We start from the raw sequence: 53978 nt of genomic DNA on the forward strand, positions 1-53978 counted from the left end.
ACTTTTTGATACACCACCCAAATTTTAATAACTTTTAAGCGTTATTATCTTCAGCTGCTAATTGCATTTGCCCTATCCAGTAGCGGCTAAATTGATAGGCCACGCGCCCCGAGCGGCCACCGCGCTCTGATGCCCAGCGTAATGCTGCTGCTCTAATGTCGTCAGGCAGCGTATTATTTTCCTCTGCATGATGATTACTTTCTTTAACGTCACTCGCATTATCTAGATTGCGGTTTGGCGAAAGTGATAAATAATGGCGCACAATGTGCAAGTAAGTGTTTTGATCCATCGGATGAAAGGATAACCAAAGTCCAAAGCGATCAGACAAGGAAACCGTTTCATCAATGGTTTCATAAGGGTTGACTTCGTCAGTCTGACCGTTATAAATATTGACATTGTCTTTCATTAACTGCGGCAAAAGATGACGACGATTACTGGTGGCATAGACGAGTAGCTTGTCTTGCTCGGAATCCAGTGCGCCGTCCAACACACTTTTTAGCGTCCGGTAACTCTCATCTTGACCGTTAAATGCCAAGTCATCACAGTACACCACATAACGGCAACCACAGTCCGCGGGCAGCGCATTAATCGCAACGCGTATCTTATCAAGCATCTGTAGGTCATCACGAGCGATTTCGATAATACGTAGCCCTTCGCTATGATAGGCTTGTAGCAGTGCCCGAATCAGTGATGACTTGCCAGCGCCGCGTGTGCCTGTCATCAGGACGTGATTGGCAGGATAGCCCTTTAAAAACTGGCGCGTGTTTTGTACCAATTTTGCCTTTTGGGTATCGATACCATGCAAGTCATCTAAACTTAAAAATAAATTCACTGCCAAAGGCTCCAGGTGCCCTTGCTTACCGCCAACCCAACGATAAGCCAGCTGGGCAGGATCAATCTCGATAGTTGGCGTGACCTGCTCTTGCAAATACTGCTCAAGTAAATTTAATACATGGTCGGGTAGGGCGTAATTCATAACAGGCGTAGTAGATTGGGGCATAATACATAGTCGCTTATAATTTAGTTACTTATAATCATTAAAATGGCAGATTGCCTATTACATATATCAAGTACATACATCAAGGTAGCACTTATCATGAAAAATAGTGCCAGTAATCAGGCTGTATTTCAAGCAAAGCCAAAGCAAGACTTGGCAAAACAAACGTTGCAAACGGATGCGCAGCAAATTCTGCCTGTATTGACCATAGCATTCTTGGACTTGCAGTATAGTAAGATAGCACATCAGCGTATCAGTCAGCAGGGTGTCACTAATGCGCTTGAATATCAAGGTTTAACACGCGCCAAGCATCCCCAGTTTGGTGAGGTCATGATGAAATGGCAATTAAGTACAGATGCTCATCGAAACGGATCTGTTTTATCTTATGAGGCCGACGTTCTAAGATCTATCAATCAGTTCTCGAACCATCAGGGTAGATTTTCTTCTATCGCGCCGCCGTTATTAGCCACTCATCATTTACAGCTACAAGTATTAAATAACAGTCAAACACTCACCATTGTTGTTATGCCAAATTATGCCAACGGTAGTGTCGCGCGCTATTTAAAACAAAGCCTGACTGCCGAGCAAAAGCAGCAATTAATCGTTCAAGCCGCAAAGCTTATTGCCAATTTACATCACATAGGTTGGCTACACAACGATATTAAGCCGAGTAATATTTTGCTAGATGCTTTCGTGCCAAATCATGCAGATATTGGCGGTATCGTACCTAATTTATTATTGGCTGATTTTGCTTTGGCAGAACCCATTAATAATGGTATTACTCAAATAAATAAGAAAAATAGTACAGAAAACAATGCTGGCACGCCCGCTTACCTTGCCCCTGAACGCTGGCAAGGACAGGGCGCAACGCTGCAAAGCGATATTTATGCGTTTGGGATAATGCTATATGAAATATTGGCAGGCGAGCGACCGTTTAAGATTGATAATCCGAGTGGTGCGCCGTTAAGAGAATGGACGACTCAGCATTGCCAACAGCCAATTGTAACAATGCCGTTGGAGTATAGTCGCTATCAACGTATTATCAATAAAGCGTTGGCGAAGAGAATGGAAAAACGTTATCAAAGTATGGAAGAAATCGTGCTGGATTTGAAAAGATTATAATCATCAATGCTAAATTCTAGACACAAAAAAACCTGCTAAAAAGCAGGCTTTAATATTTGGTCTAAGATGTACTATCCGAAAATGGTGGGGCTGGAGAGACTCGAAACCTCTATGGTTATTGACTTCAGGGTTTTAGGGTTGCTAAGTACATGATATTGTTAGAATGTAGTGTCGAATTAAGCAGGTAGGGCTATCCCATAGTAATCCCACGTAAGATATAAGCAGATCGTAAGCGTGGCCAGTGCACCGTCTTATTTTGATGTTTTTAAATTTTTGGGGGTGGTGTGCAAACTAGGTAATATAGGTAATCATATTGATTTTATTAGGTTTTTTATGTAATTTAGAGGTAATTATTAAGTAATCCAATACACAGATAAAAGGTATTAATTAAGAAACTATAAAATATATATAAATCATATACTTATACTATAGATGTAATAATAATTACTTTTAATTACTATATTAAGGTATTTATAAATAATAATAATATCAATTACTTATAGCTGTTTTATTAAACTATTACTATGATTACCTTATATTGATACCCCTGTGGCATTTTATTACTTGAACCTATAAATGAGGTATAAAAAAAGCCCTATATTTAGGGCTTTTTGCTGATTGCGTTACTGGCTGTTGTCTAGTGCATTGGCTAAGTTGCGGATGATATGGCGCGTGTCACTGGGAATGAACTTGGCATAGTGTTTGTGGATCATGTCTGTATTTACGTGGCCCAGTTGGTTGGCTAACCATTCGGCGCTGATAATGCCCGTTGATAGCACTTGGCTTGCATAAGTATGACGACCATTGTTTAAAGCGCGATAGGGTATGTCGCATTTATCAAGATGGCGCTTCCATCGTTTTTCAAGCTGTGGGTATGTGTAATGGCTGCCGGTGCGTGGGTTGTACCAGAGCCACGTTAGATGCTGCTCTTCATAGGTGTGATTATCTCGCTCAAGTACTTTGACTGCCTGAGGGTTTTGATCAGTTATCGATTGGCGTTGATTGTCTAAGGCATTCGCTACGATCGGTAGTAGTTCGATTTGCCGTTTGCGTCGTCGGTTTTTAGTCGCCTTATGAATGCCTTTCACAAAGCCACGTCTGATATACGCTGTTGCCTGATCAAAATCAATATCTTCTACGGCCAGTGGCATTAGCTCATGACTGGATAGACCTGACCATAACATGACCGTCCATAAGTTCCGAAAGGTCGTGTCCGTTTCAGTATTGATGATTGATGTTATCTCTTCACGAGTGAATGGCTCGATGTCTTTTGGGTCTTTTGCGTTAAGCTTGATGTACTGGCTTGGGTCGTTAGGGTTCTTTTGATGACGTGCCCAGTAACTCCATATTGATCGCCATAAACCTAGTATATCGACAATCGTTTTCGGTGATAGATTGACTCTAAGCACTTTGTATACCCAATATTCGACATCTTCAGCACTGATTTTGCTGATTTGTTTGTCTTGCCAGTATGGCGTTATGTGGTTGGCCACTTTGCTGGTGTAGGTCGTCCAAGTCGTTGGAGAGACTGTACTTTGCTCGGCATTCTCCCAAACTGGAATGTAATAGCCAAAATATGATGCTTGTCGCTTTGGTGATGATGGGAATACGGCATCACGGTTAAATATACCCATTTGTATCTGTTGCTCCACCATATCCGCTATTTTTTGCGCGTTAGCCTTGTTTGCTGCGGTTGGTGGTGTGTTTAGTAAGGTTTCGCTGTCTTTTTCACCGTTTATGTACCAAATAATGCGAATACTGGTTTTGAGTGGTTCAATACTGGCCACTTTGAATGCTCCTATGACGTCAAATGAATGTAAATATCTCTTAAAATACTGATATAACTAGCTTTTACACGTATTTGACGCTATAATAAAGGTCTGGTTTGGTAACTATTGAGCCACTTAAGAGTTCTTGGTTTGGGGCTTTTGGCTCAGATAATTTGAAGAAACAGCCCTCACAATTGTGGGGGCTGTTTTTTTCCATAGTTTGGTCATTTGATAAACCTATCATCAATGATGATTGAGAACGGGTTGTTTATATCCAGTTTCATTATTTTTGCCTTCTTATGCGCCAGTCTGGTCAGTTCGTCTATACCGTAGGGCTTGTTGTTATGTAAGATAACGCTACCTTCTGGCATTTTGTTTACTGGGGATTTTCTACCCATACGGTCACGATTTAGATGCTCATTGACCATGTTTTCATCAGTTGCTATGCAAACGCTGTCACGACAACGATATAAACTTAATGGTAATGGCATGGCTACCTCCTTCCCTCTATATTGTTTTGGCAATCGATACAGCGGGTTACACCGCCTAAGCGCTGCCGGCGCTCAGGAATATCTTCGTCACAATCGATACACTCTGCCAGTGATGGCTGATCAAAACGTGCAGCCTTGGCTAGGTTACGTTCTAACTCTTCTTGCGCTTGGTCGTTGGCGCGGTCAATAATGTCGCTCATTTAGTTTTTTCCTATTTTGATTTCAGTTAATTTTTCGTATTTACGTTCTTGGTAGACTTCGACCTTGCAGCGCATTTCAATCTTGTCTTTATTGATGCTGTAATGCTTGCCTTGATAGAGGTCTCGCTGCTTGTGCGTTGGGTGCATTGAGCAGTCAATCATCTGACCGCTCACCGTGTCGAAGGTCAGCCAATGTAAAGGGCTTTCACGGTTGTAAGGGAATAGGGCGCGGACTAGGTTCATGACTTGACCAACATAATCTTGGCAGACTCGCTTAAGATCCTTTTAACTTCCACTTTTGCGAGGTTGGCTATGGCTTCAAGTTGTTCCATTTCACCATCGCTAGGCTTACAGTCGTTTTTGAACATGTTCAGCGTTTTATCAGCACTTTTTTGCAAAGTTTTATCGAGAGCGTCTTGATTCACCAAGTCGTTAATCGTAGTCGTCATTATCATCATTCGAAACGTTTCCATTACTTTGCTAGACTCTTGAGCCTGTCTTTGTCTTTCAGCATGTTGTGCGGCGTGTTTCATTAGGTTTTGAATGTTCATTAGTTGATTTCCTTTTAAGTGAGACTTAGGTTTTTAGGCATTTCAAACACCCAGCAACGAATGCTACGGCCTGTTATTTGAGACGCTACCGTCTTGTTTGCTGCCACAAACTTGAACTGTCTAGACTGGCGTAGCGCGTGGTGCATGTCGGATTGTGGCGGTAGGTCATAGCGGTACTCATTCGCAAGCTGATAGATCTCGGGCATACTGATCGCTAATAGATCTGGGTTTTTGCTGTGGTTGATATGCAAGCGGCGGATATGATGACCAGCACCTTCGATTGCGTTGGGCGCTGCATTCAATCGTTCGAGTACATCAAAGAACTGGATATTGAGCGGATGCTCGGTATCAAGCGTCTGATCGCGCTCGGTTGCCATATTGAATACTTCCTGCTTAACGGCCCCGTCCAAGCGTTGCAAATCTGGCAATACCAGTTTCATCGCATCAAACATGGCGAGTATCTGCGCGTGGCAATGAGCAACACGAAAAGCTTTGACACCGCTGTCTTTTAACCAGTTCTCATGCGCTATTTTGGTATCAAAAAACACCTGCAGTATCTTGTCTTCCATCTTGAGGATATCGACTAAGAAATGACTGACATCTTCGGTCTGTAGTGCCTCAATACGTCTGGCTGCTGCTTCAGAATCTCGGGTCTGGTTGTCCAATGCAAAGAATAGGTGGCAGATACGGCTTAGTACTGCCTTGGACGCCACTACGGGCAAATTCTGACTGATGACGATAGTGCCGCGAAACGGTGGCTCGTAGACTTCGTTGCCGGCTGATTTGACGCCGCGTGTACCAATCGTGCCGCCGTCATATAGGTTTTTTAGTTCGTCCCAATTGAACTGACTATTGCGACCAGTGCCGGCGCCGTCACGATCAGACTCAATAAAAACGCTAGGCATGTTTGAGGTTTGTGATAGTGAGCGTAGACGACCGGCCTTGGTAGTTTTGTTGGGATCAATACCCTCGTAGCCGTCACGACCTATCAAGCGCCAAAAAAAGCTAAGCAGCGTTGATTTACCAGTACCAGGCTCACCAACGATTTCTAGAAAAGGAAAGGACTTTTGACGGTCGCGTACTTGCTGGGCAAACAGGCTGCCCATGAAGCCGACTAGACTAATGACGCCTTGCACACCCCATCCAGATATGATGTCTGCCAACCAGTTGGCTGGATCTTTGGGGCGGTCACCGATTCTGATATTTGGACTGGCAGCGAGTGTCTTTAGGCTCTTATTATTTGGCAGGTCAAAATAATCATCAGCATTGAGCGGGTAGCTCTGACCGTGACGGATGGCTACATCATTAAAAATGTAAGTCTGATGGTCTTTGCTATAACCAATAAAATCAATAGTCTCTACCGTCTTGATGCCATTAATCATGCGTCCTAGCATGATGTCGAGCTGCTTTGAATTGCCTTGATAGATGACGCCAGGCGCGACTGATAATAGCCGCTTTTTAAATTCACCCGCTGCAGAGAGTTGGCTACCGGTAAAAGTGTTCTTGGTGTCGCCTTGTGGTGTGCGAATACGAAAAAAATACCACGACTCATCGGTGACCAGGTTTTGCTGATAGTAGAGCGCTTGCGGTTGACAGTTCATAATCTGAGTGACAGTCATGCAGGACTGCATCAAGTCGTCATGCCATAGCTGTACGGCTTCTTTTAATTCTTCTTCAGTATTGAATAGATCCTCTGTCGGTTCGCTGTCTGCATCCATTTGCTTGGCTTTATCAAAGCTCTCGCTGTCTACTTTTACCCAGTAGGTGCAACTATTGAAAAACATATAAAAGCTAGTGGTGCCATACTGGTTATACGTCAGTAGCGCCTTATCCTTTGCTGTCTCAGCAATAAGCAGCTCACCATAAAAGCGGTAGCGTTCAAGGTCTGACTTGGTAAGTTTGCCCGCTTTGTGTAGGTCGTTCCAATCAGACCCACCGCTATACTCACTCGACTGCGCGGCAGTAGCGTCAAATCCATGTTGTCGCGCTCTTGCCACCAGTTTGTCAGTTTGAGCCTGTCCTGCTTTATCATTATCAAGAGCAATGATAATTTTTGGGTATGGCTTACCAAGCTCATCGAGCCTGGCTTTGATTTGATTTAACGTGATATTGGGATAGTTACCCGCTGTGATATTGCTGATAGCGTGTAGACCGTTTTCAGTCAGTGCCATGGCGTCAAAGATGCCTTCAGTAATCCATAGCTCTTTTACATATGACCAGACGCCATGCTGTAGGTGCAGCTTTGGCGGTAGCCAAGCATGACCCCCAAACTTGAAACCGTCTTGAACTCTTGCTTTTTTTATTCCTGTGGCGGGTTCAATCAGGCGTTGCCAATAACCAATAGTGTTTCCTTCGCTAGTAACGTTAAAGCGCACAGTTGGGCAAGTAAAACCTGTCTTATAATCTTTAAATACTTCTTGGGTATAGCTGCCTTGCCATTTGACAATATCAAAGCCACGTCCCGACTGAAGGTAAGCATCAGCCGTGGCATTTGGGTTGCTGGGTGTTGGCGGGTTTTTCTTCGTCCAATTGGCAAATATGTCAGGATAGATATCACGAGTAGATGCTTGATAATTGCACTTATTAGCGCGGCCACACTGGATCGTCCACGGTGCATCAGCACCGGTGAATAATTCTTTTTTATTACATGATGGGCAGCGGCCATAACGCAAAAACTGACGGTCGCTGGAGAATTTGAGACCATAATCTTGTACGAGGCGAGTGATTAGCTCGCTACGGGTATCATCTTGCATGGGTTGCATAATATTGCTCGTCTGGTTTGGTAGTTTGGTTAGGCATTTGCGCTGATTGGTTTGTCTTTCTGCACGTCTGGCTTGACTATCGAGCGTACATACTCTTGCTGAGTGACGAATATGTGTCCGCATTCATCATTTTTGCAGCGGTGTTCTATGTCGCGTAAGTAGTTAGTAATGACGCGAGTACGCAGGATTAAACAGTTGGAATGACAAGCTGGACAGCGCATATATGACCTCTTTTAGTGTTTGACGATGAGTTGTAACTCTTTATCTGTTTCAGCGAGTGCTTGCCTCAGTGCCCAAGCGACAAACTCATCGACGCTTACTCCATGCTCGGCAGCTTTACGCTCAAGTAAGCGCTGCTCTGCAGGGGTTGGGTGGATATAGACATCGTTAGGCATGGCTGGTGACTCCTGAGGTACTGACCGGTGCTTGTGTCATCGCCCAAAAGTGACCTAATGGCATCTCGACTGTGTTTTGTGATGGCAGTATCATAGCGATAGGTTGTTCACGAAATACCAGGTCATGGATCTTGCTCATGGCAAGCTGTCTGACCAGTGTGGCCATCTCGATACCTGAGCGCTCGGAGTGGGCCAGTAATATCTGATAGTCGTAGTGATCGACACTGATTTTGATCGGGTTATCGCGTAGTTTTTTGGTGTTTGGGTTCATGGTTTGGTTTCCTTCTGGGTTTGGTTTTAGTGTTGCTTTGACTGCTCTAGCTTTAGACCAGCCTGATAGCGACGGTATGCAACATAGCTCATGGATCGAGCTTCATTACCAGCTGTGCTTACCAACTCTTCATGTTCATTTGGCGTTAGCCGTAGCTGTATGGGTTTGCGTTTGCCATCTTTTAGATGTGGCAGCTCTCCCTTGGGCGTTGCCTGTAATGTTGTTTCAGTCATTTGGTGGTATCCTATAGCTAATTGAAAGCGTGTTAACGTGGTACGGTTTAATAATACAGTCAAATGAACGTATTTGCAATCATATTATACATTCAAACGAAAATATAAGGGGTGTGCTGTGGAGTCAATTGAAGTGGGGAAGCGCTTAGAAGCAGAGCGTCAGCGTTTGGGCCTTATGGCAGTTGAGGTTTATGAAGAGCCAACTATCAGAATTGCTCAAACAACATATAAAAACTATGAGACAGGTAAGCGTGATATGCCCTCATCATTGCTAATTAAGCTATGGAATATTGGGTTTGATGTGATGTATGTCTTGACTGGTCAGCGTTTAGAGGATATTGCGCTTGATGTAAGATCTCATAAGGATCTGCCGTCATATCATCAGAGATTGATTAATCTACCCGATATACTGGATCTAGAAAGCCCTTCAGATAGGCTGTTGGGTGCGATGTATCACGCAGAGGAAGCGTTGGTACAAGCCGGGGCAAATGCCAATGAAGACTATGACTATAAGATACTGGCAACATTGGGACTGGGTTTGATCGATACAGTCAAATGAGGCAATTGAGTAAATGGTAGGCACAAAAAAACCAGTCACTCGGACTGGTTCCTCATACTATTGAGCTATTAAAACGCATTGTCTGACATATCTTTTTGACTGTGTACTAAGTCCAGCAGGTCGCTGCTGGTCATGCTGATACGGGCATTCGGGTCTGCTACGTGCAGTGTCTCTGCCATATCAATGATGATGGTTCGCAAAGATTGAATGGTATCTTGCTGCTCTATATGGCTTTCCTCAAGGTACATAGCTCTTTCTATCCATCGCCGACTGGCATCGCATTTGTCAATTTCATCTGCTGGTGCTCCTCCAAGGTCAATCTGAGCCAGCTCTTCGGCCAGCTCGTCAGTCTTTGCTGGTTTGCTATAGTCTAAACGTATAGCTGCAATCGGCTGACCATTAAAACCAGAATATGTATGAGTAACTCCATTGTTGCGGTCAATTATCATTTTAGGGACTTCCAAGCCTTTTAGTGCGTCAAGAATATCGTCTTGGCTGTAATCGCTTTCGCGGCGCTTTATCAGTAACCACTGAATTTGATTTAAGTCGAGCGTCATAATGTCACTAATATTAGGGGTGTGGTCTATGACATGACCTTCTTGCTGCTCGACAAATAGCGCATTAAATAAATTGCGTATGATGCGCTCGTGATTTTCACTGATGTTAGCTTTCATTATGTAGTCACGCAGACTTTTATTTGATTGAGTAGTCATGATAACCCTTATACTTTTGCAATGGCAGTTTGACCAACCGATTTGATGAATACCCAAACACGGCGTGATTTGTTTGTTCGTTCACTGGCTATCACGGTATTGGCACGATAAAAGCGCGGCGTAGTACTCAGACGCAGCGCCTTATATAACAGGCTGGTATCTGGTAGCTGCCACGGCTCTGCCAACTCATAAACCTCAGGAATGCTAATCGCTAACTCATGCTGCTTGTGACTGTGGTTGAGTGCCGCAATGTTTTGTGTGGCGATAAAGCCCCAAAACTGGTCAAGCGCGTGCTGTAGTTCTGGGGTCATGACTGGGGCTGGACTCGTAGTACGGGCAGGGCTACCCATGATGTCATGTAGGGCATTGATTACTTGCTGCTCGCTGTGCCCTGTAAACTGTGCCATCTCTGGTATGGTCATTGAGCGTGAATAGCGCACCCAATCGGCATCGGTGATAGCAGGTGACTGCTCGATAGCTGGTGTACTGACCTCACGGTCTAGGATATCAAGTACCCACTTGCGGAAGTCTTTGGCAACCTTGGTACGGGCAAACATGGCGATTAGGTGGCAGCCGCGTAGGGAAAAAATACGGGTTTTTACCGTCAAGCCCTTTGTTTTCGCCGAGGTCACTGAATCAGTGACCGTTGTCATGCCTGATGTAAATTCACTTGAGTTTGCATTAAATAGATTAGTGACCGACTTTGAGTTTTTATAACTTAACGCTTTTGCTAAATCACTGGCCGTCATCCAGATCTGACCGTCCTTGATGATAGACTGTAGGGTGTGGCCATTAAATGACATTGCCATGACTTCGTTGTTCGCTTTATTTGTTGTGTTATACTGTGACATACTAATTAGCTCCTTGAGCTGATTGGTTAAAAGAGTTAACTTTAATCAAGTTAATTGTTTTTGTGGTGAAGGCAGACCGAGTACTTTGGCGAGTGCGGTCTGCCTTTTTTATGCGCTGGCATAATTGCAGGTGGCGATATAGCAACTGCTGACTGCGGATATAAGTGTTGATCTGCTGGGTGGTATTAGGCCTGTTTTGCATCTTTTGCCATCTCCTGTATTTTTTCTTTTAAACATTTACTAATCGCCATGACTATAAGCTGTCTTTTTTGCTCTGCTGATAGGTTGAGCGTTATGTATGAGGGTTCTTTAATCGCTTGACGTTTGACGTTATTTGGCATTGTTATCTTCCTGTTGTTGTTTGAGCATGGCTTGCTCAAGGTGCATATTGATCTCAGTGGCTAAGGTGCGATAGTTTTTAGCGGCATTATCTTTAAGCCATTGGTGTAGCTCTTCGGACATTCTTAGCTTATAAGAAATCGGTCTACTTCGATTTACTGACATTCTCATTGCCTTATAATATGTTAATATTAACCCCTATGGGTTTGTTAAATGCCTACATTGGAGGCATGAAAGAATAATACGCCTACATTGGAGGCGTGTCAATAGAATTGTGAGATAAATATGAGCAGTAATAGACCACCTGACTTTAGAGTTCGTATTCCTGAAGAGTTGAAAGAAAAAATAAGGGCGTCCGCTGAAGAATATAATCGTTCAATGGGTGCGGATATTGTTGCGCGATTGGAAGCCAGCTTTGCCGCTGAAGAGTCACCGCCAGAACCTATAAGAGTGGGGTTAGATGATGATTTTCTTAAAGATGCTGGGCTGACCCGTGAGCAGTTTGGGGCGTTTGTGCGAAAAAGCTTTTCGGATAGTCTAAAAGACGACAAAGGGAGTGAGTGATTTGAAAAAAGGATTTTTGCTTGGATTAGGCGCTTTGACGCTGGTGGGCTGTAGTGAGCCTGAACCACAAGTTATTGATGTCGATGAAGCAGCTGCTAATGCTGGACTTGCATCAGATGAGTATGAGACGCATGAGAATGGGGCAATTGAGGTTAAAGCGCCTGAAGATAATTCAACGGCAGAGAACAAGGTTTTATGGTATCAAGATGATTTAAGTGAGCCTGTTGAAACTGTGGGCATGCTCGATGGGAAAGCTATTTTGGCTAGTGCAGGATTAGAACCGGCTGAAGTAGAAGACTCTGTTGATACTGAAGGTGAGCCTAAAAAACTCTACATCATGGATGATGAAACACCTATATCCGCTTGGTTTTCTCATAGCCCAAACAATATCTCATTAAACTGGTATATGTATTCAGACGAACCCAAAACTACCGAGTATAGCCAACAAAGTTTAAAAGATGCTTATAAATTGGCTAGGGCCATGGCAGGTCGTGAGGGTGCTGATGCAGTTATGTATTTGTCGAATGGTGGTAAATACCGTAGTAAACCAGTAGGTGGGCATCCAGCTACCGGCCAATGCAACAATGGAATTTGCTTCATTCATATAGATTTAAAAAGTTAGAAAATATTATGAATTTACAAAATATAATATGGATGACGCTTTGGCTTGAGCACTTTTTGCAACATGCCACGCTAGTTGAAGAATTGCCCTTTGGGTGGGGTGTCTATCGTGAAGCGGTAGACTGGGACTGACAATAGTTAAATAACCATTGCTGAAAGCGTGTCACGATGGTACGCTTTAGTAAATAATGGTCTACAACTGTAACTATTCGTCCAAACGAACATATTCTTGTGCTATCCTCATATGTGACAAAAGAAAATATTTAGTAAAATTAACTATTTAGAGTCCATCATGTATAAAAATGACAAGCAAGCAAATAAGAGTGATAAAAGTAATTCAGGTATACCTGAAAACTTTTTGCCGTCTTTTTTGTCTGAATTCAGTGACCGCTGGAAGCGCTTTGATAAAGAATTTGATGAGATGGATGAGCGAATAAAAGAGCGAAAGAAACTAAATGGCAAAGCAACAAACCACGAAATCGATTTATGATTTTATATATCTAGATATAGATAGAATTCATTCTTATTACGCTCAGCTTATGGATGGCGTTCCTAATCAGAAAACATCTTCTAGTCGTGAACAGAAAGCTTTTACTTATAAAGTAACAGCTGGTCCTCGCGATATTTTGCATACGGAAGGTATAAAAGGAGATAGTAAAGAAGAGTCTCTTGACCAGTTGATGGATATGCACCATGTTTTACCACGAGATATGATCAACCTCCTTGATGAATACAATCTGATTGCTAAAAAACTAGCTGCCAATAATTTAGGTAGATTAGTCATGATTCAAGGATTAATCAATTTTGCGGATTTTGAAACGCTCGGTAAAAACTCCGATAATGCATTAGATGCTCATAGACAACTTAATCAGGAAGCTGGAGAAGAGTTTTCAGATGAAGAAGAGTCTAATATGAAGACCGTTTTTAATGTCATCAATGCATACCCAATTGGCGTTCAAGCAACTATGCAAGTGAACAGTGGTACAACACAACATGCTTGGATGGCGTTAGATAAAAAATACTTAACATCGGCTCATTTGGTGTCTGCGCTTAAACATAAAACTCTATCTTCGGAAGAGTTCGTAGTTCTAGGTATCTTAGATGCTATACCTGATAGATTCGTTAAAGAAGATGCGAAAGATTTAGAGAAGTTCAAGGATAATCTAGTTAAAGCAAACCCTTTCTTTCATGCTCTTTTTTCAATGAGTGATGCTTACAAGGAAATTATTGGAAGGCCTGATGATTTTTATGGAATAACTCCGATCTCCATTTTCAGGGTAATGAGAGCTAAAATAGAAAATTAAGAGTCATAATCCAGCCTCACACTTAATACCAGTACTATAACCACTGCCTGATAGGTCATGTGTCACTTCTACGACCGTCCATTGATGCTCATCGATGTACGGTCTAAAGCCTCGCACCGTCGCAGGGCTATCAGCAATAATATCAGGACGTGCTACTGCTAACGTCAAATCAAAGCTCGCCACTTGGCGGGCTTTTTTGTTGGCGCTCGCTTTTGCCTTGGATACTGCCTCTGATTTACTCTTAGCGGGTTTGGTCAGTACATGAGACTTGTTATTGGGTAGGGCATCCAGTGGTTTGGATTTACCATCTTTGACACTGATATGTTTGGTCTTACCAGTTTTATCATCATGATAGCTCGCTGTTGTCTCATCATAGTCGCTGGTACGATCAGCACGACTATAGCGATGGCTGTCACCAGACTGACGAGTGATAGTGACTTCTCCCAATGCTGCGCCTGAAGGTGATCTTGCATTGGCAATCGGTTTGATAATCAGCCGTCCCGCCTTAATCGTACACATTAAGTCATGGTCACCACAAAGCCTGGTCAATAGATTGATATCACTCTCACGGTGCTGATCGATATGATCGATCATTATTGCTGACACTGCATTATCAATGGCCAATATCAAGTCATGACGTTTGGCCACACTCGATGCTATTTCACCAAGCTTGTGCTGATGATAGCTGTCACTGCGTTTTACCTTCAATGATGACTTGAAATCGGCTGACTTGGCGCGTATCTGCAGCTGGTCAGGTGTGCCACTGTGCTCGGCTTGATCAATGGTAAATGTGCCTTTGTCTATCATATCGCCAGTATCGGGCATCGCAAGCCATAGCCTTATCGCATTGCCATTGGTAGGTAAGGGCAGTGCCGCATCATGATCAGATAGCGTCAGTGACAGCTCATCCGCTTCAGTACCCCGCTTGTCTGTCATCGACAGACTAATCAGACGCTTCTCAACTTGCGCGGTGCGATCAATACCTTCGATTGTCAGTTTGAATAATTTGATCATACGTCAGCTCGATCCTGATCTAAGATGGCCACTTGCTCACGCTCGCTATCATCTGCCAGCTTGAGTGCTAAGCTAAAGCTAATTTTACGAGCAGTACCATCTGATAATAAGTGTGATTGAGTCTCGCTGATGTCAGTGATATAGCACATGCCATAGTAGTAACCATTGCCATTCATAAGCGCATAGGTTTTACCAGTTGCTGCCATATCTCGTAATTCATCTAATGAGACAATACCTTTCGTGATCTCTGGATAGAGCGTACCTGATAGCGATATGTCGTCGTTATCTTGGCCGATATACTGCATATGTGGTCTGGTACCGACAGCGTTGCCGGTGCCAAAACGATAACCAGACTTGCGCGATATCTCATCAAATGCCGCGCTGGTGGTCTCAAATACAAACAATCCTAAACTGGCTAACATAAAATAATCCTTATATGCACTTAATCAATATCAGATAAGCGGCTACTCTGACGTGCCATTTGATTGCGTTGTTCTGCTGCCAATGCGCGCTGGACTTCACGCGCTACGGCTTGCGGATCGGTTGCCCCATGAATGTTGATAGTGATATTGCCACTACTCATACCGCCCATCATCGCCATACTAGACTGGCCACGAGGCGGCAAGATAGATTTTCGGCTGTCGATACTGATAGGTGCATAATCATTGATTTGGCTAGCGATAGATTTGGTGGCACTGACGGGGATGCCAGCATTGGATAATATGCCACGTCCCAAGCCTTGCATCATATAACCGCCATAGCTGTCAAATACTCGGCTAGGGCTGTGAATGTCCATTCCTTTTGAACCCGTAAATGCACCCTTGATACGTCCAACGATATTGCTGATTGAGTTGATCACCGCTTGCGCCCTGCCTAAGATGCCGTTTTTTAGCCCTTCGAGCATATTGGCGCCGTACTGCCTGAAGGTCGCACCCAGACCAGCCAAGTAACCCCAGACGGCAGAAAACGCTGCCGTAAAGGCGCTGACTGGACTAAAGTTAGATATAAAGGATCTAAGCGCCTGAATACCCGTATTGAATATGGCTTTGATACGTTCCCAAAGCGCCGCAAACATCGGCCCTAGGGTGTCCCAGTTCTTATAAATAGTAAAAGCCAGTACTGCTAATGCTAGGCATAGTGCCAAAATAGGGTTTGCCATTAGCGTGAGCGTCAACGCTCTGACAGCACCACCAATCATACCGAATGCCTTGGCCAATAACCCCAACGGTGTCAGTGTCGTCGGTAGTCCCATCGTGATCAGTGATGCACGTAGTAATGCCATAGGGCCTAAAATAGTTAGCATGATCGCGCCTAGGCCACCAATAACGACTGCACCAATGGCTAACGTGGCGAACATTGTCCCTAGTACTGACATTAGCTGTGGATGAGCATTGGCGAACGCGGTCAAACGTTGGGTCATGACCGTGATCGTCTGAATAAACTCACGTAGCGCACCGCCGTTGGCATTAAAAATAGAGGTTCTAAGGGCATCAATGGCCGACGTCATCGCTTTGTAGTCACCTGTTGTATTGTCGCCCATCGTTTTTGACAATCCAGCGGCTTCTCCTTGAGCGTTTTGCAAGTCAGTGATTAATGTTTGTAACTTGCCATTGCCAGCTTCAGCAACTAAGACAGCTAAAGCGCCACCGGCTTCTTCTCCCGCAATGCCTTTGAACAATTCTGATTGTTCTGCATTACCCAAATTTTTACTTTTATCGTGAATCTCTTTTAATATATCTGGCATTTGGCGCAAGTTGCCATTTGCATCAGAGGTTTTAATACCTAGTCTATCAAGTGCCTCAATCGTCGCTTTTGGGCCTGCTGCCATTCTAGACATAATAGCCCGCATAGCTGTACCGGCCATACTCGCTTGGATACCTGCATCGCCCAACTTACCAGCCATTGCTGCTGATTGCTCTAATGACACACCTAGTAGTGCGGCGCCTGGTGCGGCATACTTCATGGTTTCGCCAAGCATTTCGATATTCGTGTTAGAGCGGGTAAAAGTACCTGCCAATACATCGCCAAGCTTACTCATCTTAGAGGGGTCGATCTTCATACCTGAGAGAATATTTGACGCGATATCAGCTGTTCGGTCTAACTCCATGCCACCAGCTAAAGCAAGATCAAGCATCCCCGGCATGGCGGCTTTCACAGATTCAGGTGTAAAACCAGCCATCGCTAAGAACGTCTGTCCAGCCGCGGCATCGGCTGATGTGAACTGAGTCGACGCGCCTAGCTCTTTAGCTTGTGCAACAAGGGCTTGATATTGAGGACTGTTTTTATCTAGACGAGTGACCGCTTGAACTTTACTCAGGTTCTGTTCTAATTCAATACCTGGTTGAATGAACCGTGCACCGGCATAAGTTGCTGCTGCACCGCCTACGGCCAGTCCTAGAGCTTTGTTTCGCATATCACCCATTTGCTGTGATTGACGTTCAAGCTGTCGAACCTCGTTCATCCGCCGTCGCTGTTCTGCCAACTGCTGATTGGTGCGCTCGATATTACGTGCAAGCTCACGCTCATGGTCTGATAGATTATTGGTGCTAATACCTGCATCTGATAAACGACCACGTAGCTGCTGTAAATGTTGCCGTTGACTATCAAGGCGAGTATTCAAACGCTGTGACTCACGCCCTGCAGCCTCGAATTGGCGTACCAAGGCTGCGCTAGGATTGACCGTATCGCGCATTTGCTGCTCTAACTGCTGTAGTCGGGCACGGCTACGGACAGCGGCCTCTGAGGTATCAGCTAGCGCTTGTTTTTGTTGTCGGAAACTATTGATCAAACCTTGCTGTGACTGAAGTTTACGCGCTGCTTGTGCTGTCTCACCAAACTGACGACCTAAGCGATCGGCTTGGCTACTGAGTGAGCGCATGGGTGCAGTCATGCGGTCGATAAGTTCTATCTGTGCTCGAAAGCTTAGGTCTGCCATGTCATACGCCTGATTTAGAAATATTTTGTTACCCTGGGTAACTATAGATAGTTTGGTTCCCTCATCAATGAGGGAGCCAAACTGTTAGTCATCAGGATTATTACGGATACGCGCTCGTTCGCGCCAATCAGCAAGCTCTTCGATCGTCATGTGATACATCGCGTCTGGTGTCCAGCCGAACACCAAGGCGATGTCTGCCATGCAGTCTTCTACGCGGTTGGGATAGCTGCGGTTTCGGTTTCGGCTTGCAACTGATGTTTCGCTTTGGTAAAAAAACCTGCAATAGTTAACCCCACATCCATCAAATCAGCGGCATCCATGTTTTTGACTTCATGCTCATGGATGACTGGGTTACTGATACGAGGGAGTACTACGGCTAGGGCATCGACTTTGGCCATTGAAATATCAATCAGTGATTGGCCACGCAAGTCACCACCCATCGGACGACGCAGGGTAAATTCTTTAATCTCTTTTTGCTTGTCGCCAGTACCGCGAATGATAGGGTAGTCAAGTTCGATAGTTGGCATTTCGATGTTGTTCATGGTGTATCCTTAATCAGTAATTTTTAGTCGATGTTTTAATCAAATAGGTGTCTGGTTTGACCACTTAATTTGCATGATCGGTTTAGACGGTGGTAAACATTCCCATTGCTTCACGGATCTCTTTTAGGCGGTCTTCACCATTGACGATACACTTCATCGCCATGGCATCAATCTCAATGATGTCTTCACCGTCTACGACCAGCTTGTAGTAAGCCAGTGCATACTTGAACGACTCTTCTGTGTCGTCGCCTAGCTTGGCGCTACCGGGGTCGATCTCTTCTAAGCGGCCACGGCAATAAATATCGACAGCTGACACACTGCAGTCATCATCACGCTGATATGCACCTGAATAAGACAATACAACCTTATCAATACCAGCACGCGCAAAGTCGCGGTACAAATCTGCTTCGTGACCACCGCATTTGATGGTCATCTCCATGGCTTCTTGGCCTAAGTCAACCTTGACCGGCATATCCATACCACCAGCGCGATACTCTTCGAGCACGCGAGTCAGTTTGGGCAGCTCAATCTCTGGGATCTGACCTTGATAGCGTTTTTGGTTACCAAGGCCTTTGTAAGCCATGAAGTTCTTTAATTTACGAGGTAACATAGGGGTTCCTTTTTAGTAATAGGGTCGTCAGATGGCTATTAGGCCGCTGCTGCTACCAAGTCGGCAAAGTTGACCAGGTATGTATCTGTGATCGTCTGATTCAAGTTAAGGTTTTCGAGATTAGGCACTGGGGTAAAGTCATAATCTAGATACAGCTTGCCTTGCATGAGCAGCGTTTCGCTGTTTAGCTCGGTGTTGTACCAGCATTTTGCACCGATTAAATAACCGAAGTTGACCATCTCCTGCAGCTTGGCATTGATGGCACGGATGATGTCACGGACAGTCGTTGGTGATTGCGGCTGATCGATGAATTGAAAGCAGCCATTGATAATAGTATCGAGCAAAAACTGCGAGGTACGCACGACCGGCTCAAACATATATTCAGGCTGATCAGAGCAAGTATGACTGCCCCAAAATCTAAAACCGTTATGTTGAATGAGACTGGTTACGTCGTTAGCGTTTAGGTAGCCGACTTCAGTATCAGGATCTTCTAGATCCCAGGTACGCGGATATTTGATACCACTAACAGTATCAATGGCAACGTTGGACAGCGACTTGACGAAGCTATACTGGTGCGTCTTGTCTAAGTGAGCGCGTAGAGCTGCGGCCACTGCGATGATTGGGGTTACTTGGGCCATAATTTTCCCTTCTTAATTGGTTAGGAATAAAAATCGGTTTGCAGTACTCATACCGATTACGGTCAGTTTTAAAGGTTCATCAACTGACTTTGTTGTGTCAGTTAAAAGTACATGCTCAGCACTGTAACGCTCGCGCTGTAAGCGATAGCACAGACGGTTGTGATCAGTCACATAAGCAAAAATAATGTCGCTGTTACCGATGTTAAATTTACGCTTATCATCAAGTGACAAGCGCGGATTGGTGATATTCGGGTATAGTGTCAGCACGTTTTTAGCAGCGCTTGCGTCATACCAATACAGCTTAGCTACGCCATTTTCGACGTATGCAATCGTGGGACGCATGTTCTGATCAAAGCTAAAACTCATCTCAGTAACATCACCTGCAAACGCTAATACTGCGACTGGCTCAGCACCGCTACGCTGTAGATAGATACCTTTGCCTTTGACATAGCCATACCAGTAGTACTTCATAGGCTCACTGGTATCAGATAGCGCGATACCGCCAAGCTCCCAAGATGATGTGGGCTTTTGGGGCTTATTGCGTGGTGGCAAAAATGAGGCTCTATCAAGATCAGTCAGTGTATTGTCGGGTAACATTACAAGTTGCCCTCATAGCGTCCCCAGCTGAATTCGAGCGGGATAGATAACGTATCTTTATTGGTTTTGGTTAATGGTGCATCATCTGATACTCTTCCTAGTCGCATTTGAAACGGGAATAGCGCGTAAGAGTAATTAACAATCCTATTTTTTATTGTTCTTATAGGTTTGTTTGACTGGTCTAATCCCAATGCTAAATTAGCTTGTACTTTATAACTTCCTGTTACGTAATTTGAAAAACTTGCAGCATAAGAACCTGAGTTATCTCCTGAACTCGTTATGAGGCTTAGGTCTGAAGTTGATGTATGGATGCCAAATGAACTACCTGTTTCAGAAACTTTGTTATAACTACTGCCAACATCCTGTGCCCTAATTATGGCGTTATAAGGTACAGACCCCCCATTACCATCTAATATGTTGATAACAAAAGACTTGTCTGTAATATCAACAACTTTATGGATCTTATAATAGATATCTAGCGTTTCGCCTAATTTCAGACCAATAGATGTAGGTGTACCTGAGCTGTCTTTAATTAAGACACGGGTTGTCAGAAAATAGTTTTCAGACGTTGATCCTGTGCTGACTAAGCCAAGCTCACTAATATTGACGTTATCAAGTCCTGTAAAACGATATTTTTTCTGCTCCCACATTTTATACAGACCGTCACCCTCATCAACGTAGCTGTAATCTGATGTGGTGTCAGAACCTGAAGCAAGCGCAAGAAACGCATCAAGTTTAGTTTGCGTGATTGTGGGGGTGCTGTTGCCGCTGCCAATCGCGCACCGTTCATTTATAAAGCTGCCTTTGCCACCACCAAAAAAGTCTAGCCCTTGATTTAGGATTAGGTTTTTTTGGAACCCTGTGTCAATTTTAGCTGCCCCATCTATACCAGTAACAACACAGCGCACCTCACCAGCTATTCCTATATGCATTTTTATACCCCTTTATTTAGTGTTATATCTAGTGGTTTGACGGATGGCATGTAAGCGTTTTTATCATCTGTTGTTTGCTCAACCAAATTCCGCATGAGCGTTATATTTAACGGTTTAACAGACGGCTTATAAGCGTCACCATCATTAATTACTGTATCTTTTAATATCTGTTTGAGCGTTATATCCAACGGTTTAACAGATGGCATATAAGTGTCATTGTCGTCAATGTCCTTACGTGTAAGTAAGGATCGTAATGTCATATCTAACGGTTTAACAGACGGCATATAAGCGTCACCATCATTAATTACTATGTCTTTTAATATCTGTTTGAGCGTTATATCTAATGGCTTGACGGACGGCATATAAGCGTCATCTTTTTCGACTAGAATTGGATACGGCTTACTTGCCCATAGCCGCCGTATTACTTTCCCGCTGGGATACCCCATTCGCCTTCAATCAACATCAACTCACGAGCTGCGAACGTATCGCGATAAGCGGCAATATCTTCTTTGACCGTAATCAAAGTACCGTCTTCAGCACGCGGTGAGGCATAGACAAACGCGCGGCGCTTTTTGGCGATCTCAATCAGCTTACGTGTCATATCTGGCGTATCAATTTCAGGCGCGATTAAAATCTTTGGCGTCACACCAAGGCGAGACTGGCAGCTAAGTAGTGTATCTACTGTCGTCAAATCGACTGGTTCAGATACTCGCAGAACAACGACAGTCGTATTCTGGATAGATTTAATCGTGTGTAAGCATTGATGCAATAACTGGTCATCGCTACCTGCGTTAGTGACATCAGTCGTGGTAATGCCGGTCAGTAGTACCGGCGTATCAAGAGGATAAGCGGTGTCATCAGCGTCAGCGCTAGTACTGATGAGTGCTATCGTGCTCGTGCTGACGGACTTGATAATTGGCGTGATATTACTGGTCTCAGTAGCAGTGACGCCGTGATGGTAAGTAGTTGATGCCATGGTCTAGATCCTTTTTTTGTCCAAAATAAATAATGTTTTAAGCAGTACGTAACCACTTGCCGACCACTTTTGATGGCTGAATGTTGTTGTGAGCTTCACCGCCACCTACAGCGTTAGTCTTGATATTTGCAGCACTGGAACTGGTGTTCTGAGTACCAGCGCGAGTACCACCATCAATACTGCCACTATGCATATCAACGGTATGATCATGATTTGGAATCTGTGCAAGCGTCAGAGTTTCCTCATTTTCACCAAACTCATTGCCGATAGTTTTATAGTCGCTAGGATCACTTGCTTTTTTAGATAGTCCGACAAGGGTTCTGCCCTCAGCAAATCGTTCCCACGTACCATAGCCGTGATGGGTAGCCACCGCAGCCGCATCCAGATGATTGATAGTTGTCTGGTAAATATCGCCAACTTTATATGGCTGTAAATCTAGAAGCCCCGCAATGCCATCTTCTATTTCTTTGATACGACCTGAAAGCACTTCAAACTGGGTAGCCATAAGCTCATCCTGTAATTGATTGATAATATCGTGTAGTTCACTCACTAAAGATTTCAAAGCAAAACGGTCGGCAACCCAATCGCGAGTAGCGATGACCACGTTGCCGTCCATTTCAATGACAACAGTCGCAAGGTTGTCTGCAGTAATCGTAAATATAAGCTCCATGTCACCGCCAGCGCCCTCAGTCAGCGTTGGGCGATAACCACCGTGAAAGTTACCCACGTAGACAAGCTTACCGCTACTATCGGTAATTCCCACTTCATGCAGGTTAAAGCCGCCTACATTGGACGGGACAACTGCAGATACTTCAGCTGTCGTGTCATTGATGATCTTGATAGAGGCTATAGCTATTTTTGCTTTTTGATGTACCAGGCTGGTCTCTGCTAAACGCGAATCAGGTAGATATGGCTGATCATTAGCATCACCTAATACCACATCCGTTAAGGCAAGTTGTGAACCAGCTTGGGCATTGGCAATAAATGACTTGCCATAGTCAGTGAGTAATACATAGTAGTTGGCCATTATTGTTACCTAAATAGTTACCTAAGCGTTTGGAGTTGATAGATAAGTGACATTGCCAGTCCGACAAGCGCCGGCAACATAAAATTGCGAGCCATTGACCACACTGGCATCAATAGAGAACTGATCACGGGCAGATTTAACACTGTCCAATGCGGTATAGATCTCTTGTTGCTGTTGAACGCTCACGCGACCGCTCGTGATTTTGACTGTAAAGGTATAAGGCGTACCTTTTGGATATAGCTCATGCCATGCAAGCAAACTATGACCTATGCCTAGGTTTTCCATTGCTTGCGTCAGCGTGTTTTTAGTACCGCGCTGCGCGTTAAAAGCTCTTGCGCCTTTCACAACGTCACGCTTTTTAGCTTCTGTCCATTGACCGTCCCAATATTCGACACGGCGTGACCAAGCAAGCCACGGTAAAAAAGCTTCAGGGCAGCTATCAGCATCGATCAGACTGGCAAAAGTAACAGGTAACGCATCAATACGCTGAGTTTGAGTATCAAGCGCTTGCTCAAGCTTGGTGCTATTTTTCGGTAGTAGCCCATTAGACATCACGGTACTCCACAGCACTGATCGTCACGTCGATACAGTTGGCATACTTGCCATCTGGTAAGCTAATATCATGTACGGGTTGTAAGAGGTTGACGCGCTGGACGCCTGGTTGGTGCAATGCGTGATATAGACCAGATAACGTGACGTCATAGCCCAAGTAGCGCACCTGCTCGATATATTTATCAAGTGCTGCGCGTGCCGCATTGATAACGACATCTTTATCGGGCCCTGGATAAAGCGTCAGCTCAGCTTGTAGGCTCCAATCCTCTGGCTGACCAGCGGCGATACGCACGCTATCGGTAAAAGGCCGGCGCTCATCCGTATCAACGGCCAGTCTTACTTGTTCACGTAGTGCATCGCTAGCGATAGCATCATTATGGCTTTGGACATAGACGGTCACACGACCAGGGGACGCAGTGACGACACTTGCATCACGTACGTCACCATCAGCAGACAGTGCCCAAAATAGATAAGCGCCTTTACTACCTGCAGAGGCTCGTTCAGGCTCTAACTGGACACGGCGACGTAAGGCGGTGTCAGATTCCATGACATCAGGGATCGGTGGGACAGCATTGGGATTGCCAGGCTTAACCAATAGCCGAGTCACACCAACGCCAGCGGCAAGATGATCAAGCGTTGTGCCAGTGGTATAAGCAAGCAACATTGATTTGGCTGTTTGGTTGATATGATTGGTCTTAGACATCAGACGATAAGCAAACAGCTCAAGGATCTTGGTCAGTGGCTCGCTTTCAAGCGTTAAAGCAGCGGCAAGCTGTGGATCTTTGGCTGTCAATTCAGCTTTAAGATCGGCAAGCTCTGCTTCAAAGTCTAAAGGCGTTAAAATATCAGGGGCAGGTAGGCCAGATAGATCAATACGGCTCATAGCGCACCGCCTAATGACAGATAAGTACGTTCAATCTTTTTACTAATCACATAACGATATTCAATCATCAAACTGGCCACGCCTTGTGAGGTATTGTCGTCAGTCATCAGTTCAATGCGAGTTGGTGTGACACGAGTCTCCCAGCGCATTAATGCATGAATGACGGAGGCACGAAGCTGCATAATGAAATAGGCATTAATAGGTGAGTCAATTAAGAACGGTAGCAATGAGCCGTAATCACGGCGCATGACACGACTACCGATAGGCGTCATTAATATATCGCGGACGCTTTGTAAGATATGATTGGTCTGGTCAATACGCTGACCAGTACTGCGTGACATGCCTTTGACATTGATCACAGTGACGTTGTTATCTTGATTAAGCATTAACGCCCCCAGTGGTGTCTGAGCCAGACTTAACGTTTTTATGACCGTGGTCTAAATACGGTTGGTCATTAATAACTAACTTTCCGTGCTGATTGATCGTTTGACCGTTCAAGGTATAAGACTGGCAACCAATAGAATAGGACTCGCAATTAACATCAAAGTTATTACAATCAAAAGAAACATCGCGAGCAGATATTTGCACGCGGTTGGAAATAAGCGTAGTAGTAGAATCATCAGGTAAAGTAACCCCTAGGTTATGTGTCGCGTGGTTATAGATAAATGTCGCACCATCGTCACAATGGATCTCAAACGTATCGGCATTGGCAGACGGCATGGGCTGATCATCATAATCAAACGATGTCGTTACCAGTCCAGTCGACAGCTCACCAGTCTCGCTAATAACTAAGACTTGCTCACCAACACACGGTGGATTCCAAATTTTGACCTTACCGATGCGAGCGGCTGAAAACTTTAGCCAGTCGGTCTCTAACCCATCTATCTGCACCCGGCAACGAGCATTAGCATGATCAACGTCTGTGACAATGCCTCGATTGATAAAACTTTGGAGCCGGCGCTCGTTTTCGATAGGGGATGTATTCATGACGTTATCGTCACTCATTGCGATTTTTGATACAAAACAAAAAAGCGTGGATTGAGCAAATACACGCAAAAAATAGCAAGGAGCCTAGTCAGCGGTTAGCGACTCGCGTAGCACTCGAATAATGATATGTCTGTCAGCACGAGAGATACCGATCAGCTCGCGTTTGGGGTAGGGGAATTTCTTAGAACTATCAGGACGGACTGTACTGCGCTGGCCTTCGTGATGGATGCGTGCGATCTTAGCGGCGCTACCTTTAAAACCAATTTGGGCATAGCGACTGGTTGCATTAAATTTAAGATGACGCGCTTTGGTGAGCTCACGAAACATGGGATTGTTAGAAGCTTTCAACGGATCTACAAAATCGCTACCATCGGGATCAGTTTGTGCGCGGATACGCTCTCGATTGACCGCTCGCATTTCCATAGCTAGAGTGCGATTGACTTTTTTTAACTGTTTATTATCTAGCTGACTCGCTATTGCGGTCGCCCATTCAGGTAATGCAGTGGCTAGTTCAGTTAAATCGCTCATGATTATAGGTTTGGATTATGTAAAGGTTTTGGCGGGTGTAGAATTGGACGTGGACAAGCATTAAACACGTAGTTACCAGTGTCATCAGTAGATACCTGGACAACTTCTTCTACTTTAATAGTAAAGACTACCGTGGTTGTGTAGTTGCTCAATATATAGGATTCAAATTCAATCGGTGATGGACCATTTGGGGGGACTGGATCTTGATTCTCTTGATACCATGCCAAAATAGCGACAATGACTAAATTGGCGTCAATGCTCTCGGGGAACTCATCAACCTCGACTAACAATTGATAGTGTTGACGGTGGCTCAATGATTGACCAGTCCATTTCAGTGAGCCCTTTTCCACGCTAATGATTAACCGGTCAGGGTTCTGGGCAAAGAACTCGACTTTATCAGTTAAAAATTGGCGTAGGCTGTCATCAAATATCATGCGGCAAGCTCTCTATCCCAGTATTTCTTGCGATCGCGCATTTTAGTATCGTAATTGTTCTTTTTATAACCAGGCCCATTGTATACCTCAGCAAATAATGCCCAATCACCAGTGCGAATGGCATTTAATAAGCGAGGATCAGTTTCTATAAATCTGACAAAAGCTTCTAATTGTTCAGGTTCACCTTTGGACAGCGTTAGCACAAAATCAACAGCTGACTTATAGCCCAGTCGTTCCCAGTGAAAGCCCATAATTTGGAACGCGCCCCAACTGGCTGACTCTAAGCCTAGGTCTTTATCGATGCGACGCGCTTTCTTTAGACGGTCGTGCTCAGCAGTACCGCCACTATAGCCACCAGTACGAGTATTGACCACATCGGGGCTAGTACGAACATGATCAAGCGCTTTGTCACGGCCAAGTTTGTCTTCTAGCAATAGATACATAATATGGCGTTCAAACAATATTTTAATACGCCATTGATTGTCATCTTTGTCAAATAAAAACCCAGCACCGCGTGACTCTACGTCACTAACAGCACGGATGGCAGATTCATCACAACGTAAGCGGCGAGCAGCGACTTTATAATCACAGTCAATCAGTGTCATCGGTTGGGTAGTGCTCATACAAGATTATCCTTTTTTGATTGATTAATAGCGCTAATGAACACGCCATAACGCGCCCAAAAGGCTCGTAATTTAAAATAAGTAGTAGCGGTTGCAGCAGCAGCAAGCATACGAAATATTGGTAGGGCCCACACACCGTCCCGACCAGTGGTTTCATCGAATGCCAAGCCGACACAGCTCAATGCAAAAAATAAAATAGTGAGCGTAACCAGTGAGCCAAGCTCGCGATGATATTTAATGATTGTCAGAGCACAAACGATGGCAATGACAATGATAGATAAAGTCGATAACGTCTCAAGAATGATCATGATTGTCCGCCTCGTTGGCTGGTTTATCTTTGAATAAAAAGGGGAAAAAGTGACGCAAAGCAGCCATTAGAAGGGGCCGTACATTGTCATTCACAAAGTCATAAAATGTGACAAACAATTCTCGTCCGACCATGCCATAAATGACCGCGTAGCCAGTGGCATAGTTGCCACCCGTCAATAGTTTTGCAGTAATATCCGATAGCATCACTGCAAGCAATACACCCGCAGTCGCATTTTGAGATCGCATCCAAAATGGCTCGGCGCGGATCAACAATAGACGGATGCAAGCGCCACCAGCAGCGGCCCATATAACAGGCAAAGTAATCAACAACCATTGCAGATGGTTACTCATAACATCATCGATCGTTAATACCTGAATTTGAGTTACGTCCATAATTGAATGACCTGCTTTTGTGTACGTTCGGGCGCGTCTGGCAATTGGATATCAACACCGGTAGGCAATACAAGATCGTAACCAACCAGATGCGGATTGAGATCCATAACTTGTTCAGTAACGCCGCCAGTGAAGCTGAAATAGCGTAAGCAGATCAAATCTACTGTGTCGCCTTGCAATGTCGATACAATACGCATCAGATAAGCTCAATGGTTGAATGCGGCTCATCTTTGATATCAGCAATTGCATTGCGTGCATTGCGATAGCACGTATCGATTTGCGGTGTGAGCTCTTTAGTACGGGCAGTAGCATCTTTGCCTGTGTCATAGTCACGATAGTGTTCAGTCAGTTGGGCCTTTGCTAAGTTATAGACGGCCTTTTTGAAGCTAAAACACTTGTCTGTATCATTAGTCAGGTCGTACTCTTCTAAAGTAAGAGAGCCGTGCTGGTGTAGCGCATTGACCGTCCAAGCTTTTAACTCACGACAGACGCTATTTGCAGAATCAGTCAACGCATATTTCATTCGCGCTGGTGTTACTGTGCCGTCAAGCTTCATTGCGTCAGCAAAGTCTTTGACAGAAATATCAGGCATAAATGCAGGAGTAATTACTATGTTATCTACGACTGGATTGACAGCGCTAAAACCCATAACAACTCCAAGTATTGATAAGAAAAATAAAATAGGTTGAGGCGGTGGTCATATCGGTCATATGCAGTATCAACTGAATGCGTCAATGAGCCGCCTCGGCTCGCGGCTACGAGTTGTTGTCGCCTAGTAGTTCAGGCGAATCTGGTTGATTTGGTTGTTCTAGCTGTTCAAGTTGTGGGGCAACAGGTTCTAATTGAGTCTCGGGCTGTGCATCTTTTAGCTGTTTTTCAAGACGTTTGATAGAGCCTTTTACACCACTATTTTCGTCAAACTTCAGCGCATTTTGAAAGTTATCTAATGCAAATACTGGATTGACAGCCTCAGTCAATTCACCGACTTGGCGTGATAGCTTTGCGCGTACCTGGTCAGGCATATCAGCATCAGCGGTAATAGTGGATGCGCGTAGTACTTGAGCGATTTGCTCATCATCGATTTCATTGCTGGTTGCTAATTTCTTAGCAGTATCAGCGATCTCTTCAGCGACGACAGTAGCAAGCGTACGTTGATGCGCGTCTGGCATTTTTAGATCATGCTTCATCGCGTATTCAGCGATATCAAGCGCACGGCCAAAGTTGCCAATGTCGATATGCCATAGCATTAAAGTAGTCAAGAGATTGTCTTGATCACCTTTACCGGCTGTTAAAGTTGCATTGATCCATTCGTCATAATGACCAACCAATTCACGCTTCAGCTCAATTTTGGCTTGGATAGATTGCTTAGACTTTAATGCCTGCTTATCTTCACGCAATTTTAGTTGCAACATGCGATAGGCTTGATTGGGCCCCGCAGTGATATTGGTTACTTCTTTTTGTGATAGAGCCTTCTGGCGGTGTCGAGCCGCTGGGGTTGTTTTATCAGTCATAATTCCCATCCTTCGTTAAATTTCATCCGTCCCATCCTTCAGCCATACGTTAACGCTTCTTTTTAGTGCGTCGGTTGTTACGTGAGTTATGAGGGATAAGCCTCCAATGTGCGTGTAAATCCAAGATACTTGATGGCCACATTTTATTTTCCTTATCAATCGTAGCTAACAGAATAGTATTGCGCTCACATGCTTGTTCTAAATTAATCAGTGCCAATCGCATTGAGTCTGCCAAGCTCAATAACATTTTATGCAACCGGGCAGTAGCCAACTGCCACCGATTAATCAGAAGTTCAAACATTTATACAAGTACAACGTTTTCGATTAAGCAACCAGCTTTGTAGTCTTCAACAACATAAGCTTCGTTGTCTGACTCGTAGAATGCGACACGATCATACTCAGGCTCATCTTTATGATGGCGACGGCGGCTTTCATCTTGATAGTAGATAGACAAGTTGTCTAATGGAGTAATCAGGATGGCATCAGCTGGGAAGTTCGGAGGGGTAGACTCAATTTGCACGCCACCGACCTTATCGAGCATTAATAGGCTGTTTACTGCGATGACTTCGCTTGGCGTGTTGTTGTCGTTGACCATATTAAAGTCACGCGAATCATGCAGATCTCGACCTAAAATGACACGTAACGCACTGTCATCACGGACGATAGGATCAATCAATTGATTACGGCAATCTTTGACTAGGGCATCAAGGTTTTTGTAGTGTTCAGCACTAGCACCAACAGAAACTTGACCTGTACCGACTTCTGATTCTGTCATGACTGATTCAGGTGCTTTGGTACGCCATTTCTCTAACCAGCCAATATTCACATCTTGCAATAGTGGGTTTGCTTCGATATCAGTATCGGCGGCGACTTCGGTGCCATTAAAGCCAATCGTAATGCGATCAAGACCTTGCTGCTTGACGACTGCATCGCGGATTTTCTCTTGGAACTCAGGGACACGGGCCCAAGCGTCAAGCTTGCTATAGTTGATTGCTGTGTCAAAGTTAGTTTGTTCACAGACGTAAGTATAAATAAGACCAACTTCGCCAACGTTTTTAGGATCGCGGCGTTTGCCACTTTTAGTATTGGTACGGCTTGCGATACCACCGCTGATACCTAGACCAAGTGCCTCACCTTTTTGATCAGTTACAGGGATGATATTAATCTTTTTCAAGAACTCGCTAGATTCTTGGATTCGCACTTCAACTTTTTGTTGGACTGATGGCACGACAGTATATTGATCAGTCGCATTGGGTACACCGTTCAGCTGTGCTTGATTTGCCAAATAGCCATTAAACTGTTGACGGGTAATAGTTTTCATATAGTGATGTCCTAATGTGTGTAGTAGTCAGTTAAGTATTGCTATTAGGTAGTATTAGCAGTCAGATTTGACGTAATCAGATGAGCCGGTTGCAGCTGGACGCTGGGTGTAATTATCTTCAGGCGTATTATCAAGATTGTCTTGCACGCTCTTCAAAGACGTTTCAACTTCGTTTTGCTTTTCAGCAAAATCAGATACCGTCGTGTTTAAATGCCCAACAGAAGCGTTGATCGTGTCAATAGAACTTGCCATTGTTTGCATAACATCTTGGAAGCTTTTGATGGTTGCCGGCAGTTCAGCAAAAGCTTGTGCGGTGGCCAGCTCTTTATCTTTATCTGTTTTAGGTGTGACAGGGGCGGCAAACATCTCTTTGACAGTTGCAAAGACTGATTTTGGCTCTTCTTTATATTCCCAAGCGCTTTCCGCTGTGGAAATGTAAGTGTCAGGGTTTTGTTTGCGAGCAGATAAAGGGCTTTCATCTGGATGCTGTTGGCAAAACTTCATATAGCTGGTGCCAAGCGAGGCAGGGCTATCGGTACAAGCTAAACCAACCATATAGGCTTCTTTGGTATCAGCAAATTCTGGATAGAACTCAATAGAGAAATAAACTTTTTGCTTCGACTTGGCGAGTGCGATTAGTTCAGGGGTTGGATCAACTTCTGCCAATAGATATAAATGATCATCAACTTCTTCAGTCGATAGCGATATCACATCGCCATAACAGCGAAAGTCAGAGTTTGGGAACATTGCACGGTAATGTTCTAAATTCACCCGTGCGCCGTATACTTCTGGGTTATAGCCAGCGGCCATTTGAGTAATGTGGTCACGAGTAATTTCACGGCCGTCTGTAGTTTGGCCAGCTCGTGCAACTCGAAAAGTCTTGGTAGTCATAGACGGTCCATGATGTAAATAATGAGAGTTTAGGGGTCGTAATTTCAAAGCTTTACTTTGACCTATTGCGACAGGCAAAAACAAAACAAAAAAGCGTGGATTGAGCAAATACACGCAAAACAAGCATGATATAGAGAGGCTGATAAACCAAAGTAGCGTCATACCCTTATGAGCTGCGTTATGTCTGCCCTTATCACCCTACCGACTGGCGAAAATCCAAAAACTGTTGCCCGTGGTCTCTATTGGCAAGGTTGGAGTATCAGCGCGATTAGCGAGATGGTCAGTACGCCGCGCACGACCGTAGATGGTTGGAAAAAATCAGACGGCTGGGATGAGGCAAAGCCTCTAGATCGAGTAGAGTCCACGCTCGAAGCGCGTATGGTTCAGCTGATTAACAAGGACGATAAGACTGGTAAAGACTTCAAAGAGATTGATCTGCTTGGTCGTCAAGTAGAGAGAATGGCCAAGATCCATAAGTATAAAGAGTCTGGCAAACAGTCGGATCTCAATCCCAACCTATCCAACCGTGGGCGCAAAGCAGGACAGAAAAACCCATCCAACGTCATTCAGATAGACGACATCGATAAATTCAAAGATTCATTCAGAGATTGCTTATTTGATTATCAAAAGGTTTGGTACAGCGCAGGTCTGACCCATCGTATTCGCAACTTATTAAAGTCACGCCAAATTGGCGCAACTTGGTACTTTGCGCGTGAAGCTTTTCTTGATGCCATTGAGACTGGCCGTAATCAAATATTTTTATCAGCATCCAAGGCTCAGGCGCGTGTATTCCGCGAATACATCATTGCATGGGCGATGGAAACTGCAGGGATAGAACTGACCGGTGATCCGATCACGCTAAACATAGAAGGTCCAGAAAAAGACTACAGCGCGACCTTATATTTTTTAGGAACCAATAGCCGCACTGCACAGTCGTATCACGGCAACGTCTACATGGATGAATACTTTTGGATTCATAAGTTTATTGAATTTAGGAAAGTTGCATCAGGTATGGCCATGCACAAAAAATGGCGTCAGACATACATATCGACACCATCATCCAAGCAACATCAAGCATATAAGTTTTGGACTGGTCAACTGTATAACCGTGGCCGTAAAGGTGACGATCGCATCGAAATAGATGTGACGCCGCATAATCTGAAGAATGGCAAAGTCTGCGGTGACAAGCAGTGGCGTCAAATCGTCAACGTATATGACGCGATGAAAGGTGGATGTGATTTATTTGATATTGATGATTTACGCATGGAGTACAGCGAGGACGAGTTTAATAACTTGCTGATGTGTGAATTTATTGATGACACGTTGTCCGCTTTCAGTGTCAGCGAACTACAGTCATGCATGGTCGATACGTTAGAGATATGGGATGACTGGAAGCCTTACACGCCAAGGCCACTTGGTAATCAGCCAGTATGGCTTGGCTATGATCCATCATTGAGCCGTGATAGCGCGGGACTTGTGATATTAGCAGCACCAAGTACACCAAACGGCATGATACGCGGTATCGAGCGATTGCAATTTAAGAACCCAGATTTTGAAGCACAGGCGAACGTCATCAGAGAGATGACGGAGAAATATAACGTTGAATATATAGCGATTGATGTGACCGGCCTTGGCATTGGTGTTTATCAGTCAGTGATTAAGTTCTACCCGCAAGCCGTCAAACTACACTATAGCCCAGAGCTCAAACAGCAGTTTGTTCTGAAGACTAAAGACGTTATCAAGAAGGGCCGTCTGTCCTTTGATCACGAATGGACTGATGTAGTAGGGGCTTTCACATCGATTCATAAAACAATTACCAATAGCGAAAGGGCAGTGACTTACAAGGCCGATCGCAATGAAGATACTGGCCATGCTGACTTAGCGTGGGCACTTATGCATGCACTACATAGAGAACCTTTGGCAATTGCTCAAGGTGATGACGAATCCGCACTGGAGATATATTAATGAATGAAACTGAGAACCTTGATGCAGTAGATATGCCTGGTATGGAGGCTTTCACGTTTGGCGATCCAATACCAGTTATGGAGCAGTGGCAAAGTCTGTACTGGGGTGAATGTCACAATCATCAACTATGGTATGCGCCGCCGTACGATCCAGATGCTTTGTCTAAAACCATGAGAGCATCGCCACATCATAGTAGTGCTATCTTTGTTAAGCGCAATATCTTAGCCAGTACTTTTATACCGCATCCTCTACTATCACATCGTGATTTTAGCCGTCTGGTTTTAGATTATATGACATTTGGCAATGCGTACATTGAGCGCGTTCCCTCACGCTCCAAAAAAACCATGAAGCTAAATGTGCCACTCGCTAAGTATATGCGCGTCGGTGTTGACGCTCAAAGCTATTATTTTGCAACTCACAGCTGGGCCGAACCGCATAAGTATAAAGCCGATAACATCTGTCATCTGATTGAACCTGATGTGAACCAAGAAGTGTACGGCGCCCCAGAGTATTTATCAGCACTCAATGCTGCTTGGCTTGATGAGTCAGCGACGTTATTCAGACGTAAGTATTACTTGAATGGTAGTCATGCGGGGTACATCTTATACATCAATGATCCAGCAACGAATAAAGAAGACATTGATGCAATCCGTAAAGCTTTGAAAGACAGCAAAGGTCCTGGTAACTTTCGTAACCTATTCATGTATTCGCCCAACGGTAAAAAGGATGGAATCCAAATCTTACCGATCAGTGAAGTCAGTGCCAATGATGACTTCTTTAAAATCAAAGAAGCGAGTCGAATAGATATTGCAGCTGCTCATCGAGTACCACCTCAACTGATGGGGGCGTCACCAACCAATGCGGCGGGCTTTGGTGATCTAATCAAAGCAGCCAGAGTTTTCGCAGTCAATGAACTCATGCCTTTACAACAGACCATGCTACAAATTAACGATTGGCTAGGTGAAGAAGTCATCAGATTCAAAGACTACTCGCTACTCAAAGATGAAGATTAAATAACCAGTTTTAAGATCAATATATCCGCTCTAAATCGAGCGGATTTTTTTGGCTTTCAAAAAACGCAATCGAAGCCCCGCCTCGCCCACGATAAAAAAACATGGTTTTCGACGATCATGACGATCCTGGCGGTGGCTTTAGCGTAACTAGGGGCAGGGCAGATAATTAGATGTTTTAAATGACGAGATATGACGAATATTTATACTCAATCCCACGCTAAAATATATGGGATGTAGAAGTTAAGGCGCTGTACGCGAATAAACACAAGGTTTGCGGGTGATAGGTCAGTTCTGTGCAATCCCACGGTCTATCCCATCGTGGGATTAGACTCAAATTGCAGACATAAAAAAACCTGCTCGAAAGCAGGTCTAGTATAGGTTTGAGAACTTTTATCACTATCCGAAAATGGTGGGGCTGGAGAGACTCGAACTCTCACACCTTGCGGCGCCAGAACCTAAATCTGGTGCGTCTACCAATTCCGCCACAGCCCCATTTTCGTTACTCTATCATCAAAGGCAGTTAAATTCAAATGCCATCGAGATAGTTAACTGATTCGGTAGTGCGTCTCAGTGGTTGGCTATTATATAGAGTTTCAAAGGTTTGGCAACCCCTATTTGCGATTTTTTTTAATTATTTGAAAATTATTTTTGCTAAATATCATAAATATTTGATATTGCTGGTTTTTATTTCAGAGACTGATGGCTTTAATTATTATTTTTCTCTGCTGCTGTCATCTCTAATTGCTGTAATTTGCGGGTCAAAGTATTGCGTCCCCAACCCAGTAAGTTGGCGGCAGCTATTTTTTTACCGCCGCTATGATTGAGAGCAGCTTGCAGTAACACACGCTCAAACTCGGGCGTTGCCGTTTGTAAAATATCGGTTTCACCCGTTTGCAGCGACTGCTTCGCCCATATAGCCAACGCTTGCTGCCAGCTTTGCTTGTCATGCGTTTGGGTCAATTGACTGTTCTGGCTGTTTTGCATGTTTTGATGCACGTGATATGCCGCATTGCTTTGTTGCTCTACATTAGGGGCAATATTGTCTAGCAGCTCTGGCGGCAAATCCTCAATCATAACGGTGTCGCCCGTGGTCATTACCGTCAGCCAAAGGCAAACGTTTTCAAGTTGACGAACATTACCGCGCCACGCAAAAGATTGCATCATCTGAAGCGTGGTAGGATGCAGCTGCTTTTCGGCGCTATTTAATTGTTTGGCGGCGCGCTGCATAAAGTAGTTTGCTAATGCAGGAATATCTTCAGGGCGCGTCCGTAAGGGCGGCAATGGCATACGAATCACATTAAGGCGATAAAATAAATCTTCACGAAATTTGCCTTGTTTGACCAATTCTTCTAAGTTTTGGTGGGTAGCGGCAATGATGCGTACATTGACTTTGACCGGCTGCTGTCCGCCGACGCGAAAAAACTCACCGTTGGCCAATACGCGCAGCAGACGCGTCTGGGTACTGTACGGCATATCGCCGATTTCGTCTAAAAATAGCGTGCCGCCGTCCGCTTGCTCAAAACGACCTTGCCGCGTCGTCGTTGCGCCAGTAAACGCGCCTTTTTCGTGACCAAACAATTCTGACTCAATCAAGTCATGCGGTATCGCTGCCATATTAAGCGCGATAAAAGGTTGCTGCGCCCTTGGAGAATGGGCATGAAGCGCACCTGCCACCAGCTCTTTACCTGTGCCTGATTCACCAGTAATCAAAACGGTAATAGGAGAGTGTGCCAAGCGTCCAATCGCGCGAAATACTGTTTGCATCGCTTGTGATTGACCGATGATACCGCTCGGATTGTTATTGATATCGCTACCTGTTGGGTTTTTAGGTTTAGGTTTAGATTTAAGTTCGATGGTCGTTTTGGTTTCATTTTTAGCTTTTTTGACAGTCTTTTGAGCAGGCTTAGTTGCATCATTTGTTATTTTCAAATTCGGCTGATAATTAATGGCCTTATAAATTGTGGCGACCGCCTCATCTAAATCAAAGGGTTTGGGCAGATATTCAAATGCACCAGTCTGATAGCTATTGATAGCAGAACTCAGGTCGGAATGCGCGGTCATAATGACAATCGGTAGCGTAGGGAAGTGCTGATGTACCCAATCACTAAATGACAGACCGTCCATCATTGGCATACGAATGTCGGTCAATATCACATCTGGTAGCTGGTCGGCTGCTTCATGCTGTTGCAAGATATCGTTCAGGCGCGTCCACGCTGCTTGCGCTTGGGTGAAGCTAATAACCGTTAAGCCTGCCTCTTCAAAGGTATCTGCCAAGATCAAGCGCAGCGCCGCATCATCATCGATAAGCCATAACGTTGCAGGAGTAGCAGCAGGATTATTACCCACAGTGACCATAGGAATTTGCTCATTGCTCGTAAGGTATTTTGTGTCATTATGCTGAGTCATGGGTTTGGCCTAATAAGCAGTGAGAAATGGAAAATGAATATAAAATTCTAGCCTTAACGGTCAGCGCTTGGCTGAGAAAAAGGCAGGTAGAGGGTAAAGCGGGTTTGATTGTGCTGATAATGACTTTTAAAACTGCCGCTAAAACCTTGGGCTTGCTTTGAGCTGACGTCAATCATACCATGATGGCGGCTGATGATATCTTGGACGATGGATAAACCTAGACCTGTACCAGCTGCGCGGTTGGTCACCATCGGGAAAAATATCTGACCGATTAATGCGTCGTCTATCCCTGAGCCGTTGTCGGTAATGGTGATTTGCAAGACTTGTTTGTGCTGCAGGCTACCGATGGTATGCTGAAAAACAACTCGCGTTTGGATATGCAGCTTTGGTTCATAGCTACTAACAATGTCAAGATGACTTTGGGTATTAGCTGATGAAAAGTTGCCAAACGTGGCTGGCGTATTTTGTTGCAGCGTTTGCTCAAAATCAGTCATCGATTCGCAAGCATTATTCATCAGGTTTAAAAACACTTGAATTAATTGAGCTTTATCCGCGCATAACTCAGGTAACGACAAATCATAATCACGTTGTAGCACCACGTCCGGATATTGATGAATGATTAAAGCCAAAACGTGCTCTAGCGGTTCATGGATATTGAGCATTTGCCAGTTTGGCAATTGATGAGAGCCAAGAAGCTGCCCAATCAACTGGGTCAAACGATCGGTTTCTGAAATGATAATATCAGTATAACTCCGCAGCTTTGCCGCATTATTTCTCAGGTTATTTTCATCCGCTACATTCAAATTTTCATTCACAATAGCAGAAAATTCATTAAACTTAATAAATTGCCGCTGTAATAATTGCGCCGCCCCGCGAATGCCTGCCAATGGATTTTTAATTTCATGGGCGACCGAGCGCAGCATATGACGTGCAACGCTATATTGCTGCTGCTGGCGCTGTTCTTCTGAAATGCGACTTTGCCGATCTTTGCCCCACATCTCTATAATAAAATAGGACTGCTGCGCATAACTAACGGGCGTCACGCTATAATCCACGGATAACGTCAGTCCGCCGTTTAGCTGGGTGTGTATAAGGTGATCATGATCAATAAACGGCTGCTGATAGTGTTTTGCTTGACCAAAACGCTCCGTCAACGCGCAGGTCTTATCTTCCCGATTACTATTAATAAGTCTGTCTTTTAACATTAACTCATCGGGCGCAAGTAGGCTCAAGATTGATTGACCTCGCAAACGTCCGCTGCTAATGGCAAGCAGCTGCTCCGCTTGCGCATTTAGCCAGGTAATGGTCAGCGCTTCATCAACGTATAAAATAGCGGTAAATAAATGCTGTAATATAAACGTCGAATCTGGATTCGGTTTGGCAGTGGTCAAATCAGCCGTCATGGATAATGCCTAAAATTAAGTGAGACTGGGGATAATATTTAACCATAAATCAACACACTAGCGCGGCAAAACTGGCGATTATCACAAAAAAAACGTACAATGCGCACAGCCAATTTATCTCTAGCAAGGTCAGCCATGCCCAACACTTCTACCGAGTCGCTTAATACGACTGTTACCACCTCATCAGTTCCTACATCGCCAGCTTCTGCCTCATCAGCTTCTATGCCAAAAAACACTGCCACTATTTTTAATCCTGCAAAGCCAAATATAGCGCAAGAAAGCAGTCAGGCAGATGTCAGTCAAGCAAACACTAACCAGCCTTACCACCATAAAGCCAACCACAATCAAAACCGTAGTATTGAGCAAAGTAGCGATGTAACGTTAGCCAATTCAGCGGCGATTGATGCGCCCGTGAACGCTGCGCCAAAGATTGGCTTTGTATCGCTTGGTTGTCCAAAGGCACTGGTCGATAGTGAGCGCATTATCACCGAGCTTAGTCGTGACGGCTATCAAGTTGCCAGCGATTATGAAGGCGCAGACTTGGTTGTGGTTAATACTTGCGGTTTTATTGAGTCAGCCGTGCAAGAATCCTTGGACGCCATCGGTGAAGCGATTAGTAAAAACGGTAAAGTGATTGTCACCGGCTGCTTGGGTAAAGAGGCCGATAAAATCCGTGCCATGCACCCAGCTGTGCTATCGGTTACCGGTGCGCATGCTTATGATGAGGTAATTACTGCCGTCTCGCAACATGTGCCCAAACCCAAGCGCGATATAGATAGCAACTATGATCCAAAAATAGATTTGATTAATGAGGCGGGGATTAAATTAACCCCCAGTCATTATGCGTACCTTAAAATATCGGAAGGCTGTAACCATCGTTGTACTTTTTGCATCATTCCAAGCTTACGTGGCGATTTGGTTTCGCGGCCGATTGATAGCGTGATGAATGAAGCAATGGCGCTGAAAAATGCTGGCGTGAAAGAGCTGCTGATTATCTCACAAGATACGTCTGCTTATGGGCTGGATTTAAAATATAAAACCAGCTTTTGGAATGGCATGCCGCTGAAGTCGAAATTTTATGACTTGTGCCAAGCGTTAAATGATTTGGGTATTTGGGTACGCCTGCACTATGTTTATCCATATCCGCATGTCGATAAAGTGGTTGAGCTGATGGGTGAGAAAAAACTGCTGCCTTATCTTGATATTCCATTCCAACATGCTAGTCACAGTGTTTTAAAAGCCATGAAACGTCCGGCGCATAGCGAAAATACCTTGGCGCGTATCGAAGCGTGGCGTGAGATTTGCCCTGATATTGTCATTCGTTCAACCTTCGTCGTTGGTTTTCCAGGTGAGACCGAAGAAGATTTTCAATGCTTGCTTGATTGGCTGGTCGAGGCGCGCCTTGATCGCGTTGGTGCTTTTACGTATTCAGAAGTCGAAGGTGCGGTCGCCAATGATTTGCCAAATCATGTACCTGAAGACATTAAGCAAGAACGCTATGAGCGTTTGATGACAATACAGCAAGAGATTTCGGCACAAAAGCTGCAAGAAAAAGTCGGTAAAACCTTGATGGTATTGGTCGATGAGATTGATGAAGAAGAGGGCATCGCGATTTGTCGTAGTTATGCCGATGCGCCTGAGATTGACGGTCACGTCTATGTCGATGAGATCACTGCGCAAGTCAAAGTTGGACAATTCTTAACCGTCACGATCGATGACGCCAGCGAATATGATTTGTTTGCCAGTTATAAAGGTTAGAGAGCTACAACGATAACCGAGTGAAAGTTGCCCAATCGTGGGCAGTTTTTGCTACAATTAGCGCAATTTGGCTTTTTACCTATTTGACATCGTTTTTGGCGCTATTATGCCATTTAGGATAATTTGAAAGGGTAAGCTAAAGTCCAATGCAATTTGTGTTTTACCGCTTATTTTCATTATAATTTCATGCTAACAAGGTGACCTCATGTCTGACAAAAACCCGCGTTACTCTCGTATCTTGCTAAAACTTTCTGGCGAAGCCTTAGCTGGTGGCAAAGAGATGGGGATTGATACCGAAGTGCTCGATAAGATGAGCTTGTCTATCGCCCACTTACGCGGACTTGGGGTACAAGTCGGTATCGTCGTCGGCGGTGGTAACTTGTATCGCGGTGCCCAGTTGCAACAAGAAGGTTTGGTCGGCCGTGTCACTGGTGACCAAATGGGTATGCTAGCCACTGTGATGAATGGTCTGGCCATGCGTGATGCCCTCGAGCGCCGTAATATTAAAACGCGTTTGATGTCAGCATTGCCAATTGGCGAAGTCACTGAAAGCTATAGTAGCCGTAATGCCATTCGTTATCTTAAAAATGGCGAAGTGTGTATTTTTGTCGCGGGCACGGGCAATCCGTTCTTTACCACTGATACCGCCGCTTGCTTACGTGGTATCGAAATCGAGGCGGGCTTAATTCTAAAAGCGACCAAGGTTGATGGCGTTTACGATAAAGACCCAAGCCTCCATGCTGATGCCAAAAAATATGACGGATTAACCTTTGATGAAGTACTCGAGCAAAAACTTGGCGTCATGGATTTAACAGCGATTGCTTTATGTCGTGAGCACAACGTCCCACTGCAAGTGTTTGATATGACCAAGCCTAATGCCTTATTAAACGTCATTATGGGCGAAAATGAAGGCACGCGCGTTTATCATTAAACGCTCACTTATTTTATAGATGACTAAATGATTATATGAATAAAAATCATTGATGTTGTAAGCATCAATCGTTGCATAGGATTTATACCTAACAGCTTTATACCTAACAATAATGAGTGATTTATCGACAGCGATAAATAAGGATACATGATGATTAAAGAGATTAAGCAAGACGGCGAAGCACGCATGCAAAAAACCTTGGAAGCGCTTGAGACGACTTTTAGCAAAGTACGTACTGGCCGCGCGCACCCAGGTATGTTATCTGGCGTGATGGTCAGCTACTACGGTGCAGATACGCCATTGAACCAAGTTGCTAGCGTCAACGTCGAAGATTCGCGCACGTTACTGGTACAGCCATTTGAGCGTAGCATGGTGCAAGCGATTGATAAAGCCATTCGCGAAGCAGATTTGGGCTTAAACCCGATGACTGCTGACGTGATTCGTGTACCGATGCCAGCGTTGACCGAAGACACACGCCGCGATATGCAAAAACTTGCGCGCAGTGAAGCGGAAAATAGCCGCGTTTCTATCCGTAATATCCGCCGCGATATGATGAATGACATTAAAGAGTTGGCAAAAGAAAAAGAAATTTCAGAAGATGACGAGCGCCGCGCCAGTGATGATATCCAAAAAATCACCGACAAATATATTGAAACCATTGATAGCCGCTTGAGCAAAAAAGAAAGCGACTTGATGGAAGTGTAGGCGATACTATAAAGTTGTTAGATTAATCTCCAGATAAAAAACTGGTTTCTTGCAAGTTGTATTTGTTAAGTAACCAGTTTTTTAGTTGCCAGCGTTTATGTTGTGAGGGTAATTCTAATGTCCTTAAATAATTTTATCAATACTCTACAAGCCATAGCCGATACTCCTGAAGTAAAGACTGAACCTAAAAAGTATCCTATAGAAGAATATGTTACTAATGCAATCGCTTGTATGATGGAAGGCTTGCCAAATGATTTCTATTTAGCTTATGTGAAATACAGTAAGAGCGTTAGCGAATCTGATGCTAATGTAATAAACATAAGTTATAAATATATCCTTAAGTTTGGACAGGAAGAAAGAGATTTTGATCCTGCGGATGATTTATATCCAGTAGGGTGTATCAATTCCATTATTGAGTATTATCCTTCTGATAACCCAAGCTGGAACTCTTTCATCATTGAGTTCACTCCACAAAGCTATGAAGCTAGATATTCTTAATAAAGTGAAAATCAGTTCTCCTTTATTGCTGCAACTATATCAATACTAAAATGGCTATAAAATGTCTAAAGAAACCAATATAGAGCTCAAACCAAAACATATCGCCGTCATCATGGATGGCAATAACCGCTACGGTAAAATCCATCAGTTAGGCAAAGGTCAGGGGCATATCGCTGGCAAAGATGCGCTAGACCCTATTGTCGAATACTGCGTTAGTACGGGCATTGAAGTGCTAACCGTTTTTGCCTTCTCTAGTGAGAATTGGCAACGTCCACCGAGCGAGGTGGCTTTGCTGATGCATTTGTTGAGCTTAACCATCAATGAGCAATTACCGCGCATGCAAAAATATCGCATTCGCTTGCGTTTTATTGGTGATCGCAGTCAGCTTAGTGAAGAGTTGCAAGCTTTGATGTTAGACGCGGAGGCAAAAACCGCTGACTATGAAGCGATGACCTTGGTAATCGCCATTAGCTACGGTGGTCAGTGGGATATTGCCCATGCTGCTAAGCAGTTGGCGCAGCGAGTCGAAGCGGGCAAGTTGCGCGCAGAAGACATCGATAAAGAGATGCTTGGCGGATATGTGCAATTAGCAGATGCGCCTGCGGTTGATATGTTGATACGCACGGGCGGCGAATACCGTTTGTCGAACTTTCTATTATGGCAATCTGCTTATGCCGAATTGTTCTTTACCCAAACCCTGTGGCCCGATTTTAAAGTCGCAGAGCTTGCAGCGATGATAGCAGAGTTTGCTCAGCGCCAACGCCGCTTTGGCAAAACCAGCGAACAAGTAGTGATAGAGCAGCAGAGTCCTTAAAATAATTTTAGCTAATAAGTGCTGTAGAAATAATTGCTTAAATCGTCCGCGAGGTTTGAATTACACTTGTTTGGTCTGTAATAAGCTGCTTTAATTGGCGTTAATCCTGTTTAATGGGCTATTATAGAGTGCTATTATGCTAGATTTTGACCAAACATTTTTCGTTATATAAGGCTCGATAAGTATGTGGCAACGAATTAAGACGGCAATTGTTCTCGTTATTATCGTTGGTATTGCAATGTTTGCGAGCCAAACGCCTATTTTATTTGCGCCACTTTTAGCGATTGGCGTCATTATCGCCGCCCACGAGTGGACCAAACTGATGCCAAAGTGGCAGCAGCCTGCGTTATTTGTGCTGTTGGTTTTGGCGCTGACCATCGTCTCGCTGATGTTTAAAGTCACGTGGCTGTTTTGGTGGGTAGCGTCACTCATTATCTGGCTGATGGCGCTGTCTTGGGTGCGAGTCTTTCCTACTCATACTAGCTGGTACGGTAAGAAATTAGCATTGATGGGCGCTATTATATTAACCGCTGCCATTACCGCTATGTTTTACTTATGGCAACTGTCCGCATGGTGGCTGCTGTATGTATTCTTATTGGTCTGGTGTGCTGATAGTGGCGCTTACTTTGTTGGGCGTAAGCTCGGTCGCCGTAAGATGGCGCCAAACGTCTCACCCAACAAAAGCATGGAAGGGCTAGCAGGCGGCTTGGTAACAGGTTTGCTTGTGGTCATCGTCATTAGTGTCTTTAAACTACAATTGACTGGCCTACCGTTAGTCGCTTTTGTAGCACTGTCAGCACTGACGATTTTGGCTTCTGTACTCGGCGATTTATTTGAGTCGATGCTCAAGCGCCGCGCTGACGTCAAAGATTCTGGAACGATTTTGCCAGGGCATGGCGGGGTACTTGACCGTATTGACTCGCTACTGTCTGCCACGCCGATATTTGCCCTTGGTTTTTGGTCGCTACAGCAGCTCGGTTTAATGGTCGTATAACAATAACTAGTCTAAGAATAAAAAGTCTAAAAATAAAAAACTATCAGGCTAAAAATATAAAATAGGTAGAGCTTACATATTTGGTAGTGACTAGGCTACCTCGTATTAGACTCTATACCTTATATTTATTTCTCATTTAATTTCACCATATTATAGGCACCGATGGTTATGACCCAACGCATCGCCGTACTAGGCGCGACAGGCTCGATAGGCGATAGCACGTTAGCAATTTTGGCGGCACAACCACAGAACTACGACGTTTATGCTTTATCAGGCTACCACCGTTTAGATAAATTATTCGCGCTTTGCCAACAGTTTTTGCCAAAACGCGTCAGTGTGCCGACAGCAGCGGTCGATGATTTTGCTCAGCGTCTTAGTGCAGCTGGTTTAAATATCGACGTGGTAGGCGGTGCTTCAGGGTTGGTCGATATTGCGACTGATCCGCAAACCGATACGGTGGTTGCGGCGATCGTAGGGGCAGCTGGTCTGCCTTCTACTTTGGCAGCAGCGCGTGCAGGCAAGCGTATTTTATTGGCGAATAAAGAAGCATTGGTCATGGCAGGAAAGGTAATGATTAATGCGGTTAAAACGCATCACGCGACTTTGTTGCCTTTAGATTCAGAACACAATGCGATCTTCCAGTGTTTACCCTTTGCGATTCAACAAGACAGTAGCCAAATTCATCAGCCAAACCATGGCGTTCGTAAGCTATGGTTAACGGCATCTGGTGGACCTTTTTTACAGCAATCGTTTGCGCAAATGCAGCAAGCAAGCGTCGCTGAAGCGGTTAAACATCCCAATTGGTCAATGGGACAAAAGATATCGGTTGACTCAGCAACGATGATGAATAAAGGGCTTGAGCTCATCGAAGCTTGTCATTTATTTGATTTGAGTGAGGATAAGATAAATGTGGTGATTCATCCACAAAGTATCATTCACTCAATGGTAGAATATAGTGATGGTAGCTTCTTAGCGCAGCTAGGCAGCCCTGACATGAAGACGCCCATCGCCCATGCACTCAGCTATCCTGACCGTATCGATAGTGGCTCGCAGCCATTAGATTTATTTGCGTTAAGTGGTTTAGAGTTTATTGAACCTGATTTGCAAAAATTTGCCTGTTTGCATTTGGCAAGGCAAGCGATGCAAGCGGGTACGCAGGCCACGATTGTGTTAAATGCGGCCAATGAGATTGCAGTTGCCGCATTTTTAAATGGGCAGATTCGTCTGACTGATATTGCCGATATTAATGCGCAAGCACTAGATGAGATACAAGTAGCGGTATTAAATGAGACTGCCGATATCGAAGATATTTTAGCGATTGATCAAATAGCGCGTCAGCATACTGATACGTTAGTAGCAAAGTTGGCATGAATCTATAGAAGTTCAGTCATTTGATAAACGATGTTAAAAGAGCATATTGAGAAAAGATCATGACGTTTTTATTAACGCTACTTGCGGCAATATTTGTCTTAGGTCCACTCATCGCCTTACATGAGTGGGGTCATTACATCGTGGCGCGGCTTTGCGGCGTTAAAGTACTGACGTACTCTATTGGCTTTGGTCCGAAACTCTTTGGTTGGACCAGTAAAAAAAGTGGCATCGATTATCGTATCTCGGCACTGCCGCTTGGTGGCTACGTCAAAATGCTTGATGAGCGTGAAGGTGAGGTAGCAGCAGACGAGCTACATCTAGCGTTTAATCGTCAGCATCCGCTCAAAAAGATTGCGGTAGTTGCCGCAGGTCCTATCATGAATTTTGTCATCGCTATTGCATTATTTTGGGTGTTATTTATGACCCCATCAGAGCAATTGGCGACAAAGATAGGGCAGGTGCTACCAGATACCCCAGCAGCGATGGCACAGTTGCCCGTGGGCGATAAAATTGTCGCTATTGATGGTCATGACGTACAAACGTGGGAAGGTATTAACTATCGCCTTGCTGGGCGTATGGGTGAGACGGACAGTGTCAGTGTCACCTTACAGTCTGAGGCGAAAGGTAGTAACGCCACCAAAACCTATCAAGCACCGATTAAAGAATTTATGCAAGGCGACGCGCAAGGCAAAGATGCGTTATCAAGCTTTGGTATGATACCGTGGCAACCAAACATCGCACCAATCGTTGGCAATTTAACGCCCGATGGCGCTGCCAGCCGTCAAGGCTTGCAGGTTGGTGACCGCATTACGGCTATTAACGGTAAAGAGATTACCGACTGGATTAGCGCCACACGTATCATTCGCGACAATCCTGAAACTTTGCTTAATTTCACTGTATTGCGTGATGGTAAACAAGTTCAGTTATCCATCATGCCGCAAGGTAAAAAAGACAATTTAGGTAACGATTACGGGCAAATTGGTGCTATGGTGGCAGAGTCTGAAATTGTCATTCCTGACGCCTACAAAACCACGGTCGTTTATGGTCCTGGGGAATCTTTAATCAAGTCATTTGAAAAGACGGAACAGTTAGCCGTTATGACAGTCAGCTCAATGGGTAAGATGCTGTCAGGTATGATAGGTTTGGAGAATTTGTCAGGTCCGATTACCATTGCGAAAGTCGCCAAACAAAGCTTTGATATTAGCTGGCAGATGGTATTATCGACAGCAGCGTTGATAAGTTTGAGCCTTGCGGTCTTGAATCTTTTGCCCATTCCAGTATTAGATGGTGGACATATTGTCTACTATCTTATTGAGCTGATACGCGGTAAACCCCTGTCTGAAGGGGTGCAAATGGTCGGTCTAAATATCGGTTTACTCTTGCTGGCAGGTTTCATGGTGTTAGCAATTGGTAATGATATCAGTCGGCTATTTTGATAAATAATGCGGCGGTTTATTAACTAAAGCATGATGGTTTAATGCTTGCATGCTGCTACAGCGCAGGCAGTTCATGTAATACGGCGCTTGTTTTCTATTACCGCTACTGTACTAATTTTATTTTTTAGTTTATTTTATGATGCGTTTTATATAAAGTGTCCTGAGTCTGCCGTGCTGAAGTTTTTCGACTTTATGCGAAATGGGCTAGACAACACGTGCTTTTTACCTTAACTTAAGCAAGTTTTTTATTGACGGATAGTGTTTATGCGTACGCCTTTATTTATGAGCGCGGCTGGGTTGCCGTTAGTTGTAGCAATGATGAGTATGCCGGTGCAGGCTGCAGAATTTGTGGTCACTGATATCGGCTTTAATGGTCTACAACGCCTAACTCCTGATAGTCTCTATCCAGTTTTGCCGATTTCGGTGGGTGATACGGTTAATGATAGTCGTTTGGCCGCCAGTATTAAGGCACTATATGCGACTGAAAACTTCGCTGATATTCAAAGTCGTGTCGAAGGCGGCAAGTTGCGCTTTGATGTCGTTGAGCGTCCTATCATCGCTGAAGTCAACTTTGAAGGCAATAAACTTATCCCAAAAGAAGGGCTTGAGCAAGGGCTTGGTAATGCTGGTTTGTCTGTGGGTGATGTGCTAAAGCAAGCGACCTTGCAAGGTGTTGCCAACGAGCTACAACAGCAATATATTAGTCAAGGTTATTACAATAGCAATATCGAAGTCGATCAGACATTATTAGATGGTAATCGCGTCAAGCTTGATGTGCGCTTTATCGAAGGTAAACCCGCCAAAGTCGTCGATATCAATATCATTGGTAATAAGCACTTTAGTGATGAGCAGATTAAAGACGTTTTTGCGGTAAAAGAGTCGTCGTGGACGCGCCTATTATCTAAGTCTGATCGCTATGCTAAAGAAAAGCTGGCGGCCAGTTTAGAAAATTTAAAAGCACTTTATCAAAACGATGGTTATGTACGTTTTTCTGTCGATAATGCGGTTCTTAATATTAGCGAAGATAAAAGCAATGTGTTTATCGAAGTCAGTCTTAGCGAAGGCGAGCAGTATCAATTTGGCGAGGTGAGCTTCTTAGGTAAACCAACCTTTGATAACGCTGAGCTAAAAGAGCTGGTCACGTTTGCGCCCGATGAAAAATATTCACAAGCCAAACTGGATGCGACCACTGCTGCACTGAAGAGCCGTTATGGTAATGAAGGCTATTATCTCGCGCAAATCAGACCAGTACCGCGTATCAATGATGAGACCAAAGTGGTCGATATCGACTATTATATTGATCCTGCGCGTCCTATTTATGTGCGCCGTATTAACTTTACCGGTAACTTAAAAACTCAAGATGAAGTGTTGCGCCGTGAAATGCGTCAGTTAGAAGGTACACTGGCCTCTAATGATAAAATTCAGCTGTCGCGTACACGCTTGATGCGTACCGGTTTCTTTAAGGCGGTCAACGTTGATGTGAAGCCTGTACCAAACCAGCCAGACCAAGTTGATGTCAACTATACGGTCGAAGAACAGCCTTCTGGCAGCTCAACGATTGCTGCTGGTTACTCGCAAAGTGGCGGTGTGACGTTCCAGTTAGATCTAACCCAAAATAACTTTATGGGTACAGGTAACCGCGTGAAAGCAGCGCTATCACGTTCTGAAACGCGCGATTCTTACAGCTTAGGTTATACCGATCCGTACTTTACCGAAAACGGCGTGTCGCAAGGTGTCAGCGCATATTATCGTGAAACCAAATACGACGACAGAAACGTCAGTAACTATGTCACCGATGCTTACGGTGCCACGCTCAACTACAGCTATCCTGTTGATGAAACCAAACGTGTGAGCGCAGGTTTAAACGTTGATAAGACCACCGTACGCGGTGGTAACCGTCTTGGTGTGTCCAACGTACAGCAAATTATTGAAGGTGGCGGTACATTTGAAAAATTTGTTAATGATGATGATACCCCTTCAAATCGTACGGGCTTTAAAAACGATTATCAGACCTATAACTTATTATTAGGCTGGGATTACAGTACGCTAGATCGCCCCGTATTCCCCAATAAAGGCATGAGCCATACTGTCGATGCAACCATTGGCTTTGGCGATGAAAGTTATCAAAAACTCGTCTATCGCGGCAATATCTACTATCCGATTTATAAAGATTGGGTTGCGCGCGGTTATACCAAGCTTGGGTATGGTAATGACTTGCCATTTTATGAAAACTTCTATGCCGGTGGTTATGGCTCAGTACGTGGTTATGAGTCATCAACGCTAGGACCTAAATCAGAAAGTTATTATAATGCGATTACTGGAAATACAGCCAATAAAGACGAAGAGGTTGGCGGTAATGCGTTGGTTAGCTTTGGTACTGAACTAATTCTACCGATGCCGTTTAAAGGCGATTGGGCGGATCAAGTACGTCCAGTATTATTCGCCGAAGGTGGTCAAGTATTTGATACCACAGATAAAGAAGACCGCACTTTTATTGATCCACTTAGTGGTGACGACACGGGTGTTCCACTATTAACTCAAGATAACAAATTCCGCTTTAGTGCGGGTTTAGGGGTAACCTGGTATACACCAATTGGTCCGATCTCGCTCAGTTATGCTGTGCCTATCGGTGATAAAGAAGGCGATGAGACTGAAAAAGTTCAGTTCCAAATCGGTAATACTTTTTAGTCCGATAAAGTTAAATGCAGCGGTTTGATTGCTTTTGTTTATTTATGCAGCTAAGTGAACTAGTCCGCAGTTAAAATTTAATAGGTCGCCAAGCTGATATCTCAACTTGGCGACCCACTTATTCATACCAATACTAATTTTAATTATACCAATAGCAACTATGATAACGATTGAGCAACTTATCACGCGGATTGAGCAGCGTCAGCCTGTTCTTAACAAAGATGACCTTAGCGCTGAGCAGTTGTGCCTAAAATTAGAGGGTATCGGTAATTTAACCACCGCCAATTCGCAGCAATTAAGCTTTTTGGCCAATCCGCATTATCTGCCTAGTCTGGCAAACAGTCAGGCTGGAGCTGTGCTGACCACCTCAGACCATCAAAGCAAAGTTGCACAGAATACGGTTGCCTTAATCGTTGCGGTGCCTTATTTGGCTTATGCCAGTGCCAGTCAACTATTTGCCTGTACGTCCTTGTTTAAAGGTATTCATCCGAGTGCTGTGATAGCGGAAAATGCAGTTATTGGCAACCAAGTGACTGTTGGGCCTTTTTGTATGATTGGCGAAGGGGTACAAATTGGTGATCGCAGTGTGCTCGATGCGCACGTGGTCATTGAGGCGAACAGCAGTATTGGTACCGATTGTGTGCTCAAGTCACAAGTGGTCATCGGGCATGATTGTGTGCTTGGTAATCGTGTAAGATTGCATGCTGGCGTTAGCATAGGGTCAGAAGGCTTCGGCTTTGCACCTACGAGTAATCCTAGTGTTACCGGCTGGGAGCGTATTGCTCAATTAGGACGCGTGGTAATTGGCGATGATGTACGTATAGGTAGCCAAACCTGTATCGATCGTGGTGCAATTGACGATACGGTGATTGGCAATCATGTTATTATTGACAATCTTGTACAAGTTGCCCATAACGTCCGTATCGGTGATGGTACTGCCATCGCAGCGCAAACTGGCATTGCCGGTAGTACCACTATTGGCAAGCGCTGTATTATCGGCGGTGCTGTTGGCATTACTGGTCATATTGAGATTGCGGATGATGTTACCTTATCTGGCATGACTATGGTAACCAAATCTATTACCAAGGCCGGCTCATATTCTTCTGGAACAGCGGCCATGCCAACCGCTAATTGGCGCCGTGCGGCGGTACGTTTTCGCCAGCTTGGTCGCGATTAGCCTAGCGCGATTAATGCATGACAATGAATGCTTAATGAATAAGACATTCAATTATTTATAAAATTTAAAAACACAGCAATGCTTAAACACAAAGCACTGCTTAGTATATAGCAAGGAAGCGCGATTATGAGCACAATTGATATTGATAGACCAAGTGATGAAGACATCAAAAGCTTAGCAGAACAAGGCTTAACACTGCCATTAACCTATCATACATTGAAGCACTATCTGCCGCATCGTTATCCGTTTTTGCTGGTAGATAAAGTCATATCGTGCAGCCCTGGCGAATGCATTACAGCGATCAAAAACGTGACCATTAATGAAGAGTTTTTTAATGGACACTTTCCCGATCAGCCCATCATGCCGGGTGTATTGATGGTGGAGTCGATGGCGCAAGTATCGGGCGTCCTTGGGTTTATCAGTGCCGGATTGACGGCAGAAGATGGTTATTTGTATTTGTTTGCAGGGGTGGATAAAGTGCGCTTTAAACGCCGTGTTATCCCTGGTGACCAGCTGATTATCCGTGCAAAAACCGTGATGCAAAAGCAGGGTATCTATAAGTTTGATTGTACCGTCCATGTCGAAGATGAGCTTGCTGCTAGTGCCCAAATTATGATTGCCCGTCAGGGACAATAAAATACGATGAACGCTAACGTATGACAAGTTTATAAGATTGGCTAAATCTTCCGCCTTTAGATAATTGTTAATAGGAATCTAGAAATTTATCTCGGTATTTTACCTAGATTGCCACTTTTAAAAATCGTTATGCTTTTGGGCTTCGTTGTCTTTTTAACCAGTTTTAACCAAAACCAGTATCAGGTTGATTATTTACGCTAAGCTTGCTTTACTTGTTTTACCATTTATTCGCATCAGATGATACAAAGGTCCATATTATGAGTCAGATTCATCCAACAGCACTCATCTCACCGTCCGCTAACATTGATGAGACTGCCATCATTGGTCCTTATTGTATTGTCGGTGATGAAGTTTCTATTGGCGCCCATACGGTATTGCATCGGCACGTGGTCGTAGCAAGACTGACGCGTATCGGGCAATACAACCAGTTTTATCAGTTCGCCAGTATCGGCGAAGACCCGCAGGATTTGAAATACGCGGGTGAGCGTACGTGGCTTGAAATTGGCGATCATAATACCATTCGCGAGGCGTGTAGCTTGCACCGTGGCACTGAGCAAGACGGCGGCTTGACGAAGATTGGCAGTCACAATCTTTTGATGGTCAATACCCATGTGGCCCATGATTGTTTAATCGGCGACCATAATGTACTGGCTAATAATGTCGGGGTGGCAGGGCATGTGACTATCGGTAATCATACGATTATTGGCGGCAACTCAGGTATTCATCAGTTTTGTACCATTGATGATTACAGTTTGGTTGGCGGCGCCAGCCTAATTTTAAAAGACGTCGCTGCTTTTACCATGGTTTCAGGTAATCCTGCTAAAGCCCACGGGCTAAATGTCGAAGGTATGCGCCGTAAAGACTGGTCTAAAGAGACGATTGATGTATTGCGCCAAGCGTATCGTGTTATCTACCGATCAGGTCTAACAACGGCTCAAGCGCTTGAGATTTTAAAAACAGAGCTATTACCAACAGAGCCAAAAATCGCCCTGCTAATAGATTCGCTACAAAAAAGCCGCCGAGGCGTGGTACGGTAAACATAGTTTTAGTAATTATAAAAGCAGCATAATAGCAAGATTTTGCATCTAGCATAGTTTGACAAATTATCTCGATAAATATAAAAAGCCATAANNTTATGGCTTTTTATATTTATCGCTACTTGACTTTTTTGGTCGCTTAGCAGAAACTGGGCGTTTACGATATTGTAAACAATTCTTTCATAATGTTGCTAAGCGCGTCACATTGACAAGCTGGTTAAATGAGTCTCAGTCATTAAGAGCGATTTATGATAATCAAGGAAGATTATAAGCAACAGTAATTGAAGCACGAGGAAGGCAAAATGGCTATTAATAAACAAGAACATGCTCAGTGGAGCTCAAGTTTTGGCTTCGTACTAGCAGCAGTAGGATCGGCAGTTGGTTTAGGAAATATTTGGAAGTTCCCTTATATGGTTGGGGAGAGTGGTGGTTCCGCTTTTGTTATCGCCTATTTATTTTGTCTTGCTCTGATTGGTTTTCCAATTTTGGTTGCAGAATGGCTGGTTGGTCGCCGTGGGCAAAAAAACCCTATCAATACGTTTTCTGATGTCGCCGCAAGCGAAGGTAAATCACGCAGTTGGGGTATTGTCGGTGCGACTGGTATTTTAGGTGGCTTTTTAATCTTATCGTTTTATAGTGTCATCGGTGGTTGGGCGCTTAATTACATCACCAAAGTTGGCTCAGGCAGCTTTGCCGGACAAGACGGTGACTCTGTAGCGGCAACCTTTGATGCGATGTTGGCGTCAGCTGGCACCTTGACAATTTGGCATACGGTTTTCATGGCAATCACCGCTTTAATCGTCGGTGTTGGTGTCACGAAAGGTATTGAAAACACTGCCAAAGTGCTTATGCCTTTACTGGGTGTGATTTTATTCGTGATTGTTGGTTACAACGTCATGAATGGCGGTTTTGGCCAAGCGGTGAACTACCTGTTTGCGCCAGACCTTAGTAAGTTAAATGGCGATGTGATGCTAGCGGCGCTTGGTCATGCTTTCTTTACCTTATCTATCGGTATGGGCATCATGGTGGCTTATGGCTCTTATTTGGGTCGTGATGTCAATCTATTAAGCACGGCGCGTACCGTTGTTATTCTAGACACTGTCATTGCTTTAGCGGCTGGTTTGGCTATTTTCCCAATTATCTTTAACAACGGTCTTGATCCTGCTTCAGGTCCTGGTCTTATCTTTGTCAGTTTGCCTATTGCTTTTGGTAGCATGGGCGCCGGTACCATCATTGGTACGTTGTTCTTCTTATTGATTACCTTTGCCGCTGTGACTTCTTCAATCTCATTACTTGAGCCAACGGTTGAGCTGTTAGAAGAGCGTACGCCAATGAGCCGTACCGTATCGACCATCGTCGCTAGTATCGCGGTTTGGTTATTAGGTATCGCAGCTTTGTTGTCATTCAATCTATGGAGCGACTTTACCATCATGGGTAATGGTATTTTTGATGCTCTGGACAAATTAACCAGTAAATTCATGTTACCTTTAACCGGTCTTGCCGCGATTATCTTTGTCGGTTGGAAAATGGATCAACGTAGCATTCAGCAAGAGCTTGGATTATCTAATGGTACCTGGCAATTATGGCAAATCATTGCTAAATTCGTCGCGCCGATTGCTGTACTGATTGTTTTTGTGTCCACATTAATGAGCTAATAGATTGCCTATTACCTATTAATAGTATTAGGGCGTGTTGAACATT

At 44.3% G+C, this 53978-nt stretch carries 65 protein-coding genes and 1 tRNA gene; 22 read left to right on the plus strand and 44 right to left on the minus strand.

Features of this window, described 5'->3' with window-relative positions; all coding sequences use genetic code 11:
* Nucleotides 1–34 precede the first annotated feature (34 nt).
* Nucleotides 35–1000, minus strand: coding sequence for an ATP-binding protein (locus tag B3R91_RS11880; RefSeq protein WP_286797785.1), 966 nt, complete (start codon nucleotides 998–1000; stop codon nucleotides 35–37).
* Nucleotides 1001–1096: 96 nt separating this feature from the next.
* Here B3R91_RS11880 and B3R91_RS11885 point away from each other — a divergent pair, with 96 nt between their 5' ends.
* Nucleotides 1097–2119 carry a serine/threonine-protein kinase gene (locus B3R91_RS11885; protein WP_286797786.1) on the plus strand — a complete coding sequence of 341 codons (1023 nt, stop codon included), beginning with the start codon at nucleotides 1097–1099 and terminating at the stop codon, nucleotides 2117–2119.
* 623 nt (nucleotides 2120–2742) lie between these two features.
* Here the strand turns inward: B3R91_RS11885 and B3R91_RS11890 are convergent.
* The 10 genes from B3R91_RS11890 to B3R91_RS11935 all read right to left on the minus strand — a co-directional run bounded on the left by B3R91_RS11890 (nucleotide 2743) and on the right by B3R91_RS11935 (nucleotide 8791).
* Nucleotides 2743–3906 carry a tyrosine-type recombinase/integrase gene (locus B3R91_RS11890; RefSeq protein ID WP_286797787.1) on the minus strand — a complete coding sequence of 388 codons (1164 nt, stop codon included), beginning with the start codon at nucleotides 3904–3906 and terminating at the stop codon, nucleotides 2743–2745.
* A 206-nt stretch (nucleotides 3907–4112) separates the two neighbouring features.
* Nucleotides 4113–4379 (minus strand): hypothetical protein, encoded by a 267-nt coding sequence (locus tag B3R91_RS11895; RefSeq protein WP_286797789.1) that lies wholly within the window; start codon nucleotides 4377–4379, stop codon nucleotides 4113–4115.
* A gap of 2 nt (nucleotides 4380–4381) precedes the next feature.
* Nucleotides 4382–4579: a TraR/DksA C4-type zinc finger protein gene (locus B3R91_RS11900; RefSeq protein ID WP_286797790.1), complete on the minus strand. Its 198-nt coding sequence runs from the start codon at nucleotides 4577–4579 to the stop codon at nucleotides 4382–4384.
* Nucleotides 4580–4822: a hypothetical protein gene (locus B3R91_RS11905; protein WP_286797791.1), complete on the minus strand. Its 243-nt coding sequence runs from the start codon at nucleotides 4820–4822 to the stop codon at nucleotides 4580–4582.
* The gene (locus B3R91_RS11910; RefSeq protein ID WP_286797792.1) at nucleotides 4819–5130 is read right to left on the minus strand and encodes a hypothetical protein; all 312 of its coding nucleotides are present in this window, start codon (nucleotides 5128–5130) and stop codon (nucleotides 4819–4821) included. Before B3R91_RS11910 ends, B3R91_RS11905 begins: the two co-directional genes overlap by 4 nt.
* A gap of 14 nt (nucleotides 5131–5144) precedes the next feature.
* Nucleotides 5145–7892 (minus strand): toprim domain-containing protein, encoded by a 2748-nt coding sequence (locus B3R91_RS11915; protein WP_286797793.1) that lies wholly within the window; start codon nucleotides 7890–7892, stop codon nucleotides 5145–5147.
* Nucleotides 7893–7921: 29 nt separating this feature from the next.
* Nucleotides 7922–8113, minus strand: coding sequence for an ogr/Delta-like zinc finger family protein (locus tag B3R91_RS11920; RefSeq protein WP_286797794.1), 192 nt, complete (start codon nucleotides 8111–8113; stop codon nucleotides 7922–7924).
* A 12-nt stretch (nucleotides 8114–8125) separates the two neighbouring features.
* A complete protein-coding gene (locus tag B3R91_RS11925) occupies nucleotides 8126–8287 on the minus strand; it encodes a hypothetical protein (protein WP_160021626.1) in 162 nt (53 codons plus the stop codon).
* The gene (locus B3R91_RS11930) at nucleotides 8280–8558 is read right to left on the minus strand and encodes a hypothetical protein (protein ID WP_075106283.1); all 279 of its coding nucleotides are present in this window, start codon (nucleotides 8556–8558) and stop codon (nucleotides 8280–8282) included. The genes B3R91_RS11925 and B3R91_RS11930 overlap by 8 nt, the downstream gene beginning before the upstream one ends.
* A 26-nt stretch (nucleotides 8559–8584) precedes the next feature.
* Nucleotides 8585–8791: a hypothetical protein gene (locus tag B3R91_RS11935; RefSeq protein ID WP_286797796.1), complete on the minus strand. Its 207-nt coding sequence runs from the start codon at nucleotides 8789–8791 to the stop codon at nucleotides 8585–8587.
* Between the two features lie 118 nt (nucleotides 8792–8909).
* On the opposite strand from B3R91_RS11935, the gene B3R91_RS11940 reads away from it, so the two are divergent.
* A complete protein-coding gene (locus tag B3R91_RS11940; protein WP_160021629.1) occupies nucleotides 8910–9350 on the plus strand; it encodes a helix-turn-helix domain-containing protein in 441 nt (146 codons plus the stop codon).
* A 68-nt stretch (nucleotides 9351–9418) separates the two neighbouring features.
* Here the strand turns inward: B3R91_RS11940 and B3R91_RS11945 are convergent, their stop codons facing one another.
* From B3R91_RS11945 to B3R91_RS11960, 4 genes are all read right to left on the minus strand, one after another.
* Nucleotides 9419–10063 (minus strand): hypothetical protein, encoded by a 645-nt coding sequence (locus tag B3R91_RS11945; RefSeq protein ID WP_286797798.1) that lies wholly within the window; start codon nucleotides 10061–10063, stop codon nucleotides 9419–9421.
* 8 nt (nucleotides 10064–10071) lie between these two features.
* Complete coding sequence (locus B3R91_RS11950; protein WP_286797799.1) at nucleotides 10072–10914, minus strand: BRO-N domain-containing protein; 843 nt, start codon at nucleotides 10912–10914, stop codon at nucleotides 10072–10074.
* Nucleotides 10915–11099: 185 nt separating this feature from the next.
* Nucleotides 11100–11255, minus strand: coding sequence for a hypothetical protein (locus B3R91_RS11955; protein WP_286797800.1), 156 nt, complete (start codon nucleotides 11253–11255; stop codon nucleotides 11100–11102).
* Nucleotides 11245–11418 carry a DNA-binding protein gene (locus tag B3R91_RS11960; protein ID WP_286797801.1) on the minus strand — a complete coding sequence of 58 codons (174 nt, stop codon included), beginning with the start codon at nucleotides 11416–11418 and terminating at the stop codon, nucleotides 11245–11247. The genes B3R91_RS11955 and B3R91_RS11960 overlap by 11 nt, the downstream gene beginning before the upstream one ends.
* A 120-nt stretch (nucleotides 11419–11538) precedes the next feature.
* Here B3R91_RS11960 and B3R91_RS11965 point away from each other — a divergent pair, with 120 nt between their 5' ends.
* From B3R91_RS11965 to B3R91_RS11985, 5 genes are all read left to right on the plus strand, one after another.
* Nucleotides 11539–11817 (plus strand): Arc family DNA-binding protein, encoded by a 279-nt coding sequence (locus B3R91_RS11965; protein WP_286797802.1) that lies wholly within the window; start codon nucleotides 11539–11541, stop codon nucleotides 11815–11817.
* Nucleotides 11810–12439, plus strand: coding sequence for a hypothetical protein (locus B3R91_RS11970; RefSeq protein ID WP_286797803.1), 630 nt, complete (start codon nucleotides 11810–11812; stop codon nucleotides 12437–12439). The genes B3R91_RS11965 and B3R91_RS11970 overlap by 8 nt, the downstream gene beginning before the upstream one ends.
* Nucleotides 12440–12447: 8 nt before the next feature.
* Nucleotides 12448–12570: a hypothetical protein gene (locus tag B3R91_RS11975; RefSeq protein ID WP_286797804.1), complete on the plus strand. Its 123-nt coding sequence runs from the start codon at nucleotides 12448–12450 to the stop codon at nucleotides 12568–12570.
* Between the two features lie 160 nt (nucleotides 12571–12730).
* The gene (locus B3R91_RS11980) at nucleotides 12731–12928 is read left to right on the plus strand and encodes a hypothetical protein (RefSeq protein WP_075106277.1); all 198 of its coding nucleotides are present in this window, start codon (nucleotides 12731–12733) and stop codon (nucleotides 12926–12928) included.
* Nucleotides 12894–13742 carry a DUF6414 family protein gene (locus B3R91_RS11985; protein WP_286797805.1) on the plus strand — a complete coding sequence of 283 codons (849 nt, stop codon included), beginning with the start codon at nucleotides 12894–12896 and terminating at the stop codon, nucleotides 13740–13742. The genes B3R91_RS11980 and B3R91_RS11985 overlap by 35 nt, the downstream gene beginning before the upstream one ends.
* A 3-nt stretch (nucleotides 13743–13745) precedes the next feature.
* Here B3R91_RS11985 and B3R91_RS11990 read toward each other — a convergent pair whose 3' ends face one another.
* The 26 genes from B3R91_RS11990 to B3R91_RS12115 form a co-directional block, all read right to left on the minus strand.
* On the minus strand, nucleotides 13746–14756 hold the full coding sequence (locus B3R91_RS11990) for a contractile injection system protein, VgrG/Pvc8 family (protein ID WP_286797806.1): 1011 nt from the start codon (nucleotides 14754–14756) through the stop codon (nucleotides 13746–13748).
* Nucleotides 14753–15178 (minus strand): phage tail protein, encoded by a 426-nt coding sequence (locus B3R91_RS11995; RefSeq protein ID WP_075106271.1) that lies wholly within the window; start codon nucleotides 15176–15178, stop codon nucleotides 14753–14755. The genes B3R91_RS11990 and B3R91_RS11995 overlap by 4 nt, the downstream gene beginning before the upstream one ends.
* A gap of 20 nt (nucleotides 15179–15198) precedes the next feature.
* Complete coding sequence (locus tag B3R91_RS12000; RefSeq protein ID WP_286797807.1) at nucleotides 15199–17691, minus strand: phage tail tape measure protein; 2493 nt, start codon at nucleotides 17689–17691, stop codon at nucleotides 15199–15201.
* An 84-nt stretch (nucleotides 17692–17775) separates the two neighbouring features.
* A complete protein-coding gene (locus tag B3R91_RS12005; protein ID WP_286797809.1) occupies nucleotides 17776–17892 on the minus strand; it encodes a GpE family phage tail protein in 117 nt (38 codons plus the stop codon).
* 8 nt (nucleotides 17893–17900) lie between these two features.
* Nucleotides 17901–18233 carry a phage tail assembly protein gene (locus B3R91_RS12010; protein WP_286797810.1) on the minus strand — a complete coding sequence of 111 codons (333 nt, stop codon included), beginning with the start codon at nucleotides 18231–18233 and terminating at the stop codon, nucleotides 17901–17903.
* Nucleotides 18234–18315: 82 nt separating this feature from the next.
* Nucleotides 18316–18843, minus strand: a complete 528-nt coding sequence (locus tag B3R91_RS12015; protein WP_286797811.1) for a phage major tail tube protein — start codon at nucleotides 18841–18843, stop codon at nucleotides 18316–18318.
* 38 nt (nucleotides 18844–18881) lie between these two features.
* Entirely contained in the window at nucleotides 18882–19481 is a 600-nt protein-coding gene (locus B3R91_RS12020) for a phage tail sheath C-terminal domain-containing protein (RefSeq protein ID WP_286797813.1), read from the minus strand.
* A 12-nt stretch (nucleotides 19482–19493) separates the two neighbouring features.
* Nucleotides 19494–20078, minus strand: a complete 585-nt coding sequence (locus tag B3R91_RS12025) for a hypothetical protein (protein WP_286797814.1) — start codon at nucleotides 20076–20078, stop codon at nucleotides 19494–19496.
* Nucleotides 20078–21010: a hypothetical protein gene (locus tag B3R91_RS12030; protein ID WP_286797815.1), complete on the minus strand. Its 933-nt coding sequence runs from the start codon at nucleotides 21008–21010 to the stop codon at nucleotides 20078–20080. The genes B3R91_RS12025 and B3R91_RS12030 overlap by 1 nt, the downstream gene beginning before the upstream one ends.
* A 2-nt stretch (nucleotides 21011–21012) precedes the next feature.
* Entirely contained in the window at nucleotides 21013–21456 is a 444-nt protein-coding gene (locus tag B3R91_RS12035) for a hypothetical protein (protein ID WP_286797817.1), read from the minus strand.
* Nucleotides 21432–21986: a hypothetical protein gene (locus tag B3R91_RS12040; protein WP_286797819.1), complete on the minus strand. Its 555-nt coding sequence runs from the start codon at nucleotides 21984–21986 to the stop codon at nucleotides 21432–21434. The genes B3R91_RS12035 and B3R91_RS12040 overlap by 25 nt, the downstream gene beginning before the upstream one ends.
* A 37-nt stretch (nucleotides 21987–22023) precedes the next feature.
* Entirely contained in the window at nucleotides 22024–23013 is a 990-nt protein-coding gene (locus B3R91_RS12045; protein WP_286797820.1) for a phage tail protein, read from the minus strand.
* Nucleotides 23014–23034: 21 nt separating this feature from the next.
* Nucleotides 23035–23565, minus strand: a complete 531-nt coding sequence (locus B3R91_RS12050; RefSeq protein ID WP_286797822.1) for a phage tail protein I — start codon at nucleotides 23563–23565, stop codon at nucleotides 23035–23037.
* A complete protein-coding gene (locus B3R91_RS12055; RefSeq protein ID WP_286797823.1) occupies nucleotides 23558–24448 on the minus strand; it encodes a baseplate assembly protein in 891 nt (296 codons plus the stop codon). The genes B3R91_RS12050 and B3R91_RS12055 overlap by 8 nt, the downstream gene beginning before the upstream one ends.
* A complete protein-coding gene (locus B3R91_RS12060; protein WP_286797824.1) occupies nucleotides 24445–24834 on the minus strand; it encodes a GPW/gp25 family protein in 390 nt (129 codons plus the stop codon). Before B3R91_RS12060 ends, B3R91_RS12055 begins: the two co-directional genes overlap by 4 nt.
* A complete protein-coding gene (locus tag B3R91_RS12065) occupies nucleotides 24827–25435 on the minus strand; it encodes a phage baseplate assembly protein V (RefSeq protein ID WP_286797825.1) in 609 nt (202 codons plus the stop codon). The genes B3R91_RS12060 and B3R91_RS12065 overlap by 8 nt, the downstream gene beginning before the upstream one ends.
* Before the next feature lie 84 nt (nucleotides 25436–25519).
* The gene (locus tag B3R91_RS12070; RefSeq protein WP_160021650.1) at nucleotides 25520–25963 is read right to left on the minus strand and encodes a phage virion morphogenesis protein; all 444 of its coding nucleotides are present in this window, start codon (nucleotides 25961–25963) and stop codon (nucleotides 25520–25522) included.
* Between the two features lie 2 nt (nucleotides 25964–25965).
* Nucleotides 25966–26397: a phage tail protein gene (locus tag B3R91_RS12075; protein ID WP_286797826.1), complete on the minus strand. Its 432-nt coding sequence runs from the start codon at nucleotides 26395–26397 to the stop codon at nucleotides 25966–25968.
* The gene (locus B3R91_RS12080) at nucleotides 26394–27020 is read right to left on the minus strand and encodes an N-acetylmuramidase family protein (protein ID WP_286797827.1); all 627 of its coding nucleotides are present in this window, start codon (nucleotides 27018–27020) and stop codon (nucleotides 26394–26396) included. The genes B3R91_RS12075 and B3R91_RS12080 overlap by 4 nt, the downstream gene beginning before the upstream one ends.
* Nucleotides 27017–27328 (minus strand): hypothetical protein, encoded by a 312-nt coding sequence (locus tag B3R91_RS12085; protein WP_286797829.1) that lies wholly within the window; start codon nucleotides 27326–27328, stop codon nucleotides 27017–27019. Before B3R91_RS12085 ends, B3R91_RS12080 begins: the two co-directional genes overlap by 4 nt.
* Nucleotides 27315–27722, minus strand: a complete 408-nt coding sequence (locus B3R91_RS12090) for a hypothetical protein (protein WP_286797831.1) — start codon at nucleotides 27720–27722, stop codon at nucleotides 27315–27317. Before B3R91_RS12090 ends, B3R91_RS12085 begins: the two co-directional genes overlap by 14 nt.
* A complete protein-coding gene (locus B3R91_RS12095; RefSeq protein ID WP_075106255.1) occupies nucleotides 27713–27919 on the minus strand; it encodes a tail protein X in 207 nt (68 codons plus the stop codon). Before B3R91_RS12095 ends, B3R91_RS12090 begins: the two co-directional genes overlap by 10 nt.
* The gene (locus B3R91_RS12100) at nucleotides 27919–28371 is read right to left on the minus strand and encodes a head completion/stabilization protein (RefSeq protein WP_286797832.1); all 453 of its coding nucleotides are present in this window, start codon (nucleotides 28369–28371) and stop codon (nucleotides 27919–27921) included. The genes B3R91_RS12095 and B3R91_RS12100 overlap by 1 nt, the downstream gene beginning before the upstream one ends.
* 106 nt (nucleotides 28372–28477) lie before the next feature.
* Nucleotides 28478–29233, minus strand: coding sequence for a phage terminase small subunit (gene gpM / locus B3R91_RS12105; RefSeq protein ID WP_286797834.1), 756 nt, complete (start codon nucleotides 29231–29233; stop codon nucleotides 28478–28480).
* Between the two features lie 301 nt (nucleotides 29234–29534).
* On the minus strand, nucleotides 29535–30554 hold the full coding sequence (locus tag B3R91_RS12110; protein ID WP_286797835.1) for a phage major capsid protein, P2 family: 1020 nt from the start codon (nucleotides 30552–30554) through the stop codon (nucleotides 29535–29537).
* 54 nt (nucleotides 30555–30608) lie between these two features.
* Nucleotides 30609–31445 (minus strand): GPO family capsid scaffolding protein, encoded by an 837-nt coding sequence (locus B3R91_RS12115; RefSeq protein WP_286797837.1) that lies wholly within the window; start codon nucleotides 31443–31445, stop codon nucleotides 30609–30611.
* Between the two features lie 180 nt (nucleotides 31446–31625).
* On the opposite strand from B3R91_RS12115, the gene B3R91_RS12120 reads away from it, so the two are divergent.
* Nucleotides 31626–33410: a terminase large subunit domain-containing protein gene (locus B3R91_RS12120; RefSeq protein ID WP_286797838.1), complete on the plus strand. Its 1785-nt coding sequence runs from the start codon at nucleotides 31626–31628 to the stop codon at nucleotides 33408–33410.
* Entirely contained in the window at nucleotides 33410–34423 is a 1014-nt protein-coding gene (locus tag B3R91_RS12125) for a phage portal protein (protein WP_286797840.1), read from the plus strand. The genes B3R91_RS12120 and B3R91_RS12125 overlap by 1 nt, the downstream gene beginning before the upstream one ends.
* Nucleotides 34424–34830: 407 nt before the next feature.
* On the opposite strand, the gene B3R91_RS12130 is transcribed toward B3R91_RS12125, so the two are convergent.
* The 3 genes from B3R91_RS12130 to B3R91_RS12140 form a co-directional block, all read right to left on the minus strand.
* Nucleotides 34831–34915: transfer RNA gene (locus B3R91_RS12130), tRNA-Leu, on the minus strand.
* 213 nt (nucleotides 34916–35128) lie between these two features.
* Nucleotides 35129–36829, minus strand: coding sequence for a sigma 54-interacting transcriptional regulator (locus B3R91_RS12135; RefSeq protein WP_286797841.1), 1701 nt, complete (start codon nucleotides 36827–36829; stop codon nucleotides 35129–35131).
* A 53-nt stretch (nucleotides 36830–36882) separates the two neighbouring features.
* On the minus strand, nucleotides 36883–38232 hold the full coding sequence (locus tag B3R91_RS12140) for a two-component system sensor histidine kinase NtrB (RefSeq protein ID WP_286797842.1): 1350 nt from the start codon (nucleotides 38230–38232) through the stop codon (nucleotides 36883–36885).
* Nucleotides 38233–38367: 135 nt separating this feature from the next.
* Here B3R91_RS12140 and rimO point away from each other — a divergent pair, with 135 nt between their 5' ends.
* The 13 genes from rimO to B3R91_RS12205 all read left to right on the plus strand — a co-directional run bounded on the left by rimO (nucleotide 38368) and on the right by B3R91_RS12205 (nucleotide 53932).
* Nucleotides 38368–39990 (plus strand): 30S ribosomal protein S12 methylthiotransferase RimO, encoded by a 1623-nt coding sequence (rimO, locus tag B3R91_RS12145; RefSeq protein WP_286797843.1) that lies wholly within the window; start codon nucleotides 38368–38370, stop codon nucleotides 39988–39990.
* A gap of 205 nt (nucleotides 39991–40195) precedes the next feature.
* The gene (pyrH, locus tag B3R91_RS12150) at nucleotides 40196–40921 is read left to right on the plus strand and encodes a UMP kinase (RefSeq protein ID WP_068404576.1); all 726 of its coding nucleotides are present in this window, start codon (nucleotides 40196–40198) and stop codon (nucleotides 40919–40921) included.
* Between the two features lie 150 nt (nucleotides 40922–41071).
* Complete coding sequence (gene frr / locus B3R91_RS12155) at nucleotides 41072–41626, plus strand: ribosome recycling factor (RefSeq protein ID WP_068404574.1); 555 nt, start codon at nucleotides 41072–41074, stop codon at nucleotides 41624–41626.
* Between the two features lie 117 nt (nucleotides 41627–41743).
* Nucleotides 41744–42124 (plus strand): hypothetical protein, encoded by a 381-nt coding sequence (locus tag B3R91_RS12160; RefSeq protein ID WP_286797844.1) that lies wholly within the window; start codon nucleotides 41744–41746, stop codon nucleotides 42122–42124.
* Between the two features lie 61 nt (nucleotides 42125–42185).
* On the plus strand, nucleotides 42186–42938 hold the full coding sequence (gene uppS / locus B3R91_RS12165; RefSeq protein WP_286797846.1) for a polyprenyl diphosphate synthase: 753 nt from the start codon (nucleotides 42186–42188) through the stop codon (nucleotides 42936–42938).
* Between the two features lie 184 nt (nucleotides 42939–43122).
* A complete protein-coding gene (locus B3R91_RS12170) occupies nucleotides 43123–43932 on the plus strand; it encodes a phosphatidate cytidylyltransferase (protein ID WP_286797848.1) in 810 nt (269 codons plus the stop codon).
* A 162-nt stretch (nucleotides 43933–44094) separates the two neighbouring features.
* Complete coding sequence (gene ispC / locus B3R91_RS12175; protein WP_286797850.1) at nucleotides 44095–45303, plus strand: 1-deoxy-D-xylulose-5-phosphate reductoisomerase; 1209 nt, start codon at nucleotides 44095–44097, stop codon at nucleotides 45301–45303.
* A 59-nt stretch (nucleotides 45304–45362) separates the two neighbouring features.
* Nucleotides 45363–46739 carry an RIP metalloprotease RseP gene (gene rseP / locus B3R91_RS12180; protein ID WP_286797852.1) on the plus strand — a complete coding sequence of 459 codons (1377 nt, stop codon included), beginning with the start codon at nucleotides 45363–45365 and terminating at the stop codon, nucleotides 46737–46739.
* 264 nt (nucleotides 46740–47003) lie between these two features.
* Nucleotides 47004–49427 (plus strand): outer membrane protein assembly factor BamA, encoded by a 2424-nt coding sequence (gene bamA / locus B3R91_RS12185; RefSeq protein ID WP_286797853.1) that lies wholly within the window; start codon nucleotides 47004–47006, stop codon nucleotides 49425–49427.
* Nucleotides 49428–49587: 160 nt separating this feature from the next.
* Nucleotides 49588–50604 (plus strand): UDP-3-O-(3-hydroxymyristoyl)glucosamine N-acyltransferase, encoded by a 1017-nt coding sequence (gene lpxD, locus B3R91_RS12190; protein ID WP_286797855.1) that lies wholly within the window; start codon nucleotides 49588–49590, stop codon nucleotides 50602–50604.
* Nucleotides 50605–50730: 126 nt separating this feature from the next.
* Nucleotides 50731–51240: a 3-hydroxyacyl-ACP dehydratase FabZ gene (gene fabZ, locus B3R91_RS12195; RefSeq protein ID WP_102076364.1), complete on the plus strand. Its 510-nt coding sequence runs from the start codon at nucleotides 50731–50733 to the stop codon at nucleotides 51238–51240.
* A 257-nt stretch (nucleotides 51241–51497) separates the two neighbouring features.
* Nucleotides 51498–52277 carry an acyl-ACP--UDP-N-acetylglucosamine O-acyltransferase gene (lpxA, locus tag B3R91_RS12200; protein ID WP_068404561.1) on the plus strand — a complete coding sequence of 260 codons (780 nt, stop codon included), beginning with the start codon at nucleotides 51498–51500 and terminating at the stop codon, nucleotides 52275–52277.
* Between the two features lie 302 nt (nucleotides 52278–52579).
* Complete coding sequence (locus B3R91_RS12205) at nucleotides 52580–53932, plus strand: sodium-dependent transporter (RefSeq protein WP_286797858.1); 1353 nt, start codon at nucleotides 52580–52582, stop codon at nucleotides 53930–53932.
* Nucleotides 53933–53978: the final 46 nt, after the last annotated feature.

The organism is Psychrobacter sp. UBA6291 (assembly GCF_002439405.1).
GTDB classification, from domain to species: domain Bacteria; phylum Pseudomonadota; class Gammaproteobacteria; order Pseudomonadales; family Moraxellaceae; genus Psychrobacter; species Psychrobacter faecalis.

What these genes read in the sequence shown, in the direction of transcription:
- lpxA (WP_068404561.1), top strand. Translation starts at nt 51,498, where the DNA reads ATGAGTCAGATTCATCCAACAGCACTCATCTCACCGTCCGCTAACATT.
- B3R91_RS12055 (WP_286797823.1), bottom strand. Translation starts at nt 24,448, where the DNA reads ATGAGCCGTATTGATCTATCTGGCCTACCTGCCCCTGATATTTTAACG.
- B3R91_RS11915 (WP_286797793.1), bottom strand. Translation starts at nt 7,892, where the DNA reads ATGCAACCCATGCAAGATGATACCCGTAGCGAGCTAATCACTCGCCTC.
- B3R91_RS11885 (WP_286797786.1), top strand. Translation starts at nt 1,097, where the DNA reads ATGAAAAATAGTGCCAGTAATCAGGCTGTATTTCAAGCAAAGCCAAAG.
- B3R91_RS12015 (WP_286797811.1), bottom strand. Translation starts at nt 18,843, where the DNA reads ATGTTACCTCGTAAATTAAAGAACTTCATGGCTTACAAAGGCCTTGGT.
- B3R91_RS11920 (WP_286797794.1), bottom strand. Translation starts at nt 8,113, where the DNA reads ATGCGCTGTCCAGCTTGTCATTCCAACTGTTTAATCCTGCGTACTCGC.
- B3R91_RS12115 (WP_286797837.1), bottom strand. Translation starts at nt 31,445, where the DNA reads ATGACTACCAAGACTTTTCGAGTTGCACGAGCTGGCCAAACTACAGAC.
- B3R91_RS11950 (WP_286797799.1), bottom strand. Translation starts at nt 10,914, where the DNA reads ATGTCACAGTATAACACAACAAATAAAGCGAACAACGAAGTCATGGCA.
- B3R91_RS12065 (WP_286797825.1), bottom strand. Translation starts at nt 25,435, where the DNA reads ATGAATACATCCCCTATCGAAAACGAGCGCCGGCTCCAAAGTTTTATC.
- B3R91_RS11925 (WP_160021626.1), bottom strand. Translation starts at nt 8,287, where the DNA reads ATGCCTAACGATGTCTATATCCACCCAACCCCTGCAGAGCAGCGCTTA.
- B3R91_RS12010 (WP_286797810.1), bottom strand. Translation starts at nt 18,233, where the DNA reads ATGAACAACATCGAAATGCCAACTATCGAACTTGACTACCCTATCATT.
- lpxD (WP_286797855.1), top strand. Translation starts at nt 49,588, where the DNA reads ATGATAACGATTGAGCAACTTATCACGCGGATTGAGCAGCGTCAGCCT.
- frr (WP_068404574.1), top strand. Translation starts at nt 41,072, where the DNA reads ATGATTAAAGAGATTAAGCAAGACGGCGAAGCACGCATGCAAAAAACC.
- B3R91_RS11985 (WP_286797805.1), top strand. Translation starts at nt 12,894, where the DNA reads ATGGCAAAGCAACAAACCACGAAATCGATTTATGATTTTATATATCTA.
- B3R91_RS11895 (WP_286797789.1), bottom strand. Translation starts at nt 4,379, where the DNA reads ATGCCATTACCATTAAGTTTATATCGTTGTCGTGACAGCGTTTGCATA.
- B3R91_RS11900 (WP_286797790.1), bottom strand. Translation starts at nt 4,579, where the DNA reads ATGAGCGACATTATTGACCGCGCCAACGACCAAGCGCAAGAAGAGTTA.
- B3R91_RS11975 (WP_286797804.1), top strand. Translation starts at nt 12,448, where the DNA reads ATGAATTTACAAAATATAATATGGATGACGCTTTGGCTTGAGCACTTT.
- ispC (WP_286797850.1), top strand. Translation starts at nt 44,095, where the DNA reads ATGGTTATGACCCAACGCATCGCCGTACTAGGCGCGACAGGCTCGATA.
- B3R91_RS11880 (WP_286797785.1), bottom strand. Translation starts at nt 1,000, where the DNA reads ATGCCCCAATCTACTACGCCTGTTATGAATTACGCCCTACCCGACCAT.
- B3R91_RS11955 (WP_286797800.1), bottom strand. Translation starts at nt 11,255, where the DNA reads ATGCCAAATAACGTCAAACGTCAAGCGATTAAAGAACCCTCATACATA.
- bamA (WP_286797853.1), top strand. Translation starts at nt 47,004, where the DNA reads ATGCGTACGCCTTTATTTATGAGCGCGGCTGGGTTGCCGTTAGTTGTA.
- B3R91_RS12000 (WP_286797807.1), bottom strand. Translation starts at nt 17,691, where the DNA reads ATGGCAGACCTAAGCTTTCGAGCACAGATAGAACTTATCGACCGCATG.
- B3R91_RS11980 (WP_075106277.1), top strand. Translation starts at nt 12,731, where the DNA reads ATGTATAAAAATGACAAGCAAGCAAATAAGAGTGATAAAAGTAATTCA.
- B3R91_RS12205 (WP_286797858.1), top strand. Translation starts at nt 52,580, where the DNA reads ATGGCTATTAATAAACAAGAACATGCTCAGTGGAGCTCAAGTTTTGGC.
- B3R91_RS12080 (WP_286797827.1), bottom strand. Translation starts at nt 27,020, where the DNA reads ATGAGCACTACCCAACCGATGACACTGATTGACTGTGATTATAAAGTC.
- B3R91_RS12090 (WP_286797831.1), bottom strand. Translation starts at nt 27,722, where the DNA reads ATGGACGTAACTCAAATTCAGGTATTAACGATCGATGATGTTATGAGT.
- B3R91_RS12140 (WP_286797842.1), bottom strand. Translation starts at nt 38,232, where the DNA reads ATGACGGCTGATTTGACCACTGCCAAACCGAATCCAGATTCGACGTTT.
- B3R91_RS11960 (WP_286797801.1), bottom strand. Translation starts at nt 11,418, where the DNA reads ATGTCAGTAAATCGAAGTAGACCGATTTCTTATAAGCTAAGAATGTCC.
- rimO (WP_286797843.1), top strand. Translation starts at nt 38,368, where the DNA reads ATGCCCAACACTTCTACCGAGTCGCTTAATACGACTGTTACCACCTCA.
- B3R91_RS11945 (WP_286797798.1), bottom strand. Translation starts at nt 10,063, where the DNA reads ATGACTACTCAATCAAATAAAAGTCTGCGTGACTACATAATGAAAGCT.
- B3R91_RS12075 (WP_286797826.1), bottom strand. Translation starts at nt 26,397, where the DNA reads ATGATATTTGATGACAGCCTACGCCAATTTTTAACTGATAAAGTCGAG.
- B3R91_RS12110 (WP_286797835.1), bottom strand. Translation starts at nt 30,554, where the DNA reads ATGAAAACTATTACCCGTCAACAGTTTAATGGCTATTTGGCAAATCAA.
- B3R91_RS12035 (WP_286797817.1), bottom strand. Translation starts at nt 21,456, where the DNA reads ATGGGGTATCCCAGCGGGAAAGTAATACGGCGGCTATGGGCAAGTAAG.
- B3R91_RS12050 (WP_286797822.1), bottom strand. Translation starts at nt 23,565, where the DNA reads ATGTCTAATGGGCTACTACCGAAAAATAGCACCAAGCTTGAGCAAGCG.
- B3R91_RS12085 (WP_286797829.1), bottom strand. Translation starts at nt 27,328, where the DNA reads ATGATCATTCTTGAGACGTTATCGACTTTATCTATCATTGTCATTGCC.
- B3R91_RS12020 (WP_286797813.1), bottom strand. Translation starts at nt 19,481, where the DNA reads ATGGCCCAAGTAACCCCAATCATCGCAGTGGCCGCAGCTCTACGCGCT.
- rseP (WP_286797852.1), top strand. Translation starts at nt 45,363, where the DNA reads ATGACGTTTTTATTAACGCTACTTGCGGCAATATTTGTCTTAGGTCCA.
- B3R91_RS12160 (WP_286797844.1), top strand. Translation starts at nt 41,744, where the DNA reads ATGTCCTTAAATAATTTTATCAATACTCTACAAGCCATAGCCGATACT.
- gpM (WP_286797834.1), bottom strand. Translation starts at nt 29,233, where the DNA reads ATGACTGATAAAACAACCCCAGCGGCTCGACACCGCCAGAAGGCTCTA.
- B3R91_RS12045 (WP_286797820.1), bottom strand. Translation starts at nt 23,013, where the DNA reads ATGGCCAACTACTATGTATTACTCACTGACTATGGCAAGTCATTTATT.
- B3R91_RS11995 (WP_075106271.1), bottom strand. Translation starts at nt 15,178, where the DNA reads ATGTTAGCCAGTTTAGGATTGTTTGTATTTGAGACCACCAGCGCGGCA.
- fabZ (WP_102076364.1), top strand. Translation starts at nt 50,731, where the DNA reads ATGAGCACAATTGATATTGATAGACCAAGTGATGAAGACATCAAAAGC.
- B3R91_RS12060 (WP_286797824.1), bottom strand. Translation starts at nt 24,834, where the DNA reads ATGCTTAATCAAGATAACAACGTCACTGTGATCAATGTCAAAGGCATG.
- B3R91_RS12095 (WP_075106255.1), bottom strand. Translation starts at nt 27,919, where the DNA reads ATGCGTATTGTATCGACATTGCAAGGCGACACAGTAGATTTGATCTGC.
- B3R91_RS12100 (WP_286797832.1), bottom strand. Translation starts at nt 28,371, where the DNA reads ATGGGTTTTAGCGCTGTCAATCCAGTCGTAGATAACATAGTAATTACT.
- B3R91_RS12125 (WP_286797840.1), top strand. Translation starts at nt 33,410, where the DNA reads ATGAATGAAACTGAGAACCTTGATGCAGTAGATATGCCTGGTATGGAG.
- B3R91_RS11965 (WP_286797802.1), top strand. Translation starts at nt 11,539, where the DNA reads ATGAGCAGTAATAGACCACCTGACTTTAGAGTTCGTATTCCTGAAGAG.
- B3R91_RS12005 (WP_286797809.1), bottom strand. Translation starts at nt 17,892, where the DNA reads ATGGCAGACATCGCCTTGGTGTTCGGCTGGACACCAGACGCGATGTAT.
- pyrH (WP_068404576.1), top strand. Translation starts at nt 40,196, where the DNA reads ATGTCTGACAAAAACCCGCGTTACTCTCGTATCTTGCTAAAACTTTCT.
- uppS (WP_286797846.1), top strand. Translation starts at nt 42,186, where the DNA reads ATGTCTAAAGAAACCAATATAGAGCTCAAACCAAAACATATCGCCGTC.
- B3R91_RS12170 (WP_286797848.1), top strand. Translation starts at nt 43,123, where the DNA reads ATGTGGCAACGAATTAAGACGGCAATTGTTCTCGTTATTATCGTTGGT.
- B3R91_RS11935 (WP_286797796.1), bottom strand. Translation starts at nt 8,791, where the DNA reads ATGACTGAAACAACATTACAGGCAACGCCCAAGGGAGAGCTGCCACAT.
- B3R91_RS11930 (WP_075106283.1), bottom strand. Translation starts at nt 8,558, where the DNA reads ATGAACCCAAACACCAAAAAACTACGCGATAACCCGATCAAAATCAGT.
- B3R91_RS12070 (WP_160021650.1), bottom strand. Translation starts at nt 25,963, where the DNA reads ATGAGCGATTTAACTGAACTAGCCACTGCATTACCTGAATGGGCGACC.
- B3R91_RS12040 (WP_286797819.1), bottom strand. Translation starts at nt 21,986, where the DNA reads ATGGCATCAACTACTTACCATCACGGCGTCACTGCTACTGAGACCAGT.
- B3R91_RS12025 (WP_286797814.1), bottom strand. Translation starts at nt 20,078, where the DNA reads ATGTTACCCGACAATACACTGACTGATCTTGATAGAGCCTCATTTTTG.
- B3R91_RS12120 (WP_286797838.1), top strand. Translation starts at nt 31,626, where the DNA reads ATGTCTGCCCTTATCACCCTACCGACTGGCGAAAATCCAAAAACTGTT.
- B3R91_RS11910 (WP_286797792.1), bottom strand. Translation starts at nt 5,130, where the DNA reads ATGAACATTCAAAACCTAATGAAACACGCCGCACAACATGCTGAAAGA.
- B3R91_RS11990 (WP_286797806.1), bottom strand. Translation starts at nt 14,756, where the DNA reads ATGATCAAATTATTCAAACTGACAATCGAAGGTATTGATCGCACCGCG.
- B3R91_RS12135 (WP_286797841.1), bottom strand. Translation starts at nt 36,829, where the DNA reads ATGACTCAGCATAATGACACAAAATACCTTACGAGCAATGAGCAAATT.
- B3R91_RS11905 (WP_286797791.1), bottom strand. Translation starts at nt 4,822, where the DNA reads ATGAACCTAGTCCGCGCCCTATTCCCTTACAACCGTGAAAGCCCTTTA.
- B3R91_RS12030 (WP_286797815.1), bottom strand. Translation starts at nt 21,010, where the DNA reads ATGCATATAGGAATAGCTGGTGAGGTGCGCTGTGTTGTTACTGGTATA.